This is a genomic window from Pseudomonadota bacterium (assembly GCA_018242545.1).
Classification (GTDB): domain Bacteria; phylum Pseudomonadota; class Alphaproteobacteria; order 16-39-46; family 16-39-46; genus 16-39-46.
In genome coordinates, this window is record JAFEBT010000001.1 from 57,672 (window position 1) to 100,937 (window position 43,266).

Annotated in this window: 46 protein-coding genes and 1 pseudogene (1 of these 47 cut by a window edge); 27 read left to right on the forward strand and 20 right to left on the reverse strand. The window is 35.0% G+C overall.

The window, feature by feature from the left end:
* The 4 genes in view from JSS34_00285 to JSS34_00300 are tightly spaced (at most 11 nt apart) and all read right to left on the reverse strand, a layout consistent with a single transcriptional unit that may run on beyond the window.
* Positions 1-115, reverse strand: the start of a protein-coding gene (locus JSS34_00285) for a hypothetical protein (protein MBS0184786.1). 650 nt of this gene lie to the left of the window's left edge; only the first 115 of its 765 coding nucleotides appear in the window; it begins with the start codon at positions 113-115; its stop codon lies off the left edge, out of view.
* A complete protein-coding gene (locus JSS34_00290) occupies positions 85-2,439 on the reverse strand; it encodes a hypothetical protein (GenBank protein MBS0184787.1) in 2,355 nt (784 codons plus the stop codon). Before JSS34_00290 ends, JSS34_00285 begins: the two co-directional genes overlap by 31 nt.
* Positions 2,440-2,450: 11 nt before the next feature.
* Positions 2,451-2,747, reverse strand: coding sequence for a hypothetical protein (locus JSS34_00295; protein MBS0184788.1), 297 nt, complete (start codon positions 2,745-2,747; stop codon positions 2,451-2,453).
* Positions 2,748-2,749: 2 nt separating this feature from the next.
* The gene (locus JSS34_00300) at positions 2,750-3,040 is read right to left on the reverse strand and encodes a hypothetical protein (GenBank protein ID MBS0184789.1); all 291 of its coding nucleotides are present in this window, start codon (positions 3,038-3,040) and stop codon (positions 2,750-2,752) included.
* Between the two features lie 234 nt (positions 3,041-3,274).
* Between JSS34_00300 and JSS34_00305 the strand changes: the two genes are divergently transcribed.
* From JSS34_00305 to JSS34_00340, 8 genes are all read left to right on the forward strand, one after another.
* On the forward strand, positions 3,275-3,931 hold the full coding sequence (locus JSS34_00305; protein ID MBS0184790.1) for a hypothetical protein: 657 nt from the start codon (positions 3,275-3,277) through the stop codon (positions 3,929-3,931).
* Positions 3,932-3,957: 26 nt separating this feature from the next.
* Positions 3,958-4,668, forward strand: coding sequence for a hypothetical protein (locus tag JSS34_00310; protein MBS0184791.1), 711 nt, complete (start codon positions 3,958-3,960; stop codon positions 4,666-4,668).
* Positions 4,669-4,677: 9 nt separating this feature from the next.
* Complete coding sequence (locus tag JSS34_00315) at positions 4,678-4,998, forward strand: hypothetical protein (protein ID MBS0184792.1); 321 nt, start codon at positions 4,678-4,680, stop codon at positions 4,996-4,998.
* 170 nt (positions 4,999-5,168) lie between these two features.
* Positions 5,169-5,495 (forward strand): hypothetical protein, encoded by a 327-nt coding sequence (locus JSS34_00320; GenBank protein ID MBS0184793.1) that lies wholly within the window; start codon positions 5,169-5,171, stop codon positions 5,493-5,495.
* A gap of 304 nt (positions 5,496-5,799) precedes the next feature.
* Complete coding sequence (locus JSS34_00325; GenBank protein ID MBS0184794.1) at positions 5,800-7,323, forward strand: TolC family protein; 1,524 nt, start codon at positions 5,800-5,802, stop codon at positions 7,321-7,323.
* A 32-nt stretch (positions 7,324-7,355) separates the two neighbouring features.
* Positions 7,356-7,832 (forward strand): DNA starvation/stationary phase protection protein Dps, encoded by a 477-nt coding sequence (gene dps, locus JSS34_00330; protein MBS0184795.1) that lies wholly within the window; start codon positions 7,356-7,358, stop codon positions 7,830-7,832.
* A 213-nt stretch (positions 7,833-8,045) separates the two neighbouring features.
* Positions 8,046-8,519, forward strand: coding sequence for a transcription elongation factor GreA (greA, locus tag JSS34_00335; GenBank protein MBS0184796.1), 474 nt, complete (start codon positions 8,046-8,048; stop codon positions 8,517-8,519).
* Between the two features lie 12 nt (positions 8,520-8,531).
* Positions 8,532-9,131, forward strand: coding sequence for a class I SAM-dependent methyltransferase (locus tag JSS34_00340; protein ID MBS0184797.1), 600 nt, complete (start codon positions 8,532-8,534; stop codon positions 9,129-9,131).
* 256 nt (positions 9,132-9,387) lie between these two features.
* On the opposite strand, the gene JSS34_00345 is transcribed toward JSS34_00340, so the two are convergent.
* Positions 9,388-9,948 (reverse strand): hypothetical protein, encoded by a 561-nt coding sequence (locus JSS34_00345; protein MBS0184798.1) that lies wholly within the window; start codon positions 9,946-9,948, stop codon positions 9,388-9,390.
* Positions 9,949-10,504: 556 nt separating this feature from the next.
* Here JSS34_00345 and JSS34_00350 point away from each other — a divergent pair.
* The 3 genes from JSS34_00350 to JSS34_00360 are packed head-to-tail and all read left to right on the forward strand — an operon-like array spanning position 10,505 to position 15,825.
* Entirely contained in the window at positions 10,505-11,017 is a 513-nt protein-coding gene (locus tag JSS34_00350; GenBank protein ID MBS0184799.1) for a hypothetical protein, read from the forward strand.
* The gene (locus tag JSS34_00355) at positions 11,014-12,342 is read left to right on the forward strand and encodes a DUF393 domain-containing protein (GenBank protein MBS0184800.1); all 1,329 of its coding nucleotides are present in this window, start codon (positions 11,014-11,016) and stop codon (positions 12,340-12,342) included. The genes JSS34_00350 and JSS34_00355 overlap by 4 nt, the downstream gene beginning before the upstream one ends.
* Before the next feature lie 9 nt (positions 12,343-12,351).
* Positions 12,352-15,825: an AAA family ATPase gene (locus tag JSS34_00360; protein ID MBS0184801.1), complete on the forward strand. Its 3,474-nt coding sequence runs from the start codon at positions 12,352-12,354 to the stop codon at positions 15,823-15,825.
* A gap of 187 nt (positions 15,826-16,012) precedes the next feature.
* On the opposite strand, the gene JSS34_00365 is transcribed toward JSS34_00360, so the two are convergent.
* From JSS34_00365 to JSS34_00375, 3 genes are all read right to left on the reverse strand, one after another.
* Entirely contained in the window at positions 16,013-16,174 is a 162-nt protein-coding gene (locus tag JSS34_00365) for a hypothetical protein (protein ID MBS0184802.1), read from the reverse strand.
* Between the two features lie 315 nt (positions 16,175-16,489).
* Positions 16,490-17,797 carry an MFS transporter gene (locus tag JSS34_00370; protein MBS0184803.1) on the reverse strand — a complete coding sequence of 436 codons (1,308 nt, stop codon included), beginning with the start codon at positions 17,795-17,797 and terminating at the stop codon, positions 16,490-16,492.
* A 119-nt stretch (positions 17,798-17,916) separates the two neighbouring features.
* A complete protein-coding gene (locus tag JSS34_00375) occupies positions 17,917-19,155 on the reverse strand; it encodes an MFS transporter (GenBank protein ID MBS0184804.1) in 1,239 nt (412 codons plus the stop codon).
* Positions 19,156-19,876: 721 nt separating this feature from the next.
* Between JSS34_00375 and JSS34_00380 the strand changes: the two genes are divergently transcribed.
* The 3 genes from JSS34_00380 to JSS34_00390 all read left to right on the forward strand — a co-directional run bounded on the left by JSS34_00380 (position 19,877) and on the right by JSS34_00390 (position 20,661).
* A complete protein-coding gene (locus tag JSS34_00380) occupies positions 19,877-20,098 on the forward strand; it encodes a hypothetical protein (GenBank protein ID MBS0184805.1) in 222 nt (73 codons plus the stop codon).
* Between the two features lie 54 nt (positions 20,099-20,152).
* Entirely contained in the window at positions 20,153-20,272 is a 120-nt protein-coding gene (locus JSS34_00385) for a nuclear transport factor 2 family protein (protein MBS0184806.1), read from the forward strand.
* Between the two features lie 128 nt (positions 20,273-20,400).
* Complete coding sequence (locus JSS34_00390; protein MBS0184807.1) at positions 20,401-20,661, forward strand: type II toxin-antitoxin system Phd/YefM family antitoxin; 261 nt, start codon at positions 20,401-20,403, stop codon at positions 20,659-20,661.
* Here the strand turns inward: JSS34_00390 and rlmN are convergent.
* Both rlmN and JSS34_00400 read right to left on the reverse strand, forming a co-directional pair.
* A complete protein-coding gene (gene rlmN, locus JSS34_00395) occupies positions 20,658-21,758 on the reverse strand; it encodes a 23S rRNA (adenine(2503)-C(2))-methyltransferase RlmN (GenBank protein MBS0184808.1) in 1,101 nt (366 codons plus the stop codon). The two genes, JSS34_00390 and rlmN, sit on opposite strands and share 4 nt — an antisense overlap.
* A complete protein-coding gene (locus JSS34_00400) occupies positions 21,755-22,282 on the reverse strand; it encodes a hypothetical protein (GenBank protein ID MBS0184809.1) in 528 nt (175 codons plus the stop codon). Before JSS34_00400 ends, rlmN begins: the two co-directional genes overlap by 4 nt.
* Before the next feature lie 212 nt (positions 22,283-22,494).
* On the opposite strand from JSS34_00400, the gene JSS34_00405 reads away from it, so the two are divergent.
* Positions 22,495-22,944: a hypothetical protein gene (locus JSS34_00405; protein ID MBS0184810.1), complete on the forward strand. Its 450-nt coding sequence runs from the start codon at positions 22,495-22,497 to the stop codon at positions 22,942-22,944.
* Between the two features lie 23 nt (positions 22,945-22,967).
* Here JSS34_00405 and JSS34_00410 read toward each other — a convergent pair whose 3' ends face one another.
* The 3 genes from JSS34_00410 to JSS34_00420 form a co-directional block, all read right to left on the reverse strand.
* Entirely contained in the window at positions 22,968-23,249 is a 282-nt protein-coding gene (locus tag JSS34_00410; protein ID MBS0184811.1) for a DUF2312 domain-containing protein, read from the reverse strand.
* 632 nt (positions 23,250-23,881) lie between these two features.
* Complete coding sequence (locus JSS34_00415) at positions 23,882-24,106, reverse strand: hypothetical protein (protein ID MBS0184812.1); 225 nt, start codon at positions 24,104-24,106, stop codon at positions 23,882-23,884.
* A gap of 609 nt (positions 24,107-24,715) precedes the next feature.
* On the reverse strand, positions 24,716-25,231 hold the full coding sequence (locus JSS34_00420) for a hypothetical protein (GenBank protein ID MBS0184813.1): 516 nt from the start codon (positions 25,229-25,231) through the stop codon (positions 24,716-24,718).
* A 444-nt stretch (positions 25,232-25,675) separates the two neighbouring features.
* On the opposite strand from JSS34_00420, the gene JSS34_00425 reads away from it, so the two are divergent.
* The 6 genes from JSS34_00425 (at position 25,676) to JSS34_00450 (ending at position 30,574) form a co-directional block, all read left to right on the forward strand.
* Positions 25,676-26,215 (forward strand): hypothetical protein, encoded by a 540-nt coding sequence (locus tag JSS34_00425; protein MBS0184814.1) that lies wholly within the window; start codon positions 25,676-25,678, stop codon positions 26,213-26,215.
* Between the two features lie 122 nt (positions 26,216-26,337).
* Entirely contained in the window at positions 26,338-26,745 is a 408-nt protein-coding gene (locus JSS34_00430) for a hypothetical protein (GenBank protein ID MBS0184815.1), read from the forward strand.
* A 219-nt stretch (positions 26,746-26,964) separates the two neighbouring features.
* Entirely contained in the window at positions 26,965-27,741 is a 777-nt protein-coding gene (locus tag JSS34_00435; GenBank protein ID MBS0184816.1) for an ABC transporter permease, read from the forward strand.
* 7 nt (positions 27,742-27,748) lie between these two features.
* Entirely contained in the window at positions 27,749-28,537 is a 789-nt protein-coding gene (locus JSS34_00440) for an ABC transporter ATP-binding protein (GenBank protein MBS0184817.1), read from the forward strand.
* A 33-nt stretch (positions 28,538-28,570) separates the two neighbouring features.
* Positions 28,571-29,947, forward strand: a complete 1,377-nt coding sequence (gene radA / locus JSS34_00445; GenBank protein MBS0184818.1) for a DNA repair protein RadA — start codon at positions 28,571-28,573, stop codon at positions 29,945-29,947.
* A gap of 30 nt (positions 29,948-29,977) precedes the next feature.
* A complete protein-coding gene (locus JSS34_00450; GenBank protein ID MBS0184819.1) occupies positions 29,978-30,574 on the forward strand; it encodes a CvpA family protein in 597 nt (198 codons plus the stop codon).
* A gap of 214 nt (positions 30,575-30,788) precedes the next feature.
* Here JSS34_00450 and JSS34_00455 read toward each other — a convergent pair whose 3' ends face one another.
* Positions 30,789-32,189, reverse strand: a complete 1,401-nt coding sequence (locus tag JSS34_00455) for a hypothetical protein (GenBank protein ID MBS0184820.1) — start codon at positions 32,187-32,189, stop codon at positions 30,789-30,791.
* Positions 32,190-32,750: 561 nt separating this feature from the next.
* Positions 32,751-33,170: an FKBP-type peptidyl-prolyl cis-trans isomerase gene (locus JSS34_00460; GenBank protein MBS0184821.1), complete on the reverse strand. Its 420-nt coding sequence runs from the start codon at positions 33,168-33,170 to the stop codon at positions 32,751-32,753.
* 192 nt (positions 33,171-33,362) lie between these two features.
* On the opposite strand from JSS34_00460, the gene JSS34_00465 reads away from it, so the two are divergent.
* The 5 genes and pseudogenes from JSS34_00465 to JSS34_00485 all read left to right on the forward strand — a co-directional run bounded on the left by JSS34_00465 (position 33,363) and on the right by JSS34_00485 (position 37,120).
* Entirely contained in the window at positions 33,363-34,295 is a 933-nt protein-coding gene (locus JSS34_00465; GenBank protein MBS0184822.1) for a ribose-phosphate pyrophosphokinase, read from the forward strand.
* Positions 34,296-34,336: 41 nt separating this feature from the next.
* Positions 34,337-34,972 (forward strand): 50S ribosomal protein L25/general stress protein Ctc, encoded by a 636-nt coding sequence (locus JSS34_00470; protein ID MBS0184823.1) that lies wholly within the window; start codon positions 34,337-34,339, stop codon positions 34,970-34,972.
* A 23-nt stretch (positions 34,973-34,995) separates the two neighbouring features.
* Entirely contained in the window at positions 34,996-35,637 is a 642-nt protein-coding gene (locus JSS34_00475; protein MBS0184824.1) for an aminoacyl-tRNA hydrolase, read from the forward strand.
* A gap of 15 nt (positions 35,638-35,652) precedes the next feature.
* The gene (ychF, locus tag JSS34_00480; protein MBS0184825.1) at positions 35,653-36,759 is read left to right on the forward strand and encodes a redox-regulated ATPase YchF; all 1,107 of its coding nucleotides are present in this window, start codon (positions 35,653-35,655) and stop codon (positions 36,757-36,759) included.
* 202 nt (positions 36,760-36,961) lie between these two features.
* Positions 36,962-37,120, forward strand: a pseudogene (locus JSS34_00485) (type II toxin-antitoxin system mRNA interferase toxin, RelE/StbE family).
* A 22-nt stretch (positions 37,121-37,142) separates the two neighbouring features.
* On the opposite strand, the gene JSS34_00490 reads toward JSS34_00485, so the two are convergent.
* From JSS34_00490 to JSS34_00505, 4 genes are all read right to left on the reverse strand, one after another.
* Complete coding sequence (locus JSS34_00490) at positions 37,143-38,384, reverse strand: CCA tRNA nucleotidyltransferase (protein ID MBS0184826.1); 1,242 nt, start codon at positions 38,382-38,384, stop codon at positions 37,143-37,145.
* An 8-nt stretch (positions 38,385-38,392) separates the two neighbouring features.
* A complete protein-coding gene (pgsA, locus tag JSS34_00495; protein MBS0184827.1) occupies positions 38,393-38,968 on the reverse strand; it encodes a CDP-diacylglycerol--glycerol-3-phosphate 3-phosphatidyltransferase in 576 nt (191 codons plus the stop codon).
* Positions 38,969-39,076: 108 nt separating this feature from the next.
* Positions 39,077-40,933 (reverse strand): excinuclease ABC subunit UvrC, encoded by a 1,857-nt coding sequence (gene uvrC / locus JSS34_00500; GenBank protein MBS0184828.1) that lies wholly within the window; start codon positions 40,931-40,933, stop codon positions 39,077-39,079.
* 361 nt (positions 40,934-41,294) lie between these two features.
* Positions 41,295-42,089: an SDR family oxidoreductase gene (locus JSS34_00505; GenBank protein ID MBS0184829.1), complete on the reverse strand. Its 795-nt coding sequence runs from the start codon at positions 42,087-42,089 to the stop codon at positions 41,295-41,297.
* A 219-nt stretch (positions 42,090-42,308) separates the two neighbouring features.
* Between JSS34_00505 and JSS34_00510 the strand changes: the two genes are divergently transcribed.
* Positions 42,309-43,058: a coenzyme F420-0:L-glutamate ligase gene (locus tag JSS34_00510; protein ID MBS0184830.1), complete on the forward strand. Its 750-nt coding sequence runs from the start codon at positions 42,309-42,311 to the stop codon at positions 43,056-43,058.
* A 13-nt stretch (positions 43,059-43,071) separates the two neighbouring features.
* On the opposite strand, the gene JSS34_00515 is transcribed toward JSS34_00510, so the two are convergent.
* Positions 43,072-43,266 (reverse strand): transposase (locus JSS34_00515; protein MBS0184831.1); only part of this gene is annotated, 195 nt, incomplete at its 5' end.

A 43,266-nucleotide genomic window follows, 5' to 3' on the forward strand; every position in this document is an offset into this window, starting at 1 on the left:
TTAAAGGAAAAAAAAGAACAAGACCTATAATGTAACTTCCTTTCTTAAAATTTCCTGCCCATAAATTTTTTAAAAAATTTTTTTTTAATAAGCTTCTAAGTAATGATCTATCCATTTTTCTCCCCATAATTCTTTTAACGATATCATTAAATTAATAGGCTCTGTGCCAGATCTATAAATTTTCATATATTTTCCAATATTCTCTATATCTACGTCCATAAAAAGGGACTCTTGAGATCTTTTTAAAAGAACCCCACGTTTCAAATGTTTTGAAAAAGAACTAACACCTTTAATAAATTGCCATTCAGAGTCCGTAAGATTAAAAGGAGCATAATCTTCTATTTTTGCATTCACGTTTTGAAATAAAAAAAGCGTAGGGCAATGCGTCAAGATGGTTTCAGAAATCGGTAATTTTAAGAGCGTCTGAGCATCTTGGAAACAAAGATTAATCGAGCCACGCAACTTACGGTGTTCTCTCAAAAATGTTTGAACTTGATGAGAAAAAAAAGAATCTTCCAGCATCGGAGCAGCTTCATCGATAAAAATGAGATGCGCCGATGCCTCTTGGCGCACTTGGCTTCGGATGCGATGCAAAATATAATCTACAAGAACACTGGAAATATATGGATTCTTAAGAATCTCTGTCATCTCAAAAGAGATTAATCTTGATGACTTAAAATTCAAACAATCATAATCCCCATTTAGAAAAGAACTATATTGGCCACAAGCCCAAAGAAACAAAGATTCTTTTAATTTTGATCCTGTATCAAAACTAAATTCAAAAACGTTCTTCAAAATGCGATCTTGAAGAGGAAGCCTAAAAAGAATATCTAATGCACGTTCTGCCATTTCAAGGAACAGCGGATCATGACATTTCCCAAGTTTAAGAATAAATTGTGATAAAAAAAACCTATTTTCATTACTATCTTCGCACTGAAAAGGATTCAATTTAAGATCCTGACTCGAATTAAGATCAATATAATCTCCTCCTAAAGCTTGTGTAAAAATACGCATTCCATTAAATCGATCAAAAATAAAAGTTTTAAGTTTTTTATGACGAAGTGCGCCTCCTATTAAATGTTGAAAAAAAGTTGTTTTTCCGGAGCCGCTTGGAGCAATTGTTAAACTATGAGCAAGTGATTCTTTCTGATCTGCGACATGAAGCTGCAATGCATACGCGTTTCCTTGACTGGTTTTAAAATAACGAAGAGGACCCATTCCCCAATCACATTTGAGCAGGCCTTCTTTACTTTCATCAAAAAAAAGAAAAGTCGCGAGGTTATTTGAAAATAAATTTCGAGGACGCGCAGCTTCATCATATCCTGGAAATTTTGAAAACCATAACCATTCAATAGCGTCCATTTCATGGACTGGCTTTATCCCATAATTTAATAAAATTTTTTCCAACACAGCAGTATTCTGCTCAAGCTGTTTTTCCGTCGTTCCTTTTATAAAAAAAGTAAGTTGATGCTCATAAAGCGCATGATGCCCGGCCTCTAAATGTTCAATTGCATTTTCAAATTCTTTGATTTTAAAGTTATTTTTAAAAATAAGGTTTTCTTGGGCAAGACGATATCTTAATGTTGTTCGAGCATCGAGATTTTTAAGTCCTCTACAAAGATGTAATATTTCAAACTCCAATGAAAGAGAAAGAATTTCCTGTAGAATTTCAGAACCAGCCCATTCACCCCACCCTCGAATTCCAAGTACTTTATAAAAACATGATCTTTCTCCTTCTTTTAGCTCAATTAACCCTTTCTTAAGATTAAAAAGAACTTCTGAGCATGTTAAAATTTCGGAAATATTTTCCTGCGTGTGGTATATTTTATGCTCTTGAAAATTAACCAATCCACTTAAAAAACTTAAAAGAGGACTCTCTAAAAAATCTTTTCCTTGAAAACTATTCTCGAGCAATTGAGGATTAAAAAATGAAAGATAGTCACAGACAATTTTTGATACTTCTTCTATTTCCTTCTCATTTGCTGCTTGCACAAATAAGTAATTTTTCGTTTGATAACATGCTTCAAACTGCTGGTTCCATTTATAATGAATTTCTTGAAGAATTTCGTTTTCAAAATCTGCAAAATCTTGAATTTGAAACCGTTCTCTCTTTGTAAAAAATCTAAAAGTTGCACCTCTTTCTGCCATAACATCAAAAAAAAATTGTTTACGCGCAACGAAAAAAGATTTTTCTTCCTCTGTTTTCAGATTAAGATCAATGCCTTTTATCTTAAAAATACGACACAATTTTCCATCTCGACATTGAATCGTTTTATTATCAGTCAATATGCGATTAAAGGGTAAAAAGTCTGAAAGATACGTCTCTTTAAAAGTAGGAATAAGGGTTTTGAATATTTTAGGGATAAATATCATTCCAAGCCCTCCTAAAAGAAAGCTCAAAAGTATAATCTCTAATCCTATTAAAAAAACCTTTTCCATATGTTTGTCTTTTATGCTGTATATTTTTGATGTTCAGTTGGAATATAGTTTTTTGTTTTTCTAAAACGATGTCGTGCTTTTTTAATCCTCAAAAAATCTTCGTCCAAAAAAGTTATGTAAAGAGATGTTCCAACACACCCTATAAGGAAAACAAAACCCCAAAATAATGGAGGATGATTAAAACTATGTGCAAGAACGCCACCTAAGAATGGAGAAGAAACCGAAACCATAAAAAGGGAAGGAATCATTCCTAAAATTCTTGTAGGCCTTAAAATAGCACTTAAAATTTGAGCATCTTTTTTTTCCATGCTTAATTCCCTGTCAAAAATCCGATAACATATTCAAAACTTGCAAGAAGAATGGAAGCTATTACGAAAGAGATGCCCCATCTAAAATTAAATTTTCCAAAAACGGCTTGAAGAATAAGAAGGGCGCCAGCAAGGCCACATCCAACTGAACCTATTTTTAAAATTCCTTTGGTTGTATGACTTACCTTTTCTGCAACCACCGAAAATGGGTCCGCGCTAACATGATGAAAAAACAAGCAAAAAATTCCTAAAGCCAAAAGATCCCAAAAAAAATTCCCTTTAAAAATCTTCATAATAAATTCCTTCATATCCTTGCAAAATGATTGTTTATAAAATTTTATATTTTGCACGCTTCACAAAATCAATTCGCATGGGCTAAAATTTAGGAACCCTTTAAAATCTTGAATTTTTTAAGGACCTTGACTCCTCTTTAAAGAGAAGTTTACAATGATTTTTATAAAAGGAGAAAAGGATTGAAATAAGCTTACTTTTATAAAAAATAAATCTTTTAATATGAGGTGTAATAAATGTTATTTTCTTTTCTAAAATCATATGCCTCCATAAAAACTTTTTTAATGTTTTTTGCTTTTTTTCTTCTTTTTGCTCACAAAAGTTTCGTTTATGGAAACAATTCTTCAACGCCAGTCCATGAGCTTCCTCAAAAATTCTTTCAAGAACGGGTAGAAGGTAAAAAAAATTGGGTTTCTCATGCCGTCATTGGCATTATAACAGCCTCTAATCGTTTAAGAGCTCAAAGTGATCTCATTGCAGAAAGACTTTTAAAAACAAATGGTTACGAAGTTAAAAGCTCTCTCCTTATAAAAAATTTAGAGATTACCGACGCCTTAAACCAAATGTTAATGGATCCTTCCATCAATGTAATTTTATGTATTGGAGGAACAGGGATTTCGTCGCAGGATGTAACGATTGAAGCTGTTAATCAATTTATTCAGAAACCCCTTCCCGGCTTTGGGGAACTTTTTCGCTCTCTTACGTACGAACAAACAAAGCATTTAACCTCTCAAATTGGGATTCTCTCTTTAGATACACGCGCAACAGCTGGTGTTTATAAAAATGTTTTAATTTTTGCAATTCCAGGTTCTCCCCATGCCACGACCCTTGCAATAGAAAAGATCATTATCCCGGGCTTGCCAACTCTTTTAAGACAATTAACAAAAGAATAGAAACCTTATACTGAGCTCCCTTTGTCATGTACCCTCTTTTTCATCAAAACCAACCTTTCTCTCTTCTTCATACCCTCAACTTTAACCGTTTAAGAAAAAGAATGGTTGAAAATCAACTCTATCCTCATAATGTTACTGAGGAGCGTATTTTATATATGTTTAAAACAATTCCGCGTGAAAAATTTCTTCCAGCACCTTTTCATCCTATAGCTTATTCAGATGGCCTTCTTAAAATTCTTTCAGACACCTACATAATGCCTCCTTTTATGCTTGCCCGACTTATTCAGGCTTTAAACCCACAAGATTCTGATTCAACGCTCGTTATAGGAGATGTAACAGGATACACTGCTGCCCTTCTTTCTGGACTTTCAGGGGGCGTCGTTTCTTTAATTCCAGACACGCTTCCTGACGCGCATCTTGAAGCCATGAAAGAAGCTTTAAATACATATTCTCCAAACCCCGTCATTTTAAAGCAAGGGTCACTTGAAAAAGGAGCTCCCCTCTATGCACCTTATACACATCTGTTTTTTGAGGGCTCTGTTCCATTCTTTCCAAAAAACCTTTTGGATTCTTTAATGACAAAAGGCTCTGCTATTGCGATGCTTTGGAAAACACCTTATCTTACAAAAGCAACTCTTTATAAAAAAACAGAGTTCAGTTCCTCAGAACAAGCCTTATTCGAAGGGTTTTTGCCGCCTCTTTCTGGATTTAAAAAAAAATCTTCTTTTTCTTTTTAAGGAATTTTTATGAAAAATTTACAAATTACAGTAGATGATTTCGCAACCCTCCAAAAATTGAAGGAAGATTTTATCGTCATTGATGTTCGAGAATTATGGGAAGTTGAAAAAGCCCCTTTTAAAGGAGCTCTTCATATTCCTCTTGCAAATCTTGAGAGTCAGATTTCTCAAATTCCAAATTCTTCTCTTCTCATTACATTATGTCATCATGGGATAAGAAGTCTAAAAGCTGCTTATATTCTTAATCAGGCCCAAAGAAAATGTTTAAGTTTAAAAGGAGGCATTGAAGAATATGCCTGCCTTATTGATCCTGAAATCGTCCGTTATTAGGAGGCAAGATTAAAAATAAGTAAAAAATTCTCTTATCTACTTTATCTACCCATGTGAACCCTCTCTTATTTTTTATCCAAAAATTTCTGGCAATATAATTTTTGATATTGACAATAAACTTTTAACTTGTAGATTTAAAATCGCCTATAATCAAAAAAAGTGGGGATATCATGAAAAAAACCATAATGTTAAAACAAACTCTCGCTGTATGTTTTCTTATTTTATGCTCTTCCTTAAAAAGTACCGCTTTTAATAACGAAGACATAGCGGCATGTAATAAATGCCAAGCTCTCAATGCATGTCAAAAATGCAGAGCCATCTATCACTCTTATATCTCAGCCTTAAGTGATTGTCATAACACCAAAACAAATAATAAGGCAAATGCAGCTTGCCGTAAAGGTTGCGAAACGAAATATACTCAACTTTTTAATGCATGTATAAAAAAATCGGTCCCTCCAGAGTTTCAAGGGCAATGCACCTTTGTTAGCCCTGAATAATAATAAAAAACTGCTCTCTCTTCGATAGAGGACCTTTTAAACAGTATGTAAAAGTGAAAGACAAGTTCTGAATTTAGTTTCTAACTTAGTATAAGAGCTATATTCTGAACATGATTTCGACAATTCTATTTCGGAAACTTTTTTAGAAAACTCTCACATTTTTATGAGGCTCAAAGAATTCTCTTCGGGAACTGCTGTTGTCTACTTGCCTCCTTTCTTAAAGTATGTCTATATAAAATAGAATTTAAGATTTATTTTGAACTCTCATAAATCATAAAAAGTTAAAGGTCTAAAAGGTTTCTCCATGATTTTTACATCCTCTTTGCGTTCTTTAAAAACAGGACTCTCTCTTCTTTTATTCTTCTTTGGAAGCTTAGGTTTTTATGAGCGTCTTTCTGCAGAGACTTTAAAAGAAGCAATTGCACTTGCTTATCAAACCAACCCAACTCTTGCCTCGGCTCAAGCGGGAACAAAAGCAACAGCTGAACTTCTCGCTCAAGCAAACGCAGGTTGGCGCCCTACAGCTCAACTCATCGGATCTGTTGATCAAGAGTATAAAGATACGGCCCATTCTTCTTTAGCCGGAAATTCAGGATTTACAAGAAGAGATGGAACGAGAGCTGGACTTGAGATTGCTCAAAATGTTTATAGTGGAGGTGCAACAGAAGCCAACGTTCAAATGAGAAAAGCAGAAGTTCAAGCAACGATCGCAGGATACAGAAAAACAGAACAAGACCTCCTTCTTGCAGTTATTAAAGCTTATTTAGAAGTTTTAAGAAATCAAGCTATTCTCGATCAAACACAAAAACATCTTTTACGTTTAAAAAAAGAATTTGAACAAGGAAAAGCACGCTTCGACCTTCAAGATATTACTTTAACAGATCTTGCTCAAATAGAAGCAGACCTTGCACAGGCTCAATCTAATCTTATAAAAGCAGAGGGTGATCTTGAGTCTGCACAAGCTGAATACGTAGGTGTTGTTGGTAAAATGCCTGATCTTTTAATATTTCCAGAAGCCCCTCTTTTTCTTCCAAAGACAAAAGAAGAAGCGTTTGAAATTGCTCTGAATCAAAATCCTGATTATATCAAAAGTCAATTTGAAGAAGACTCTTACAAAAATAATATTGATATTGCTCTTGCATCAATGCGTCCTTCTGTTGATGTAAAACTTGCGCTTACAAGAAACGAAAATAATGACAGCTTTGCAAAAAGAAGTCGTGTTTATGATGGTGTTGCAACAGCATCTGTGAAAGTTCCCTTGGATATTTCGGGAGACTCTCAATCAAAAGTCCGAAAAGCACGTCTTGAGGCTTCTCAAAAGCGTCTTACACGCAAAGCTATACGTGATAAGCTTTCAGCAACTGTTTCCCAAAAAATGGATACTTTAACAACCACACAATCTCAAATCATCCGCTTTAAAGAACTCGTAAAATTCAAAAAAATTGCAAGAGATGGTATGGCGCTGGAAGAAGAAGTTGGAGCCCGTACCGTTAACGACCGTCTAAAAGCTGAAGATGAATATTATGAAGCAGAAGTTGCCCTTATTGACGCACGCGTAAAAGAACTTATCTCTCATTTTGAGCTTCTCTCGGAAATGGGAGAACTTACACTCGCCCGTCTTGACGTTCCTGTCATGCCCTATAATCCTGATTCTTATGTCAATGAAGTATATTGGGCTCCTTATAATCTTTCTGTTGAAGATGACACGCATTCCCTAAAAGGCATTTCAGATGGGACAAAAAATCCTGAAAAAGAAAAAAAGATTGAGGAAATAAAAGATAAAGAAGAACAAGAAACAATATTGGAAGAGTTGGAAAAAATAAAATAGTGTGTTAAAATTCCTAAAAAAGGAAGGGTATCATGCATAAAACTTTTAACGACCTCTCATTAAAAACACGGGAAAATTCTATTAAACTCTTAAATAATCAACTTGCCGATAGTTTTGATCTCTATAGTCAAATCAAACAAGCCCATTGGACAGTTCGTGGTTCAGATTTTATAGCACTTCATGAACTTTTTGACTCTGTTGCAAGCCATATTCTTGAAGCTGTTGATCTTATTGCTGAACGCATTCAACAATTAGGAGGTTCAGCAGAAGGAACCGTGCGCATCAGTGCTCAAAAATCATCCCTTCCAGAATATCCTTTAACAATTACCCACTCTCTCGATCATGTTCGTGCGGTCTCAAAAGCTCTTTCACATTTTGCAAAACGTGTTCGCCACGATATTGATTTGGTTTCTTCTCAAGATACCATCACGGCAGATATGCTCACTGAGATTATGCGAAACGTTGATAAAGATTTATGGTTTGTAGAATCTCATCTAGAGCAAGAATAAAAAATATTGCGTTTTATTTTTTGAAAAAGTCTCCCTCTTTTAAAAAATAATTTTTTCAATTCATTTCAAAAACAAGAGAAATTCAATGCTTTTTCACTGAGAATTTTTGTTTACAGGAACTTTAGTTTGGCGTAAAGTTTCCCTTTCTTCAAACACGATACGCCTCGAAACAGCTTTTGGGATGTATTTTTATGGATATTGAAAGAGACGAACATGGAAAAAATCCCCATGACCCCAACAGGGTTCGATGTTTTAAAAAAAGAATTAAAACGTCTAAAAACGATTGAAAGACCTGCTGTGATTCAAGCAATTTCTGAAGCACGCGAACTTGGAGATCTTTCTGAAAACGCGGAGTATCATGCTGCACGCGAACGACAAGGCTTCATTGAAGGACGTATTGCAGATCTTGAAGATAAAATTGCACGTGCAGACGTCATTGATCTTTCGAAGCTTTCAGGAGACATTGTGAAGTTTGGCGCTTTCGTCACGCTTATTGATGAAGAAACAGAAGAAAAAGTGACCTACCAGATCGTTGGTGCGGATGAGTCTGATATTAAAGCAGCCCGATTGTCAATTGCGTCTCCTCTTGCAAGAGCTCTTATTGGAAAGAAAAAGGGAGACAGCATAGAATTTGCAACGCCTAAAAGCAAAAAATTTTATGAAATAACAGCGGTAAAATTTTCTTAACAGAAAACCTTCATGACGTCATCTATTCCTTATTATAATGAAAATGCACAGGAATTTTTTAATCGGACTGTCCATGTCGATCTTTTTCCGTTTTATCAGAAATTTTTATCCCTCCTGCCTCCTAAGCCTTATATTTTAGATCTTGGATGCGGATCTGGACGCGATACTCTTTATTTTAAATCTCAAAACTTAAAAATAATGGCTCTTGATGCTTCAAAAGAGCTCGCCAAACTCGCATCAGATCATATAGGTCAAGAGGTTGTTGTTATGGATTTTAAAGACATGATGTTTCAAGATATGTTTGACGGTGTTTGGGCCAATGCTTCACTCTTGCATATCCCCTATGAAAATTTAAATTCCATTTTCAAAAAAATTCATGTCTCTTTAAAAGAAGGCGGAATTTTGTATGCTTCTTTCAAATATGGAGGAGAAAAAAGAACCGTTGGAGCACGGGACTTTTACGATATGAATGAACATCTCATAAAGCCTTTTCTTGATCCTTTCTTTGATCTTATTGCAACTGAAAAAGAAACAGATACAAGATCTCAAGTTGCGCCAAGTTCAGAAAATGCATGGCTCCATATTTGGTGCAAAAAAAATTATACCTCCTAATTTTTTTCTCCAGATATCGTAAGATATGAATACTGATTCTTAGAAAATTCTATAGAATACAATTGCATAAATGTATCAAATTTTTGTATGAATATTTCCAAAAATTTATATAAAAAAAGACTATCCAATCAGCCCATGGGGAGCTCTTGATTAAACATCAAAATTTACTAATGTAGCTTTATTAAAGTCATACACATAATAAAAAACCCTTCATTTTGTTTTTATGACAAAATGAAAGGCTTTTTATTATTATTCTTTATCTTAACGTTATTCCAAAAAAAGTTTCTTGAAAAGTTATTTCTACTTCTGATGTTTGAAAATTCAGATGCTTAGAAAATACCGTTCTAGGTAAAGAAAACTGTTTATATTCACCTTTGATTACATAGGTATTATATAACGTAAATTTATCAAGGTTATATATCTCAAAATCTCCAGGTCTCAAAATTCCAAGAAATTTTGTACGTTCTGGCTGATACTGATCAAAAAGAGAGAGTTTCAGAGATTTTGTACTCTTATTATTGATTGTAAGAGTATTAAAAGAAACATTTTCTTTTATCAAAGTAAAAAAAGTTGATAAATTCCCACTATTCGCAATAGCCTTAATTCCTTTATTTTCTCTTATCTGATCAAGTTGCTCTTTTCTTATTTGCAATCTCTTGAGTTTTTCAGCTGCTCCTAGATCTGGATAATCAAATTTAATGATCTGTGCTTGAGAAAAAGTTGTTGAGAATGCACTTAAACATAAAGAAATCGTAAGATTTTTTATGACATTTTTAAGGTGAAAAGAAATTTTTACTTGTGAACTAAAGTACGTCATTTTATAATCTCCTTGGATAGCGTATAATTCATAAAACTTAAAAAAGGTTGCAGCCTTTTTTAAGAAACTAAGGAGAGAATCTTTCTTAAAAGGTTCTCTTTTTTATTACGAGAAGATGCATTTTTTAGATGCGCATTTTTCCGCGTAACAACTTAAAGCTATGGAAAAAAAAACGACTTCTCTATTCAGGAAATAACCGTAAGAAGACCCCTTAAGGGAAATACACGTAGATATTTGAACAAAATATGAATTTTAAAAATGTTGAAAAATTGTATAAATTAGGTGATTGTTTTAAAACTCAATTGCTTTACATTAAAAATAAAGTAAATAATAATTTCTAAAATAGGGTATTTTAAAAAGAAAAATGTTAATTGACCATGTTCATTTAGTGCCGTTTTCGAGTAAAAAAATTGATACTATTTCAATTTTTTTTATAAAATTTTTTTTAAAAAAATTATTAATTTTTAAAGTCTAGAGGAATAAAACAACAATATTTCTGTAAAATTGAAAAATTTTTATCTAGACAGTAATAATCATTTTAAATTATGTATTAATAATGTTTAAAAAAGTAACATTTCAAATACTTATGACAATATTAATTCTTTGGCATAGCACATCTATGATCATAGCACCCTCTCCATCAAGTCAGTTAACGGATGGCCTTTATTCTGTTTTTGGAGGATATATAGAAACTTTTGGATTATTTTTAAAGTGGGGTTTTTTTGCTCCCAACCCAGGGAAAATGAAAACTATTGATTTTATAATAATAGATAAATTAAACAAAGAACATAAGGTGAATCCGTTAAAAATTCTTAAACAATCTGATTCTACGTATTTTAGACATATGGATCTCATGAGAAATAGCGCTCGATATATTCACTTGTACGGACCTGCACTCACCCAATATGTTTGTAAAACTTATCCAAGTAATTACCCCAAAAAAATAAAAATTCAAGTAGCTATACAATCTCAGATCCCTCCTAAAAAATATACAAGCAAAATAAATCTTTTAGATCAAAAAGAGAATTTTAACACTTATACATATTCTTGCAGTACGTTAGAAAAATGATGGCACAACATAAACCTTTTTTTAGGTGGATTCATTCTGGTACAACTATTTGGCAACAGTGCTGGTTTTATGGATCGGACACACTTTCCTTAGAAGTTATTCGCATTGGGTTAGCTTTTATTTTGTTTATTAATTACACATCTTTTAGTTTAGAAGAGTTAAAGTTTTTTTATACGGATATGGGAATTCTCCCCATAAATTTTAATGAAAATTATTTAATTTTAGGAAGATTTTCACTATTATATTATACAACATCTCTTTGGCAATTTTATTTGTTTTATAGCGTTTTTCTCTTTGCCTGTTTTTGTTTGATAATTGGATGGCATACTTCTCTTGTAAAATGGCTCGTTTTAGCAGGGCAAATTAGCTTTCTCTACCGATGCCCTTTGATCTATTATGGACTTGATTGCCTTTCCTGTAATCTTTTATTAATTTTATGTTTTGCTCCTATTGGAACCTCCTTAAGTCTTGATCGTGCAAGATATCTTCGGCGTCTTAAACATAAATATGGTATTGAATCTTGGCAGCCTCCTCCTAAAGGCCCTTGGACATCAGCTTGTATTCGACTCATGCAACTACAAATGGCAATTGCTTTTTTCTATGCCGGTATTTATAAAATACAAGGAGTTGCATGGGGAAGCGGAGAGGCTGTTTGGTTAGCTTTAACACACGCTGAATTTAATAATATTTCTCTCATTTTATTTTCTAAATATTTTTGGATTGTTAATTTATTAACTTATTATACATTATTCCTAGAATTATCATACCCATTCCTTATTTGGGAAAGAAAGACACGTCCTTTCTATTTAATAGGAGCTATTTTACTTCATTTAGGGATCGCAACAATGATGGGTCTTTATCTTTTTTCAGGAATGATGATTTTTGGGCATTTATCTTTTGTTCCGAGACAATGGTATAGATCTTTAAAATTAAAGTATAAAAATTTAATTTTACCAATTGAAATTATTTATGATGGACACTGCAATTTTTGTTTACATTCAATGATTTTTCTTCTTTCTTTTGATGGATTTAATCAATGTTGTTATAGAAACTATAGAACAAATCCTTCTCCTTTATTAAAGGAGGAAGATCAAGATAAAGAGATACATATCATTTCTAATAATGCTATTTTATCAGGATTTGATGCTTATCGGTATCTTGTATTACATATTCCAGGCTTATGGTGGCTTGTGCCTGCTTTTTATATTCCTTTTTTAAGTAAGTTTGTGGGCCGACCTTTATATAGATGGATTGCTTCTCGGCGTGCTTCTATATCGGTATGTTTTATAAACCATTCTCTGATAAAAGAACAGGATATTGAGTGAAATAAGATTATGTCACTAGAAAATAATAAATTTTTTGATTATGATAAAAATATAGAAGTAATAAATCATATAAAATTTACGCCTCGTGAAATAGATATTATAGCATGTATTTTATGTGGAAGAACAGCTAAAAAAGATATTGCTTTTATTTTATCTATTCAGCCGCGAACTGCTGAAACCCATACCCGAAATATTATGCATAAAATAAGGTGTAATGGATGGGGAGGCATCAGAGACTTTATAGAAAAAACTGGATATAGTGATCTTATAAGACATCACTATACCTCTCTTCTTCTTCAAAAAGAATTTAATCATTGTTTAAGACAAATTTTCTTACTCATAAAAAAAGAAGAAAATATATTAGATCTGCAATTTTTTTCAGACATAAAAAATTCAGATGGTTTATTTTTTAGAATCTTGAAAGATCTAAGAGATATGGGTATTAATGTTCATGTGAGAGAAGATAAGAATTCTTTTGATATCCATAATTATAGTGTTTTTTTTATTACTGCTGGGACTATAAAAAAAATATGTATGCTCCTTCAAGATCCAACGTTTTTATCAAAAAATCATATTTTTATCCTTTGGGATAAAAGTCTAATCTTAGAAGATTTTCCTGATTTAAAAAATATTTCTTATTTAGATTTTAAAAGCCAAAATTATTATTTTTCTTTTTTCTATTTTTTAGAAAAATTTATATCTCCTTCTGTCGTAGAGAATATATTTTTTGAGTTTAAAAGAGAGTATAAAAAATTTTTCAATTCCTCTGAATGTGCTCAGTTTAATTTTTCTTCCGAAGAACACATACATAAAAAAAAAGAAATTTCAGACAACATTTATATGGATGCTGTTAAAAATAAAAAAAATTATTTTATGATTTTATTTTTGTGCATGATTATTTTAAGCGTATTTCTTTTTATTTTTACGCAAAATAATCAAAAAATAAAAATTAGCCCCTTATCAAAAAAAGATTTGTCTATGAGATCTGAATTGATTGTTCCAATAGAAAGTGTTTTTCTAAAGCGTTATGACTTAATCAAAAAAATGAATGAAGCGTTAAAAAGTCAACATAAAATACGTATAATTGCCCTTGTTGGAATGGGAGGGGTTGGAAAAACCACGATCGCACGTTATTTTGGAAAAACTGATCAAAGCTCTATTGTATATGAGCTAAATGCTGAAACAAAAAAAAATCTTATTAATTCATTTGAAGAATTAGCTTACAAGATAGCCAAGACTCCGGATAAGAAAAAAGAACTAGAGATCATTCAAAAAATTCAAAATATAGAATTAAAAGAAAAAAAATTGATTTATTTTGTGCAAGAACAGTTAAGAGAACACCCCAATTGGCTTCTCATTTTTGATAATGTTCAGACTATATCAAACATTAAAAAGAATTATCTTCCTCAAGATTCAGAAATATGGGGGTCTGGAAAAATAATTATCACAACACGTGATAGTACAATAAAAAATACAAATTACATAGAACCTCAAAATATTATTGAAATTGGAGAATTAAATAAAGAAGAATCTTTAATGCTTTTTAGTAAAATATTTTTCAACAAGGAATCAAATAAATTAACATTAGATCAAAGAGAAAAATGTTTAGAATTTCTTAAAAATATTCCTCCTTTTCCTTTAGATATTTCTATTGCTGCTTATTATATTAAAAATGAACAGTTAACTTATGATCAGTACATACATAGAATTAACCAATACACTAAATTTTTTGATAAAACTCAAGAAAATCTCTTAAAAGAGATAAGCGACTCCACAAAAACACGCTTTGGAATAATTACATCTTCCCTTGAAAAATTTATAAATATAAATCCAGATTTCAAAGAGCTCTTATTATTTATTGTACTTTTAGATTCACAAAATATTCCTAAAAATTTAATAGCACTCTATAAAGATGAGCCAAGTATTGAGCAGCTTTTATATTATTTAAGAAAAAATGGTTTTATCACCAAGGTATCTTCTATTGAAAATGGAGAAGAAGCTCCTCTATTCTCCATTCATCGATCATCACAAGAGATTATTTTAGCTTCTCTTAAAAATATACTAACAGAAGATGAAAGAAAGAGATGTTTATGTCAAGTAATAGAAGCTATAAAAATTTATCATAAGATGTATTTAAAAAAGAATTGCAGAAATATTATTTTACTTATTCCTCACATAGAAAAATTGCAGCAAAATTTAAATAAAATTTTAATATCATCTAAAGATATAGAGCTTTGTAAAATAGAAACTTTAATAGCGCTTGGAAATTCTCATCGATATTGTACCCAAAATTGTGAAGCCGTTAGAAGTTATTTTTTAGAAATTTTAGAAATAAAAGATATCAAGAAAAAAATTTCTTCTTATACTTTATTAACAATCTTTGCAGACTTGGGATGGGCTTCTTATATTTTAGGTCTTTTCGATCAAGCCATTTTCTATTGTCAAGAAAGCATAAAATTGTGCAAACGAAACTTAGAATCTGAAGAAATGGAGGCGCAAAACCTTTTAAACACGGCAATTTCTTACTACCAGAAAAATGAAAAAGAGAGCTTTGAAAAAAGTTGTTCATATTATAAAAAAGCTCTTTCTATAGCATTGAAAATAAAGGATGAGAATCTTAAAAACTCGTTTATTGTAACTATATACAATGATCTTTCATTTTTATATAGAACCACGTACCTCCATAAAAAAGAAACATTGATTGGTAAAAAATATGTGCAGAAGGCATTAGATTTATTAAAGTCTAATGAGCTTTTTCATCTAACCTATAAAAAACTTCCAGAAGAAAAAATTAAAGATATTTTGAAAGCACGTTATGCAATGGGGCAAGTTTATTGTAGACTTGGACAATATGAAAAAGCTTTGAAAGAAGGATGCATAGAAGAGCAATATATCATTAATTTTATTGAATCTACTGGGAATAAAATTAGTCTTACCATAGAAAAGCCTCTACTCGCTGAGAGTTTTGGAGAGTCTTTTTTAAGGCTTAATCGTCTTGAAGAAGCTGAGCTCCAATTAACGCAAGCTATAAAAGCTTTTGAAGATTTGTGGGGACCTCGTGTTATTGCTCCACGTGTTTATAGAGCTGAGATTTATATTAGAAAAGGACAATTTAAAGAAGCTTATGAAGATTGCTTAGTTGTTTTTAAAACGCAAAGAAAATCAAAAAACAATTATATAAACCTAATGTTTTTTATTAATTATTATCATGCCGCTATTATAAAATATAAAGAAAAAGATTTTTTTCAGTCCTCAGAATATTTTAGAGATTTTTTTAAAAATATAAGAGTATTTTGTAAGATGTTCTTAGATAAAAACCAGTATAAATTCCTTGAATCAGAGAAAGTTTTTGAAGACATTACATTTGATAAAAATAAAGCAGAAAAAGACATAAAAGACTATCTTAAAAGAAGTGTTAAGATTTTTTCAGAAATTTATGGGCCTTCACATTCTTTTATAACTGATTACGTTACAAAAAATTAAAAAGTATTTATCAAAAAAATGGCTTTTTTTATAAACCATTTCTATAATACATTTTTTTAATAATAAGGTAAAATTGGGACCTAATATATTTATTATAAAGCTTGAGATCTTCCATATTTTATAATAAAAACACTAAGCTCATTTCTAAAAGAAACGAGAAACCCATTTTTCTTTAAAAAAAACCTACTTATCTGCTCCCACCAGACTCACCTTCTGACATGGAGTTGGTTCCTAAAGTTCCACGACTATATTCTTTTTCAGAAGAGTCATTACCAGCTATAGATGATGAAGACATAAAAAAGCTTACGGATATCAAACCAAAAACAAAAGTAATTATTAGATTTTTCATAAAATTTTCCTTTCATATGTCATAATTTATTTTTTTCATACTATATTTATAAATATTTTTTTAAAGAAAGTAAAGAGAGTGTATAAGAGTTACTAATTCCTTATTAATTATCAAAATTTAAAAAATTTCTTTCATTTTTTTGTATTTTTATTTAGTTTTATTATTTTTTTGATCATAACTTATTTTTTTCATTTTTTAGAATTCTTGAAATTTTCTTAACTAAATTATTATCTAAAAAGAAAGAGCGTCTTTAATTATCCCTCCCCGAAAAGATGCTATACCATGAAAATGTGTAAGAATTTTTCTATGCAAAATTTAAGAATTATTTCTTGCATGTTCGCGCATCACCAAAACCGTTAAAATAATCAACCCTGGAACCGCAGCTCCAAGCGTTACTTCAAAATAAGTTGTCCAATCAAGATGATCTGCCAGAAAGCCTCCAAAAGCACCTAAATTTGTAGAAAGATACCAAAGAGCTGAGAGAAGGGCATATTGTGTCCCCGTAAAGGATTTATGACAGAGGCTTGAAAGATATGTTACAAAAGCCGTTGTACTCATGCCGCCCGTTACATTCTCAAGAGCAATAGCAATATAAAAAAGATCAACTTGAGCACCACATTGAGAAATAACAATAAACATTATGTTAGAAAGCGTATGAAGAATTCCCGCAATTAAAAGGCCTCTCAAGAATCCAACATGGCTTGATAAAACGCCTCCGACAACACCTCCAATAATGGTCGCAAATACGCCAAAAAATTTTGTGACATTCGCAATTTCAATAACTGTAAATCCAACATTTAAATAAAACACGTTAGCCATGTTATTGATAAGATTATCTCCTAACCGAAATACTAAAATTAAACAAACGATCAGAATCCAATCTTTTCGACGGGTGAATTCACTAAACGGACCAATAACGGCCCCATAAATCCATGCGATAATCTTAGAAAAAAATCCTTGTATATTCCGAACTTCCATATAATAAAGCGCTTTTTCTTGACGCTCTTTCATTAAATCTGATGTAATGGGCGATGGCTCGGGGTTTAAAAGAATAACAATGCTTGACAAAAAAATACAAAAAACCATCCCGGCATAGGCAAAAAACCATCCATAAAAAGCGCCTATATAAAGAGCCCCAGCCCCACCCATAATTGTTCCAAGCCGATATCCAAGAACATTTGACGTAACGCCTACGCCATATTCATTTGGGTTTAAAATTTCAATACGATACGCATCTAAAACAATTTCTTGGCTGGCTCCAAAAAAAGAAACAAGGGTTAAGCAAAAAATCATATTTCCTAAATTTTGTGCAGGAGAACTTAAGCCGAGTCCGAGGAGAGAAAGCATCAATCCGACTTGAAAAAAAATAGCCCAACTCCGCCTGCGACCTAAAATCTTTCCTAAAATAGGAAACTGAATATGGTCAATCAAAGGAGCCCATAAGAATTTTAGAGCATTTGGCATTGCTGCAAAAGCAAAAAGACCAATCGTTGTTTTACTTAAACCTGCCTCAGTTAACCAAATTTGCATCGTTGACATAATAAGTACAAACAAAAGCCCTGGCGGCATTCCAAGAATTCCAACGGATAAAATACGGGTGTTCATAAAACGTGAAAGATTCATAGAGAAATTGTTCTTTCCTTTAAAAGCATTATTTATGCACACAAAATGTCTCTTGCCAAAGAATTTTCAATTCTAGAAGAGCATCCTCCTTTGAACAAGAGACAAAATTTTAAACGTTTCTAAACTTTATTTTTTCTTTCAGAAAGAACAATAATCATAAATCCAAAACCGCCGATAAAAAGTCCTAAAGGAATAAGAGAGATGGCAGCTACAAATGCATCTTTTCCATATCTTCCAATATCTCCACAGGCACTTCCGTTCTCTCCTAAGAAATTCATGACTTCTCCAATTGCCGTATGATATACGTATCCAAAAGGCATTATAATCATATTTGCAATCGCTGTACTTAAACCAACGAGATTCGATTTTACGTAAGTTGTTGCTTTATAAATCACCAAAATTTGATAAGCACATAAAACACCTATGCTCCAAAAAACAAAAGAAAGTGTAAATATTGTCCCGCGTCCCATCAGCAAAAATATAAAATCAAAGGCCATTCCAAAAGCACACAAAATGATAAGTGCATAATAGGCTTTTGTTTTATCCGCCACATAACTTAAAAGAGGAGAGCCAACTAACATCCCAAAAAAGATGCAATCGGGAAGCGCAGAAGCTACTTCTTTTGTAAAGCCATAATAATTTAACAAAAAAGAACTTCCCCAGACATCCGCAAATCCTTCTAAAGGACCTACCATCAATCCTCCCAAAAGACAAATTGACAAAAGTTTTTTATTCCCAAAAACAGACTTAATATCTGAAAATAAAGTCTTTTCAGATGCCTTTGATGCTGATTTTAAGGAAGGAATGAGCATAAAAAAGAGAAGGGCGAGAATTCCTCCAACAGCAATAAGCAAAAATAGCACTTGCTCTAATCCTAAATATTCCCGAAGTTTATGGATGGGCCATCCCCCATAAATTCCCCCCACAAGTCCAATTGCAACAGAAATTCCGAGCATTCTTGTAAAATGATCTTCTTTAAAATTCATACGGATGATTTTAAAAACACCCAAAATGGCCCCAGAAGATCCCATTCCGATTAGGATACGTCCAAGTCCTGGATAAAGCCAAAAATCTGCATAAATAAGAGGAAGAAGACCGAGCATTGTCATTCCAATGCAAAGAGGGAGGATAATTTTAGGCCCAACGCGATCAAGGAGAATTCCAAGAGGAATATGCATAAGAACATAACCTAAATAGTAAAAGCCTGAAAATTGACCAAAAATAGCCGCATCAATTTGGAACTTCTGCATAATGTCTGGCATTAAAACGCGGGGAATAACCCGTAATACATATTGGTATGCATAAAAAAACGATGCTAAAAACCATGTCATCCATTGTGTTAATCGATAAAACGTCATCTTTCAAAATCCTCTAAAAAGGCTCCACTACTTTTGGAGCGTTTTTCTAAAATCAACATAAATTTGGGGAAAATATAATTAAAGGGCAGCACGTGCTGCCAGGAGATTAAGATTAACAAAAAGAGAAACGAAAGAGGTTTTCATCATAAGAGTTATTTTTACCCCCCCCTCTTTTAAACGTCAACAAAAAAAGAGCGTTTTCTTCTCTTCTCTTAATCTTTTCTATATATGAAAGTGGGGGCATTCTGTTGCCCGGTGCCCCCTAACCGCGAAGTGCTTAACGCTTAAGCAGCTGCAGCAACTGCAGGTGCATTGTCGTTCATAGCTTCTACTCCAAATGCATTATCATTGTCTGCATTTACAAATTAGCCCGTTTCGGCGGATACCATACCGAGCGAAAGATAAGCCTTTACCACGTACGTCGATCCTATTTCACCCCCAAAGAAACTTAAGAATCCTTAAGATTTATTAACCAGCTAAAAACTTAGCAAGTCATTTCCGATTTGGTGGAGGTGCCGGGTACCGCCCCCGGGTCCGTCCCGCTTATTCTACTAACCGTTTATCGCCATAGTTGGTTAACCCAACACCTTTAATATAAGCCTTCTTTCTCTAAATTTAAAGGGAAATCATAAAAAATTTTTTATAAAAAAATATCGACATAAAGCAATTTTCTTTCTATCTTAATGTAAAAAAATAATTTTTAGAAATGGTTTAAGGAAAAATGGATTCATTAACGATTACAAAAGCAAAATCACTTATCTTAGAATTTTGTAATGCATACAGCAACCAAGATCTTGAAACACTTTCAAGAATATTTTCTAATAAGGCATCAATGTGGAGCGCATGCTCTGAGCATGCACATAATGGTTTTCAAGAAATTGAAAAAGAGTTCCTTTTGAACTGGAATGGTGCAGAAAGCAGAACACTTGAGGTGATTGCCTGACCGTTTTCTACTTTTGAAGAATCTTTATGGCTATCGGCTTTATGTAAGGCGTCAATTAAAATAGAAGGTGTTTGGCATATTTCCTCTAATCTACGTATAACGTTCACCTTTATAGAAGAAGATGGAAACTGGAAAATCATCCATCTCCATGCGTCTTTTCCAACTTTAGATTAGAGAATCAAACCTTTATGTTTTATGAAAATCGATTCTTTTATTAAAAAAAGCTTTCCTATATTTTTTGACTCTCAAAATATATTAAAAACATAAGAAAAGGCACATTAAATTTGGAATGGAAAAACAAAATGAATATATCTATTTCTTATCCTGAAATTAAAAAGCACCTGAAAAAGAATTTTGATCGCGTATGTAATGATCATATCCCTCTTCTTGTTACACGAAAAAAAGGAAAAAATGTTATTGTGATTTCTGAAGGTGAGTATAGATCCCTGCAAGAAACTATTTATCTCTGCCAATCTCCAAAGAATCTTTCGAGACTTCTTGAAGCTCTTCATCGGACAAATGGGCGTTCTTTCGAAGAGGTTAAAACAGAACTTAAAATTTAATGGACCGTGGGCTCAGAACATGCTTTCAATTTACTCTTAGACTGACGCATGCTTTCTGATTTTAATTGCCCACATGCTGCAAGAATGTCCTGTCCTCGTGTCTTTCTAAGCGGGGCTGCATAACCATGATGTTTAAGGATTTCTGAGAACTTCTCCATTGTTTGAAGATTAGAGCATTCATAAGAAGTACCAGGCCAAGGATTAAAGGGAATAAGGTTTATTTTTGAAGGAATACCTCGAATAAGACGCGCCAATTCTTTTGCGTCTTTTTCGGAGTCATTGATATTCTTGAGCATCACATATTCAAACGTTACATAATCTGTTTTAGAAATCTCAGGATAAGCGCGCACAATCTCTATTAAATCTTTAAGAGGATATTTTTTATTAAGAGGAACAATTACATCCCGAATATCATCCCGTACTGCATGAAGGGAGACGGCAAGACGCACGCCAAGCTCGCGTCCACAGACTTCAATTTGAGGGATAACACCAGATGTAGAAAGCGTTATTTTCTGCCTTGAAAACCGCAGCCCTTGAGGATCCATTAAAATCTTTAGGGCCTTCGATACATTCTCATAATTATAAAGGGGCTCGCCCATTCCCATAAAGACAAGATGAGAAACATGCCTTTTCCCATCAGGCGAAGGCCATTCTCCGAAAACATCCCGCGCCACAAAAACTTGCCCTAAAATTTCACCCGGTTCAAGATTTCGAACCCAAGTCTGAGTTCCCGTATGACAGAATTTACATGTTAAGGTACATCCCACTTGTGAAGAAACACAAAGGGTACCACGGGTCAATTCAGGAATATGAACAGTCTCAATTTCATGAGCATCATGAAGTTTTAAAAGCCATTTTTGTGTTCCATCAGAAGAAATTTGAGCCTTTGAAACAAGAGGCCGCTCAAGATTAAACGCTTCTGATAATGCTTGCCGCAGTGATTTTGGCAAAGAGCTCATTGTCTCAAAGTTAGAACTTCCTTTTTCATAAATCCATGAAAAAAGTTGCCGAATACGATAAGGTTCCCAGGTCTTTAAAATCGTTTGAAGTGTTTCTCGGCTCTCTCCAATAAGAGACTTTGATGAATTACGCGTCATGATTTTTTAGGCAAGCTTTCAAGCTCTTGAAGAGCAGCTGTAAATCCTTTAAGCAAATAAGTATCCGTTGAAAGCGTTCCTTTCTGACTGATACCTTCCGCAATAAGACTCTCTCCTTTCTTCATGGCCTGTATAAGCTCTTTATCCATTTTATCATCAACGGCCCAAGCCATATCATCTTGCGTAAAGAGCTCAAATTCTTTCAATTTCTTTTTATCTTTACTAAAAATAGAAATTTTTACAAAACTTCCTTCTTTGTAAGGATATCCTGCTTTGAGACTAAAAACATTAAAGCTTTTTTGATCTGGCCGCGTGGTAATACTTATATAAGTCTGAGCTCTCTTTTTAAAATTTCCCGTTTGAGCCTCTGGAAGACTTGTTATATAAAAAACTTTATTTTTATCTTTTGTAAACGCTCTTACCTGCCATGCATCATAAACGCCTGACTCGTTTGCGCTCAGATTTAATACCGTAAAGCTTAAAAATAAAAACCCTAAAGACACCAATGATATATATCTTTTCATAATATTTACTGTCATCCTTTCTTTTTTTAATAAAAAATATTCCTTTTTTTAATTCTAGAGTTTATAGTCCATTTGGTGAATCTCAAAAACCTTCTTATTTGGAGAATTTTTATGATTGTAGTTGGTGTTGTCTTTGCTGGATTAATTCTATATTGGGTATCTTAAAGATTTTCAAAAAATTTCCTTTCCTTTTTCTTTGGTTAGGAGTGGGAATGTTTGCATTACTCGGATGCAAAGAAGATTCTAAAAATACCATTCTTACATACCCCTATTTTGCGTCCCTTAAAGCTTCTAAAATTAATGCACGCTGTGGGCCTGGCATGTCTTACCCAATTGAATGGGTTTATATAAAGTCAGATATTCCTGTGCAAGTTTTAGAAGAATATGAACATTGGCGTAAAATTAAAGACTTTAAAGGAGACGAGGCTTGGATTAACAAAACAATGCTTAAAAAGAAAAGAACAGGCCTTGTTCAAACCAAAATCCTTTCCCTTTATAGCAAACCTGATCTAAAAAGCAACCTTTTAGCCCATCTTGAAAGAGGCGTCCTCGTGGAAATTAAAAATTGCGATGGCATTTGGTGCTTTATCAACGCACAAGATTTTAAAGGATATGTTCAAGAAAATGGGCTTTTTGGCGTTCGGCAAGGCGAACAATTCTAAAAATAATCTCTTAATTTTTATTCTTAGATCATTCCAAGCGCATGCTTATAAAGATCAAGGAGCTCTTCTTGTTCTGCCAAAGTTTCCGCATCTTGTTTTCGAAGTTTCAAGATTTGACGAATGACCTTAACATCAAAGCCAGCTGATTTTGCTTCATCAAAAACATCTTTTACAAAATCCTGTAATTGAGCCTTTTCAACTTCGAGACGTTCGAGACGTTCAATAAAGCTTTTCAAACGATCTGCTGCAATACCCCCGACTTGAGGCTTCAAAGGATCGGAAGAAGAAGGAGACGACTCTGTCATGGACATAATTTAATTCCTCATAAGATAAAAACTACTGGTCTTTATCATTTTTATGAAATTTAAGCAAGAAGAGATCTATAAGAAAAAAATAAAATAGAAGCTTTTCAAATATCAATCAGAAGCACAATTTATCTCTTTACAACCAGCAGAAAAGCAATGACCGCTAACACCCACACACACTGCTGGACCCCACGTTCCTGCTAAAGTCTTTTCGCAGAGGTTTTTTAAGTCAATAGTAGACGGATACAGATTTTCTAGGCTACATATTCTTCCACTCGATAAATTACAACATTTATGTTCATACACATCCCAAGCAAGTCCAATCGCTTATACACACAATTTTACATCCAAGTACGAATAATTTTTTAGAAATCATTTTTTTCTCTTTTTTGAATCATCAAATTTCTTAAAGCAATATCTGCTTTTAGTGAATTATTTCTTTATCGCTTAATTTAATTTTTCCTTAAGAAAAATAACTCTTCTTTTTAAGCAACAACCCCCGATAACATTCTTTTAAAATCTCTTGAACCTCTGAAATTTCATAAAAAAAGTTTACAAAAAACATTTCCTGAAGGTGGGTCTCGTCTTGCTTTAGCCACGTCATCTAAAATTGCTACTTTTTAAGATAAAGACTAGAAGGATTCCCCAGTCCAATCATTATAACAACCCACATCTTGACACTGACCAGCTCCGCTTCCTCCATGGGCGTTACAGCTCTTCTCTGATTCAGCAACACAAGACCCGTTATAGAAACTTGGTAAAGAATTAGGCCCATCACAACAATAAGATGCTAAAACATTTCCAACTGGTCCAATGATGGCTAGACATCCAAGTACCAGTAATTTTTTAGAAATCATTTTTTTTCTCCTTTTTTGGTCATCAATCTTTTGAAATGACAATTGTTTTCTTACCAGGCTTTATATTTTTACCTTTCTTCTTTATTAACCCTATATGTTACTCTTATATTTAAGAATAGCAAGTGTAGTTTTAGTTTTAAAGGGTTTAAATTCACCACTCGACAAGATAAATAAAGAACCATAATTTAAAAATGGGAACAAGAGCCTATGCTTGTTCTGTAAGCACTTCTGCAATCTCAGGAACCCTCTCTCATCCCATAGAAAGATTTAATAAAGGGATTTGAAAGGAGCCTACTAATCTAACACTCTTTGGATTTTTCATCTCTCGTTCTTCCTGGCAAAATTGATATCCAGTCCCACTCTTAACATCCTGATAGACTTAAACGGTTGCTGCTTAATCTGCTATTCCTTCAATATGCGCTTTATGTAATCCTATCTCTCGTTTTTTTAGGTCTTCTTCAATCACTCCAGAAACATGCGCAACTCCCCTCTTTAATTCTCTCATTCTTTCTTTCCTTTTCTTTCACAGGGAGGGGTTTTATCTTTTTTCAATTATTTTCTTTATTCTGTCGAGTGTTGGACCTCTGGGTATGTCTTTTCATAAAATTCTTATCTTTCTAGGGTGATTGCAACGCTCGTAACTCCATTGTGATCATTTAAAAGCATGCTATTGTTTAAATTATCCATAGAATTCAAAAACGTTTCCCAATCCTCTGATTTAAAATTATTAGCCGTTAAAACAGCCTGCCCTTCATCGGCTATATTAACTTGGGTTTTTAAGCCGTCTATTATTTCAAATTCTTTTAGGAGCCGATCACAGGTATGGGGATCGGCTGTAATATCTACCCTTTTTATTTTTGTATTTTTTAGCTCGGTATCCTTGTGAATAGCGTCCCAATCAATTTTAGCCAATGTATAAACACAGCCACCAACACAAGATTTTTTATAAATAATTTTTTTATCTCCATTTGATGCAATTGTTGTTAAACGCAAAAGAGATAAGGTCCTTAAAGTTTCTGCTTTTGGTTCCATCTCATCATGTGCTTTCACGTGAGAAGCCAAGTATGAAAAAGAGACTCCCATGAGGACGCCTACAAAAAAGATCTTCCGTGATATCTGGATCATTATATTTCCCCCATTTTAAAAGTAGTTTTTTATAGAGTTTATACTTATCTTTCTTTCCTTCTAAAATGAAATATTATTCTTATATTTGAAAAAAGTAAATCTATCTTAAAGAATCAAAAATATATGTGACGCTCTCATTAAAAAGACCTGTAAAATCTTTACATATCATATTTATTTTCTTGCATTCTCCCTTAATCCTCATAAAAAAAGCCCATCTCTCTTTTCATTCTTTCCTTTTTAAGATATAAAAATGAGACTCATCTTAAAAGTTATTTTTGAGAAATTGCTTTTTCTTGTTTTTTCTCAAAAAAATATTAAGAGTATAAAAGAACTTTTTGGGACTATGTCCTGAGGTTCTTCTAAATTTTTTAAAACAATGTCTGGATCTTTGTTAATTTCTACTTTTTTGTTTCTTTGAACACTAACTTTATCTCAGAGACTTTTATGAAAAAATTTCTTCCTCTTTTTGCACTTGTTCTTCTCATGATTGGATGTGAGGGGCCTCCCCTTCCTTCCCATGAAATGTCACCTATGCTTGGAATTTATAGTCAGCTCCCCGTGAATTCTGATTTTGAGCAAAACATACAATTAGGAAATGTTCAAATTGCGCCGAATGCAGAACATAAAGCAGCTCCTGTTAAAGTTCCCCAATATACAGAAGCTCTTCAACAAGCCCTTTTAGGTGCAAATTTCGCAAGTCGTGCACACATGTCTCCTAAATACATCTTGGATGCGATACTCCTCCAGCTTGATATTCCAAGCTTCACATTTAGCTTGGATGTCATTGCAAAAGCACGTTATCAGCTTAAACGGGCCGATACAAAGCAAGTTGTCTTAGATGAGATCATCTCGCTTTCTTCTCACGTTCCTTTTTCTCTTTTTTCTGACTCTAACTTTCGGATACGCGCCGCCGCCACAAAAGCAATCCAAGAAAACATTACCCATCTTATTCGTCTCTTAGCTTCAAAATCTGTAACACATTAATTCTTTTAAGGAGATATTTCATGAAAACAAAACTGCTTTTATCTTGTCTAATCATTGCAAGCTTATCTGGTTGTACAAAGCCAAGCCAAAACCAGTATAGCCACAAAGATGTCGGGCAAAGCATCCTCGTTGAATTTGGAACAGTTCTTGCTGTTCGCAACGTTGACATTATTGGAGAAAATACAGGTGCTGGAGCTCTCATAGGGGCTGGCACTGGAGCGGGTGCAGGCTCTTATATTGGCGGCGGCACAGGGAATGTTTGGGCCATCGCGGGCGGTGCCTTAATTGGTGCAGCAGCAGGTGCCTTCGCAGAACAAGGGATTTCCGATGGTCCTGGTGTAGAATATGCCATTATTAAAGAAAATGGGCAAACTGTTATAATCGTTCAAAACAAAAAGGAAGGCGATGTTATTTGCCCTGTCGGAAGCCGTGTTCTTGTCCAGATTTCTGGAAGTTATCAACGTGTTTTGCCTGCAGACAATCTACCAGAATATGCCCAACGCCCAAAAGGAATTAAGGTCGTTGATTAATTAAATTCTAAAATAAAAGAGCTCTGGCACTTTTATATTTTATCACGAGGCGCTCGAAAACGCTTTTCTTTAGGGGAGCGATGAGAGCGCCAATTTTAAAGCAAGGAATTGTTCTTTAAAGTTTAGTTTTAAAATCTTTCTTTTAATATTATTGCCCTTATTTGAAATTTTACGATTTAGTGTCTTTTCCATCCTTAAGCAATATGGTAGGTTTTTGCTATGTTGAACTTTCTACGAACCATTGGCCGTTATTTTTTAGCATTTTTAAATGCAACAGGAGCATTTTTTCTGTTTGCCTTTATTTCGATTAGCCATTGTTTTAGACCGCCATTCTTTTTCCGGCAATGGGGCCGACAATTCTTTGAAATTGGATATCTTTCTCTTCCGGTGGTAGGTCTCACAGCAATTTTTACTGGAATGGTTTTAGTTCTCCAAAGTTATACTGGGTTTTCCCGTTTTTCAGCAGAAAGCTCGATTGCAACCGTTGTTATCCTCTCGATGACACGTGAATTAGGACCAGTCCTTGCTGGCCTTATGGTCGCAGGCCGTATTGGAGCTTCTATTGCAGCTGAAATCGGAACCATGCGTGTGACAGAACAAATTGATGCTCTGTCTACACTTTCAACCAATCCGTATAAATACCTTATTGTTCCCCGTCTTTGGGCGGGTGTTCTCATGCTTCCTCTCCTTGTTCTCACCGCAGATGCCATTGGCGTTTTTGGAGGATATTTGGTTGCAACCTACAAACTTGGATTTAATGCAGCGCTTTATATCAATCAAACTTTTACATATTTGAAAGCAGAAGACGTCAATTCTGGACTTATTAAGGCCGCTGTTTTCGGATTTATCATTACGCTTTCAGGATGTTATGCTGGCTTTAATTCCAAAGGAGGTGCTCAAGGTGTTGGCGCTGCAACAACGAGCGCCGTTGTCTCTGCATCCATCCTTATCTTAATTTGTAATTACCTTTTAACAGCCATTCTTTTTGGAACATAGGACCTCAATGTCTCAAAAATCATCTTCTCCCCATGAAAAAATTAGACTTAAAGGTCTTGAAAAGGCTTTTGGTGAAAAAAAAGTTCTAACAGGCGTTGATCTTTCTTTAAACCAAGGAGAATCTCTCGTTGTAATTGGAGGATCAGGCTCAGGAAAATCAGTTCTCTTAAAATGCATTCTAGGCCTTCTTAAGCCAACATCAGGAAAAATTTTTATTGATGGAAAAGATGTCTTTTCTCTTAATGGCTCAGAAAAAGAAGAAATTATTAGCCAAATTGGAATGCTCTTTCAAGGAGGTGCTCTCTTTGATAGCCTTACAGTTTGGCAAAATGTTGCTTTTGGCTTGAGACAACGTTTCAGGACTCCTGCAAAAGAAGCGCGTGAAATTGCTCTTGAAAAATTAAACGCCGTTGGACTTTCTGACTCTGTTGCAGATTTAATGCCTTCTGAACTTTCTGGAGGTATGCAAAAGCGTGTTGGCCTGGCACGCGCTATTGCCACAAATCCAGCTATTTTATTTTTTGATGAGCCCACAACTGGTTTAGATCCCATTATGAGAACAGTTATTGATAGTTTAATTGTTAAATGCGTAAAAGATCTCGGGGCTGCCGCCATTACAATCACACATGACTTAATAAGTGCCCACCATATTGCAGATAAAATTGCCATGTTGTATGAAGGTAAAATCATTTGGCTTGGAGATTCTAAAAGTATTGAAAAAAGCAAAAACCCCTATCTTAATCAATTTATTCATGGACGTATGGAGGGTCCAATCCCCGTCAATATTAAAGCATAATTTAATCACATCAAAATCGTTCAGGTTTCTTTCGTGTCAAAACTTCTTATACGTTATGTTTGCCAATCTTGCGGGACATCCCATTCCAAATGGAGCGGAAAGTGTACGGGTTGCGATGAATGGAATACGCTTTTAGAAGACGTCATTTCATCTCATCATCTCACTGAAAAGAAAAAAGCTTCTAAGTTTTCTGTTCCTCTCGAATTTTCATCTCTTCTTTCTCAAGAATCTCCACCTGAACGCATTAAAACAGGAATTTCAGAATTTGATCGCGTCATTGGAGGAGGACTTGTCCCTGGATCCGTCCTTCTTGTCGGAGGGGATCCTGGCATTGGAAAATCTACGCTTCTTCTCCAAGTCGCCGCCCTCATAAGTCAATTTCCCCACGGATGTGCTTATATTTCGGGAGAAGAAGGGTTGGAGCAAATACGACTGAGAGCAAAACGTCTTGGCCTTGAAAATTGTCCTGTTCTTCTCGCCACCGAAACTCAAACTCAAAAAATTATTTCTCATTTTAAAACAGACAATCCTCCCTCATTTTTTATTTTAGATTCAATTCAAACGCTTTATGTCGAAGGCATTGATGCCGCTCCCGGAACAGTAACACAAGTTCGTGCGGCAACTCATGAAATTATTCGCGCAGCAAAAGAACATAATATTACTGTTTTTTTAATTGGTCATGTTACAAAAGAAGGAACACTTGCAGGTCCGCGTTTACTAGAGCATATGGTGGATACAGTTCTTTATTTTGAAGGAGAGCGTTCCCATCACTTTAGAATATTACGAACTATTAAGAATCGCTTTGGTCCCACAAATGAAATTGGTGTCTTTGACATGACGGATCGAGGTCTTCAAGAAGTTTCAAATCCTTCTCAACTTTTTATTGGAAACCACGAAAAAAATATAAGTGGTATGAGCATTTTTGCAGGTCTTGAAGGAACACGGCCCCTGCTTGTCGAAATTCAAGCCCTTGTCGCGCCAACTCCTTTTGGAACGCCTCGACGAACCACTGTTGGATGGGATTATGGAAGACTTTGCATGATTCTTGCTGTGCTTGAAGCCAGGTGTGGATATTCTTTCAGTAACCGAGATGTTTATTTAAATGTCGCTGGCGGATTACGCATTGGAGAGCCGGCCGCAGATCTTGCAGTTGCATGTGCTCTCATTTCAGCTTATCATAATAAGGCCCTTCCAAAAAATGCCGTTTTTTTGGGAGAGATTGGTCTTTCGGGAGATATTCGTGCCGTAAGTGGTGAAGATGTCCGTTTAAAAGAAGCTTTAAAGCTGGGATTTTCTAAAGCCTTTATTCCCTTTGGGTTTTCTGAACGGCATAAACACTTCAAAAGAGATCATCTTGAGATTTTAGAAATTAAAACGCTCAAAGATCTTTTTATGACCCTCTTTAAATAAAAAATAAAAATAATTGGAGAAAACTTTATCATGAACACACTTCTTATTCCTTGGACAGATCTCGGGATTATTGCGCTTATTCTTATTTCAGGCTTTGTTGGGTTTGCGCGTGGATTTACCCGTGAAGCCCTTGGTCTTTTAAGCTGGGGAGGCGCTCTTGTAATTGCAATTCTATGGGGAAATCTCTTAAAGCCTTTCTTAAGCCCCTATATCTCTTCAACTCTCGTTGTAGATATTCTTTCGATTTTTATTGTATTTTTTGTCTCTCTTCTCTTCCTTGTTCTCATCAGTAAAGGGATTTCGCGTCAAATAAAAGGAAGTCTTTTAGCAGGCCTTGATCGGTCTTTTGGATTTTTATTTGGTCTTATACGCGGCATGATCCTTGTTGTTCTTGCTTACTTAGGCCTTACTTTTTTCCTTGCTCCTGAGATGTGGCCTCAAACAGTAACATCATCCCGTCTCTTACCTTTTGTTGAACAAGGAGCACGGACTTTAATTTCTATTTTACCCAATGCAGATCTTCCCAACGCGTTCAAAAAACATCTTCCTTCCCATGTTTCTCCTACCTCTCAAGAGCTTCTTCAAACTCTTTCCACTCTCTCTCCTGGAGAAAAGTCAACACTTTAAACTTATTAAACTCTTCTTAATACCAATTGAGACGTTATTCTTTAAATCCTGAAGGATGCAAAGAATAACGTTTGCATATATCACCTTACTATGGCACGCTAATGGCGTGAAAAAAATCGCGCCATTTGGTCAAATATGCAAGAAAAATAGACGTCACATGGATCGTCTTTTCACGTGCCCCTCAATGTCTATTCTTAAACATGTAATTTGTTTTTTATTTTTTTTTGTACTTAATGTCAGCAAGTTTCTTCTGAGGACTAGCAGGGGTAACGCTTTTAAGTTGTTCTGCTTGAAGTTCCATTTGTTCTGCAAGTTCCCGATTATCTGGGCCATCTTCTCTCAGTTGTTCAGCAAGGGAGAATAAATGATCAATGAGACGTTGATTTTTCATTTGTTGTTCAATTGGGAATCCAAAACCAAAAGAAATACCCGCAGAGGCTGCATAGGCTTGTTGAGCTTCATTATAGGTAAGAATTGAAAGATCATGCGTTGCTTGTTTGCGAACAATTTCTCCTTGTTTTCCTTCTAATTTTGAGGCATAACGCGACGCCAATATGCCTTTTGCTTCATCCCCCTTTAAAATAACATGAATTTCTCCTTGAAGCTTTTCTGCTTTTTCTTTTAGTGTTTGAACTTCTTTTGTCTTATCTTGAATATGATTTTCTTGTTTGACTATATTCTCACGATCTACCTCAATACGGCTTTGAAGACCTTTCAGTGTTGCTCCCTTCGGAAGAGGAAGCTCCCCAGAAATGATTGCTTTATTTTTTTCTATATTTTCCCGAAGCGCTTTTATCTTTTCTTGATCACTTCTAACATTTTCCATCAGGCTTGAAATACTATTTTCAGCCGTTTGAATGGCTCTTGTTCGCTGCAGAACAGGATCCGGAAGATGATCCTGAAGGGCTCGAACTTCCTGCGAAGAAAGAAGGGAGCGTGATGCAGGTTCTTTTGACAAGGCTTTAGGAGCAGGTATGCCTTGGGAAGACAGAATATTGTTCACAGGCGCAGGAGATAGCGTTGATGCGAGAAGATGTTGAGATTCAATAACTCCTTTGGGGTTAACAGCTTCAGAAGAAGCCTGTACTAATACAGGACCAGAAGCTGATTGAAGCGACGCAGGTTCAAGAGAGGGCTTTGCTTCAGGAACAATCGGCTGAAGAGAAACAGCATTTTGAGAAGCGGATGAACTGTCATTTTCAGCCGGAATAGATGAGGATTTACCACCAGATTCAACACTTGTAGGCGCGGAGGTAACCACGGCATCTTCATGAGAAGACTCGGAACTTTCTGATGCGATAATTTGAGAGGCAGGAGGATTTAGAGTGTTTTCTTCGAGACTATCCTGTGTTACCCCTTGTGTCCCAGGAGCAAGTGTTTCTCCTCCTTGAGAAGCTTTTAATGTTTGAACATATTCAGCGCGTGTCAAAGATGTTCTAAGAACTTGTTTTAAACACACCTCGCATGTCCTAAGATCCGAATCAGGCTCCAGAAGAATCCTATTACATATTTTGGGAGTAAGCTTTTGGCCAGAAACATCTACCTTTGCCTGAGAAGAAAAAACATAAACCATTGAAATCAGCCAAGCTATAGAGATGTATTTGAAGATTATCATTGAAGCCTCTTTTTATTATTTTTTTAAGTTAAATAGATGGGATCAGAAATTTATAAGATTTCTATTTTCTTCTCACCCAAAGTTCTATAATTATATCAACATCTTTCAGAAAAATTCAAACTAAAATTAAAACCCTACACGTCCAAATAAACTTGACTTTTAGAATATAGATCATTAGCTGCAGCTCGTTTATTAAGTCTTGCTCGAAGTTTTGATTTTCCTTTGAGTGCTAAGAAGATGTGCGTTAAGACACTTCTCGCAGATAATATCCCAGAAGCAATTCGGAATGAGGCATTGACGATCCAAGATGAATTGAAGCAGCTAGATATAGAAAAAACTTCTAAAAAAATACGAGCACAGCTGAGAACTCCCATGATCAAAAATAATTTTATATTATCATCTTAAGCTTGTCAGGCGAAATTTTTTCAGAAATTGAAAGATCCTAAAACTGTTCAAGATAATAAAATTCCAAGTCAGTTTCTCTTAATAAACTGTGATATAAAAAAAAGAAAAAGGAATTTCTTCCTTCTTCTTTTTAAAAAACTTAAAAAATCAATATTGTTATTTAACGCCCAAAAGTTCGACTTCAAAAACAAGCGTGGCATTGGGAGGAATAACGCCTCCAGCACCACGGGTTCCATACCCAAGCTCGGGTGGTATAATTAAGCGACGCTTTCCACCCACTTTCATTGATCCAACACCTTCATCCCATCCTCGAATAACTTGTCCAACACCAATCTGAAAGTTAAACGGTTGTCCACGGTCAACGGAGCTATCAAACTTTTGTCCGTTTAATAAGGTGCCCGTATAATGGACGGTTACTTCTTGCCCCGGTTTAGGGGAAGGACCTGTTCCAATGACATCATCGTGATATTTTAAACCAGAGGGTGTTGTAATAACCGCTTTTTCTGAGGTATGTACTTGTTGCGTAAAGTTGCTTTCAACAATGACACTTTTTGGTGGGGCATCTGCATAATCCATTGTACTCTCCCTTATGTTAAAAAATAGACTCAATATGCTTTTTTAAATCATCTTGTCCGAGATTGTCTAGGGAAACTTCAAAAAAACTTTCTTCCTTAGAAAAATACATCTTCTCTTCAGACAAGAGTTTACTTCTCTTTAAAAGATTGATAAGGTCCCAAAGGTTCCACATTTTTAAAATACGTGTTTTTCATGAAACTTATCACTTGTAACAGCAACCCCCCTCTCGCAACTGCAATTTCTGCATATTTGTCTATTCCAATTACGAGCGCAATTATCCGTAAATTTCCAGACAATGAAGTTTTTGTTGAAATCCTAGAGAATGTTCGTGGAGATGATGTTTTTGTGCTTCAATCGACTTCTTTTCCTGCGAATGACAATTTAATGGAACTTCTCGTCACAATGGATGCACTTAAACGTGGATCAGCACGACGTATAACTGCCGTTATTCCTTATTTTGGATATGCTCGACAAGATCGTAAAACAGGCCCACGCACGCCAATTTCTGCAAAACTTGTTGCAAATCTCATTACAACCTCAGGTGCGAGCCGCGTCCTAACACTTGATCTTCATGCAGGCCAAATTCAGGGTTTTTTTGATATTCCTGTCGATAATTTAACATCTGCCCCTGTTTTTCAAAACGACATTCTTGCACATTATCCAAACTCTCATATTACCATCGTTTCGCCCGATGTTGGGGGTGTTTATAGAGCGCGAACAATTGCAAAACGTATTGATGCAGAGCTTGCGATCATTGATAAACGTCGGGAACGTGCTGGGGTTTCTGAAGTTATGAATATTATTGGAGACGTCAGAGGACGTATCTGTATTCTTGTTGATGACATTGTCGACTCAGCTGGCACATTGTGTAATGCTGCTGTTGCATTAAAAGACGCAGGTGCTTCAGATGTTCTTGCATATTCCACCCATGGCGTGCTATCAGTAGGAGCAATTGAACGTATTAGTGCATCGCCTTTATCTTCTCTTGTTGTCACAGACAGCATCCAGCCTTGTGCAGAAGTTATTGCCTGTTCTAAAGTTCGTGTATTGTCAGTCGCCCCTCTTATTGCGGAAGCAATTCATCGCATTAGCGAAGAGCGGTCTGTTTCAAGTTTATTTGATTGAATAAGATTTTTGATTTTAAGGAAAAGTAAGGAGATTCGAAAATGGCGTCCGTGAAAACTCTCACCATAGAAACCCGAGCAAAAGGAGGGACTGGTCCTGCACGTGCCACACGCCGCAGCGGATTAATTCCTGGTGTTTTGTATGGCACCGGCATTGATCCCCTTATGGTTGCAATTGATGCAAAAACACTAAAGCTTGAGCTCCAAGATCCTTATTATCATACAAAGCTTTATGATTTAAACATAGGATCTTCCAATCATCGTGCTTTAATGAGGGACGTGCAACTTAACCCAGTTACAGATGCTCCTATTCATGTTGATTTTTTAAGGGTCGATCCTTCGTCCCGTATTACGGTTGATGTCCTCCTTAAATTCATTAACGAAGATAAATCTCCAGGCATTAAGCGCGGAGGTGTTTTAAACATTGTTTACCACGATTTGCAATTATCTTGTCCTGTTGATTCCATTCCTGAGCAAATTACGATTGACCTTGCGGGTCTTGAAGTTGGACAGAGTATTCACTTAGAAGATATTACACTTCCAAAAGGTGTTCAGGTTGCGCATGCTCACCGTGATTATACACTTGCAACCATTGTTGCCCCTTCAGGCCTTAAATCTGACTCCTCTACAACAACAGAAGAACAAGAAGCCCCTTCAACAACGGAAGAGTCTAAATAATATTAGATCTCATGAAATCTTAGATGGCATCTTTTTTCTCAAAAATTACGGGGGCTCCGCATATAACGGAACCCCCTTTTCTTATTGTTGGTCTTGGAAACCCCGGTCCTGAGTATGTCCACACCCGCCATAATATAGGCTTTCAGATTATTGATACAATCTTAGATCAAGGTTTTCCACATTGTTCTTTTTCATCTTTTAAAAAGAATTTTAAAGGGCTGACTTCTGAAAGCACATTTCAAAACCATAAAATCTTTCTCTTAAAGCCTCTTACCTATATGAATCTTTCAGGCGAGTCTGTTGGTCCAATGATGCGCTTTTACAAAATTAGCCTCGATAATATCCTCATCATTCATGATGACCTGGATCTTCCTTTAGGAGAAATACGTCTTAAAAAAGGAGGCGGAAACGGTGGACATAATGGACTTAAAAGTATTACAGAATATATTGGAAATGACTATTGGCGTCTACGCGTTGGAATTGGGCATCCTGGATCACGCGAGAAAGTAACGCCTTATGTTCTTGGTTCTTTTACCAAAGATGAGTCCATTCTTGTGTCTGCGTTTTGCGAGAGAATTTCTGAATTCCTTCCTCTTTTTCTGGAAGGAAAAAAAGATATTTTTCTTCAAACACTGCAAGCATCTTTAAAACCTTATCATTCATAACCAAAGGATATCATTATGGGATTTAAATGTGGCATTATTGGACTTCCAAATGTTGGAAAATCCACGCTTTTTAACGCATTGACGGCAACAGCCGCAGCTGAAGCTGCAAACTACCCATTTTGTACAATTGAACCCAATGTAGGACGTGTCGGGGTTCCTGATCTTCGCCTTTTTGAGCTCGCTAAAATTGCAAAATCAGCTGTCACAATTCCAACACAACTTGAATTTGTTGACATTGCAGGACTTGTTAAGGGCGCAAGCCGGGGTGAAGGCCTTGGGAATAAATTTCTTGCTCATATTCGTGAGGTTGATGCTCTTGTTCATGTTGTCAGAGCCTTTGAAAATGATGATATTACGCATGTGGAAGGATCTATTGATCCCATTCGTGATATTGAAATTATTGAAACAGAACTTATGCTTGCAGATCTTGAAAGTATAGAACGCAGAATTCAAACCCTTGGAAAAAAAGTAAAAATGTCTGGCAAAGAAGGAGAAGAAGCAAAAGCAGCTCTCCATCTTTGCGAACGTGTTCTTCCTCTACTTCAAGAAGGAAAACCTGCACGTCAGCTTTCCTTAACACCGGATGAAATTCCTCTTTTTAAAAATTTAAATTTATTAACAAGTAAACCTGTTTTATTTGTGGCCAACGTCCAAGAACAAGATGCCCTCACAGGAAATACACTCACCCAAAAAATATCTGACTATGCTCAGAAAATGGGGGCACGCGCTGTTTTTATTTCTGCAGCCATTGAAGCAGAAGTTTCACAGCTTGACAAAGAAGATCAAGTCGCCTTTCTTGAAACGCTTGGACTCCATGAAACAGGCCTTTCTCAAGTCATCCGTGAAGGTTATAATCTCTTAAATCTCCTTACTTTTTTTACAATTGGTCCTAAAGAAGCACGTGCTTGGACAGTTAGACAGGGCGCAAAAGCACCTGAAGCTGCTGGCGTTATCCATACAGATTTTGAAAAAGGATTTATTTGCGCTGAGACGATTTCATACGAAGATTATGTTACGGCTCAGGGAGAGGCCCTAGCAAAAGCTTCTGGAAAATTACGCCTTGAAGGTCGGGATTATCTCGTTCAAGATGGAGATGTTTTTCATTTTAGATTTAATGTTTGACCTCATATAATTTATTGTTTTTTAAAATTATTTTTTTCTTATTTTTAAAAGTTCAAAAATATGTTCACATTCTTGTTCTTTAATGTAATATTCCATTTTGGGAGTATCCTTTTGTTTTTACTAGAAACTTGGATACTACCATCTTTTTATTCTTTTTAGAAATGTCCACACTACCTAAGTAAATTTTGGATGTAGTGAAACAAAATCTCTCAAAAATAGGAATTACAAACTAACTGATAATTGGAATGCTTATTGGGAATACCCTATAGCGCCTAATTGGGCCCTCGCATACAAAACAGATAAAGATATGCTAGATATGCTCTACCTTGTCCGAATAGGAACACATACAGATATATTTTAAAAAATAGAAATTATATAGAAAATTAATGTTCCTTTTCACAAATCTCTTTTAAAACATACGCTATACATTCTTCTTTAGTTAAAGAACACTCATTTTCCATCCAAAATTCTTGGGTCTTCTTTAATAATTTTCCTAAATCTGGACCGGACTTTATACCCAAAGATAAAAGATCTTTTCCCTTTATTGGAAAAACAAGACGTTCATTTTCGTCTTCTGCTTTTTGTAAAATTTTTTTTAAAATAAATAGAGTTGATTTATCTTGAAAGAAGAGTGCTGTTTTTAAAATCATAACATCCCGATAGAGAGGAAGCTTCATAAGGGAGAGAAGTTTCTTTGAAAAAATCAATGGGTCTTGTGAGATTAAAAACTTTTTATAAGAAAGAATTGAAAGCACATAATGAATCTCATTTTTTCGAATTAAAAAGGACTTAAGGGCTTGAAAATTCAAATTTTTAGAAGTTTGCAAAAGAAGTGCGGCTACCCTTAAAAGAGGATTAGGTTCTTGAATTTGTGCTTCGAGTTTTAAAAGTGTCTCGAAAAAAGAGGGTATGACCAAACTTTCTGAAATCTCTTTTAGAACACCACAAGTACTCATTAAAGTTAAAGAGCTTAGGGGACTTGGAGATTCTAAAAGCCTTAAAAATTCTGCATGTATACGTTCCGTTGAAAGCTTCTTTATTTGAGGGGCATACTTTCGAACAGCATCTAAAGTTTCTTTCTCAAGAGGTTCTCTTCCATAAAAGGAAAACATCCGAAAAAGGCGTAATATCCTTAAAAAATCTTCTTGTATACGCTCTTCTGGATTTCCAACAAACCGTATCCGTCCTTGAGAAAGATCTTCTTCTCCATCTACAAAATCATAAAGTGTCCCGGTCCAATCCATAAAAAGGGCATTGATGGTAAAATCGCGTCGATATGCATCTTGCCTCCAATCTTCTGTAAAAGAAACGATAGCGCGTCTTCCATCTGACCTTACATCACACCGCAACGTTGTGATTTGATATGCGTGACCTTCAATAATTGCTGTTACTGTTCCATGGGAAATTCCTGGTGTAATATAAGGAATTTTTTCTTTTTGAAGCCGCGTTATGACTTCCTCAGGAGAAAGAGGAGTCGCAAGATCCACATCATACCAAGGCTTCTTTAAGAGATAATCTCGTACACATCCACCCACAAATCGAAGAAGATTTGAGCTTTTTTCTACTTCTCCTGTGAGGGCGTTAAAAAGAACCAAAAGCGAAGGTGACACCTGCCAGGGAAGCATCTCAACCTTTATGAGAAAGAGTTATCTTTAAAATACTGGAGACTTTCTTTTAAATAAGTATATCCCGTTATCAGGGTCAAACCACCAGCACACCAAAGGAGAATTAAACCAATCAAATGAATAGGAAGAGATAACCAAAATAAATAAACACTGTCCCCCAAAAGAAGACATGTTAAAGCCCCCATTTGAATACCTGTTTTCCATTTTGCAAGATAACTTACGGGGAGCCCAATTTTAAGAGATGCTAGGAATTCTCGAAGACCTGATACTAAGATTTCGCGACAAAGAATAATAACGCCAGGAATGAGAGAAAAACCGTTAATATGTCCTGCTCCAACAAGCATAAATAACACAGATGTAATCAAAAGCTTATCTGCAACAGGATCTAAAAAACGTCCAAAAGAAGTTACTTGGTCCCATGTCCGCGCAAAATATCCATCAAAAAAATCTGTAGCACATGCAAAAACAAAAAGCATTGCCATGAGAAGATGAACAAAATCTCCTTTTATGTAAAAAAGGCCAATTATAAGAGGAATAATTGCAACACGTACAATTGTTAAAAAATTTGATAGTGTCCAGTTCATTGGATGCCTCTGAAACCTAAAAATCTTTGTTAAATCATTTTGTTAAGCCTAAAAATAGTTTTCTATTCAGCGCCTCCTTAAATTCTTTAAAATTATTATCATATCCTTTTACTTATGAAAATAATTATAAATGCTCTCTGCAAGTCCTTCTGAAATCCCTTTAACTGCTTGCAGATCAGAAACACCTGCTTTTTCAATTTCTTTTAGGGATCCAAAATGTTGTAAAAGAGCTTTTTTTCGAGTGTGACCAATCCCATCAATCTCGTCAAGACGCGATTTTGTAATACTCTTAAGTCTTTTTTTTCGATGTGTTGTAATTGCAAATCGATGGGCCTCATCCCGAATCTGTTGAAGAAAAAATAAAAGAGGATCATTGGGCATTAATTTCAAAGGATTTTTCTGACTTCGATAAATTGTTTCATCTCCTTGATTTCGGTTAGAACCTTTTGCAATTGCTCCAAGACCAATTCCTTGAAGACCCATTTCTTGAATAATTTTTTCTCCAACTTTTAAATGCCCACGACCCCCATCCAACAAAATTAAATCTGGAAAAAGAGCTCCTTCTTCTCCCAGTTGAAGATGTTTTAACCGACGACTTAAAACTTCATGCATCATGGCATAATCATCTTGTGGTGCATGAGTTTTATCCTTAATAATAAATTTCCGATAAGCATTCTTTTGAAATCCCTCAGGTCCAACCACAATCATGACCCCATAAGGATCTTTGCCTTGATGATGACTGTTATCGTAAACCTCAATACGTTTTGGAAGAGTTTGTAATTCAAAAATCTCTTGTATTCTTTCAAGAATAACTTTTTGAGAAGCATTCTTTGCCCAATGCTGTCTCAAAGCTTCTTCTGCATTTTTGTAAGCATTTTTAACCAAATTAAATTTAAGGCCGCGTTGTGGAACTTCAATTTTCACAGGAGATTTTGCAAGTATTGAAAAAGCTTCCTCCATAAGGTTTTTTTCTTTCAATTCTATGCTCACTAAAATAAGAGAGGGGGGAACATGAGTCATATAAAATTGTGTTAAAAAAGCATCCAACAAGCTTTCGGAGGTCATCGTATTTTCTTGATCTAAAAAGTAAGAAAGATTTCCAATATTAACGCCATTTTGATACATAAAAACTTGGATAGAAGCTTTTCCATTTTGAGACCAAAGTGCAACAACATCTGCCCGGTTAATTAAAGAGGTTACAACTTCTTGTGTTTGTTGAATTTGAGTCAAAGCACGGATTCTGTCTCTAAATACAGCGGCCTTTTCAAAATGACATTGATCACTCTCAGCCATCATTTTTTGAGCAAGCTCTTCCTGCACACTCTTTGTTTTTCCTGTAAGAAAGGACCGTGCTTCTTCTACCAAAATACTATAATTCTCTGGAGAGATTTTTCGAACACACGGAGCCGAACACCGCTTAATATGATAGAGAAGACAAGGTCGCTTGCGACTTGCAAAAAAGCTATCGGAACAAGATCTTAATAAAAATGCCCTTTGAAGAAGAGGAAGCGTTTTATAGACCAGGGAAGCTTCTATAAAGGGCCCAAAATAATGCCCAGGTCTTTTCTTTTCTCCGCGATGAGACATAATTTGAGGAAATTCATGGTCTGTTGCAATAAATATATAGGGAAACGATTTATCATCTCTTAAAAGAATATTAAAGGGGGGCAAAAACTTCTTAATAAGGGTGGCTTCCAAGAGAAGAGCCTCTACTTCTGTATGGGTCGTTACAACATCTACAGTTTTAACACGACTCACCATCCGTTTTGTACGTGTTGGCAATTGATTCCATGAGACATAATTAGAAACCCTTTTTTTTATATTTTTTGCTTTTCCAATATAAAGGACATCCTCTTTTTCATCCAGCATTCGGTATATTCCCGGGGACGAAGGAAGTGTTTTAAGAAGGGAACGTAAAATTTGAACACCTTCTGGTACGAAAGGTTTTGTTTTTTTGAAAGACATCAAAATTCTTTTAACAATTAAGATTAAACCAAACTCAAGAAAATTTATAAATTCACTCTGGAAGGTTATGAATATTTAACGAAACGTTGTTCATAAAACCTAAGATGTTATTTTTAATCATTTCAAGGAAGCGTCTTCAATATCTTAAATATAGCTTAACAAAAGATTCAAAGAATGCCTTCTGATATTTGTAAGATAGCATTTCTCTAAAGCATTTGTTAAGCATCTTCTTCTCTACATTTCCTAAAATAAGCATATGAAATACCCCGTAATATCCTACATTTCTTATGGGCATTTTTAATTTTATGAATAAAGGTATTTTTAAAAACCATTTCTAAGCTTAAGGCAAATATTTTTTCCTTTAATATTCCATATGGTGTGATTCTGGAAGAACTTGTCCGCCATCTACAATAATGGATTGCCCTGTAATATATTGAGCCTCATCTGAAGCGAGGAAAACGTCAGCATAAGCAATGTCTTCGGGCACGCCAAGACGTCCCATTGGAATTGCCGCTAAAATTCTTTTTTTGTGTTCATCACCTAACATGTCAAAACCTTCTGACATAATATTGCCAGGTTCCACAGCATTCACAGTAATGTTATATTTTGCAAGCTCGATTGCAAGCGTATGCATAAACCCATTCATGCCACCCTTTGAAGCTGTATAATGAGAAGCCCCTGGAAGCCCAACACGTGGACCTGAAATAGATGATGTAAAAATAATACGCCCATTTTTTTGTTTTTTCATCGCAGGAAGACAAGCTTTAGCCACATGAAAAGAACTTGTTAAATTGGTTTCGATTATATTATTCCATTGATCTAAATCCATATCTTCAAAGCGGACAAATGAGTAGATTCCTGCATTATGAATTAAAATATCAATCCGTCCATGTTTTTGTAAAACTTCCGCTGCCATATTTTCCATGTCTTGAGCTTTTGAAACATCCGCCACAACATAAGAAGCTTCTCCTCCTGCTGATTTAATATCATTTGTAACTTTTTTTAAATCTGCTTCGGTTCGGCTCACAAGAACAACTTTTGCTCCTTCAGATGCAAAAACTTTAGAAATTCCACGTCCTATTCCTTTGCTTGCTCCTGTGATGATGGCAACTTTTCCATGTAGACGTGAATGACAGTAAGTCTTTTCACAGAGCATTAAACATACGAAAAATAGAAGAGACACAATACGTAAAATCATAAATAATCCTCCTAGAAAAACTCATATTGTTAAAGAAAAGTTAATTTTTTAATGCTTTGTAACTTTACTCACGTCAATAAGCAAGCTTTAATATGACAATATCTTATTGAAACACGACCCCAGGATTTCTCTTTAGAAAAATTCATAAATTTTATTCGGAAAATAGGAAAACACTTTATGCATATTAAAGCTTTCAAAACTGCTCGTATTGAAGGAAAGAACAGTTGTCTCGAAGATATTATTGAGGACGCTCTTCCTAAACTTGAGAATGGAGATATTCTTGCTTTAACGTCTAAAATTGTTAGCCTTTGTCAAGGGCGATATATTTGTAAAGAGGAAACTTCCAAATATGATCTCATTTGCCAAGAAGCTGACCTCCTTCTTCAAACAGATCAAAACCCATATAATTTATTTCTCACGATCAAAGACGGACTTCTCATTCCAAGCGCTGGTATTGATGCGTCAAACGGATTAAATGTTTATATTCTCTATCCTAAAGACATTCAAGAAGTTGCCTTTTCATTATGGAATCATTTACGAACAAAATTTAAACTTCAAGATCTAGGGATTCTCATCACAGACAGTCATACAACACCCTTACGTCGTGGTGTTACAGGAATCGCTCTTGGATGGTGTGGGTTTGAACCTCTTTACTCTTATGTGAATAAACCAGATGTTTATGGCCAGCCTTTGTGTGTTACACAGATAAATATTTTAGATGCCCTTGCGGCATCGGCTGTTTTTGTTATAGGGGAAGGAGATGAGCAAACACCTTTGGCCCTTATTCAAAAAGCTCCAAAAATTTCTTTTTTAGATCGACCTCCCACCTCGCAAGAAGAACAGAGCATAAAAATTTCTCTTGAAGAAGATCTCTATGCTCCTCTTTTCCAATCCGTAAAGTGGTTAAAAGTTAAACATAATTTCTAAAATCTTTAGCATTCTAATGATCTTTGGAGAATTCTTTCTCTTCCATAAGATCTTGAACTTCCTTAGAAGCAAGCCCTGTGACTTCGATAATTATTTCAATATTCATCTTTTTTTGAATCATCCTTCGGGCAATTTTAATTTTTTCTTCATGTTTTCCTTCAGCTCTTCCTTCAGCTCTTCCTTCAGCTCTTCCTTCAGCTCTTCCTTC

Bases quoted from the DNA above. Each gene is read 5' to 3' on its own strand.
- JSS34_00290 (MBS0184787.1), bottom strand. From the start codon at position 2,439: ATGGAAAAGGTTTTTTTAATAGGATTAGAGATTATACTTTTGAGCTTT.
- JSS34_00295 (MBS0184788.1), bottom strand. From the start codon at position 2,747: ATGGAAAAAAAAGATGCTCAAATTTTAAGTGCTATTTTAAGGCCTACA.
- JSS34_00300 (MBS0184789.1), bottom strand. From the start codon at position 3,040: ATGAAGATTTTTAAAGGGAATTTTTTTTGGGATCTTTTGGCTTTAGGA.
- JSS34_00305 (MBS0184790.1), top strand. From the start codon at position 3,275: ATGTTATTTTCTTTTCTAAAATCATATGCCTCCATAAAAACTTTTTTA.
- JSS34_00310 (MBS0184791.1), top strand. From the start codon at position 3,958: ATGTACCCTCTTTTTCATCAAAACCAACCTTTCTCTCTTCTTCATACC.
- JSS34_00315 (MBS0184792.1), top strand. From the start codon at position 4,678: ATGAAAAATTTACAAATTACAGTAGATGATTTCGCAACCCTCCAAAAA.
- JSS34_00320 (MBS0184793.1), top strand. From the start codon at position 5,169: ATGAAAAAAACCATAATGTTAAAACAAACTCTCGCTGTATGTTTTCTT.
- JSS34_00325 (MBS0184794.1), top strand. From the start codon at position 5,800: ATGATTTTTACATCCTCTTTGCGTTCTTTAAAAACAGGACTCTCTCTT.
- dps (MBS0184795.1), top strand. From the start codon at position 7,356: ATGCATAAAACTTTTAACGACCTCTCATTAAAAACACGGGAAAATTCT.
- greA (MBS0184796.1), top strand. From the start codon at position 8,046: ATGGAAAAAATCCCCATGACCCCAACAGGGTTCGATGTTTTAAAAAAA.
- JSS34_00340 (MBS0184797.1), top strand. From the start codon at position 8,532: ATGACGTCATCTATTCCTTATTATAATGAAAATGCACAGGAATTTTTT.
- JSS34_00345 (MBS0184798.1), bottom strand. From the start codon at position 9,948: ATGACGTACTTTAGTTCACAAGTAAAAATTTCTTTTCACCTTAAAAAT.
- JSS34_00350 (MBS0184799.1), top strand. From the start codon at position 10,505: ATGTTTAAAAAAGTAACATTTCAAATACTTATGACAATATTAATTCTT.
- JSS34_00355 (MBS0184800.1), top strand. From the start codon at position 11,014: ATGATGGCACAACATAAACCTTTTTTTAGGTGGATTCATTCTGGTACA.
- JSS34_00360 (MBS0184801.1), top strand. From the start codon at position 12,352: ATGTCACTAGAAAATAATAAATTTTTTGATTATGATAAAAATATAGAA.
- JSS34_00365 (MBS0184802.1), bottom strand. From the start codon at position 16,174: ATGAAAAATCTAATAATTACTTTTGTTTTTGGTTTGATATCCGTAAGC.
- JSS34_00370 (MBS0184803.1), bottom strand. From the start codon at position 17,797: ATGAATCTTTCACGTTTTATGAACACCCGTATTTTATCCGTTGGAATT.
- JSS34_00375 (MBS0184804.1), bottom strand. From the start codon at position 19,155: ATGACGTTTTATCGATTAACACAATGGATGACATGGTTTTTAGCATCG.
- JSS34_00380 (MBS0184805.1), top strand. From the start codon at position 19,877: ATGGATTCATTAACGATTACAAAAGCAAAATCACTTATCTTAGAATTT.
- JSS34_00390 (MBS0184807.1), top strand. From the start codon at position 20,401: ATGAATATATCTATTTCTTATCCTGAAATTAAAAAGCACCTGAAAAAG.
- rlmN (MBS0184808.1), bottom strand. From the start codon at position 21,758: ATGACGCGTAATTCATCAAAGTCTCTTATTGGAGAGAGCCGAGAAACA.
- JSS34_00400 (MBS0184809.1), bottom strand. From the start codon at position 22,282: ATGAAAAGATATATATCATTGGTGTCTTTAGGGTTTTTATTTTTAAGC.
- JSS34_00405 (MBS0184810.1), top strand. From the start codon at position 22,495: ATGTTTGCATTACTCGGATGCAAAGAAGATTCTAAAAATACCATTCTT.
- JSS34_00410 (MBS0184811.1), bottom strand. From the start codon at position 23,249: ATGACAGAGTCGTCTCCTTCTTCTTCCGATCCTTTGAAGCCTCAAGTC.
- JSS34_00415 (MBS0184812.1), bottom strand. From the start codon at position 24,106: ATGATTTCTAAAAAATTACTGGTACTTGGATGTCTAGCCATCATTGGA.
- JSS34_00420 (MBS0184813.1), bottom strand. From the start codon at position 25,231: ATGATCCAGATATCACGGAAGATCTTTTTTGTAGGCGTCCTCATGGGA.
- JSS34_00425 (MBS0184814.1), top strand. From the start codon at position 25,676: ATGAAAAAATTTCTTCCTCTTTTTGCACTTGTTCTTCTCATGATTGGA.
- JSS34_00435 (MBS0184816.1), top strand. From the start codon at position 26,965: ATGTTGAACTTTCTACGAACCATTGGCCGTTATTTTTTAGCATTTTTA.
- JSS34_00440 (MBS0184817.1), top strand. From the start codon at position 27,749: ATGTCTCAAAAATCATCTTCTCCCCATGAAAAAATTAGACTTAAAGGT.
- JSS34_00450 (MBS0184819.1), top strand. From the start codon at position 29,978: ATGAACACACTTCTTATTCCTTGGACAGATCTCGGGATTATTGCGCTT.
- JSS34_00455 (MBS0184820.1), bottom strand. From the start codon at position 32,189: ATGATAATCTTCAAATACATCTCTATAGCTTGGCTGATTTCAATGGTT.
- JSS34_00460 (MBS0184821.1), bottom strand. From the start codon at position 33,170: ATGGATTATGCAGATGCCCCACCAAAAAGTGTCATTGTTGAAAGCAAC.
- JSS34_00465 (MBS0184822.1), top strand. From the start codon at position 33,363: ATGAAACTTATCACTTGTAACAGCAACCCCCCTCTCGCAACTGCAATT.
- JSS34_00470 (MBS0184823.1), top strand. From the start codon at position 34,337: ATGGCGTCCGTGAAAACTCTCACCATAGAAACCCGAGCAAAAGGAGGG.
- JSS34_00475 (MBS0184824.1), top strand. From the start codon at position 34,996: ATGGCATCTTTTTTCTCAAAAATTACGGGGGCTCCGCATATAACGGAA.
- ychF (MBS0184825.1), top strand. From the start codon at position 35,653: ATGGGATTTAAATGTGGCATTATTGGACTTCCAAATGTTGGAAAATCC.
- JSS34_00490 (MBS0184826.1), bottom strand. From the start codon at position 38,384: ATGCTTCCCTGGCAGGTGTCACCTTCGCTTTTGGTTCTTTTTAACGCC.
- pgsA (MBS0184827.1), bottom strand. From the start codon at position 38,968: ATGAACTGGACACTATCAAATTTTTTAACAATTGTACGTGTTGCAATT.
- uvrC (MBS0184828.1), bottom strand. From the start codon at position 40,933: ATGTCTTTCAAAAAAACAAAACCTTTCGTACCAGAAGGTGTTCAAATT.
- JSS34_00505 (MBS0184829.1), bottom strand. From the start codon at position 42,089: ATGCTCTGTGAAAAGACTTACTGTCATTCACGTCTACATGGAAAAGTT.
- JSS34_00510 (MBS0184830.1), top strand. From the start codon at position 42,309: ATGCATATTAAAGCTTTCAAAACTGCTCGTATTGAAGGAAAGAACAGT.